This is a genomic window from Clostridium algoriphilum (assembly GCF_020443705.1).
Classification (GTDB): domain Bacteria; phylum Bacillota; class Clostridia; order Clostridiales; family Clostridiaceae; genus Clostridium_AD; species Clostridium_AD algoriphilum.
Genome location: NZ_JAIZZK010000022.1, coordinates 1 through 57,671, shown reverse-complemented (window position 1 = coordinate 57,671; position 57,671 = coordinate 1). Strand labels below are relative to the sequence as shown.

55 protein-coding genes, 1 pseudogene, 6 riboswitches and 1 other annotated feature (1 of these 63 running past the window's edge) are annotated in these 57,671 nt (G+C 32.5%); of the genes and pseudogenes, 1 reads left to right on the top strand and 55 read right to left on the bottom strand.

Annotation, left to right across the window (positions count from 1 at the left end; all coding sequences use genetic code 11):
* From LGK95_RS15255 to LGK95_RS15245, 3 genes and pseudogenes are all read right to left on the bottom strand, one after another.
* Window positions 1-402, bottom strand: the start of a protein-coding gene (locus tag LGK95_RS15255) for an alpha-amylase family glycosyl hydrolase (protein WP_226125641.1). Its footprint begins 1,617 nt before the window's first position; only the first 402 of its 2,019 coding nucleotides appear in the window; it begins with the start codon at window positions 400-402; the stop codon falls past the left edge of the window.
* 156 nt (window positions 403-558) lie between these two features.
* Window positions 559-717, bottom strand: coding sequence for a hypothetical protein (locus LGK95_RS15250; protein ID WP_226125640.1), 159 nt, complete (start codon window positions 715-717; stop codon window positions 559-561).
* Window positions 718-845: 128 nt separating this feature from the next.
* Window positions 846-1,631, bottom strand: a pseudogene (locus LGK95_RS15245) (HesA/MoeB/ThiF family protein).
* 296 nt (window positions 1,632-1,927) lie between these two features.
* Here LGK95_RS15245 and LGK95_RS15240 point away from each other — a divergent pair.
* Window positions 1,928-2,902: an HPP family protein gene (locus tag LGK95_RS15240; protein WP_226125639.1), complete on the top strand. Its 975-nt coding sequence runs from the start codon at window positions 1,928-1,930 to the stop codon at window positions 2,900-2,902.
* Between the two features lie 146 nt (window positions 2,903-3,048).
* Here the strand turns inward: LGK95_RS15240 and LGK95_RS15235 are convergent, their stop codons facing one another.
* The 52 genes from LGK95_RS15235 to LGK95_RS14985 all read right to left on the bottom strand — a co-directional run bounded on the left by LGK95_RS15235 (window position 3,049) and on the right by LGK95_RS14985 (window position 57,428).
* The gene (locus LGK95_RS15235) at window positions 3,049-3,960 is read right to left on the bottom strand and encodes a PLP-dependent cysteine synthase family protein (protein WP_226125638.1); all 912 of its coding nucleotides are present in this window, start codon (window positions 3,958-3,960) and stop codon (window positions 3,049-3,051) included.
* Window positions 3,944-4,396: an S-ribosylhomocysteine lyase gene (locus LGK95_RS15230; protein WP_226125637.1), complete on the bottom strand. Its 453-nt coding sequence runs from the start codon at window positions 4,394-4,396 to the stop codon at window positions 3,944-3,946. The genes LGK95_RS15235 and LGK95_RS15230 overlap by 17 nt, the downstream gene beginning before the upstream one ends.
* On the bottom strand, window positions 4,389-5,540 hold the full coding sequence (locus tag LGK95_RS15225) for a trans-sulfuration enzyme family protein (protein WP_226125636.1): 1,152 nt from the start codon (window positions 5,538-5,540) through the stop codon (window positions 4,389-4,391). Before LGK95_RS15225 ends, LGK95_RS15230 begins: the two co-directional genes overlap by 8 nt.
* Window positions 5,530-6,174: a class I SAM-dependent methyltransferase gene (locus tag LGK95_RS15220; RefSeq protein ID WP_226125635.1), complete on the bottom strand. Its 645-nt coding sequence runs from the start codon at window positions 6,172-6,174 to the stop codon at window positions 5,530-5,532. The genes LGK95_RS15225 and LGK95_RS15220 overlap by 11 nt, the downstream gene beginning before the upstream one ends.
* A gap of 76 nt (window positions 6,175-6,250) precedes the next feature.
* Window positions 6,251-6,484, bottom strand: a binding site (T-box leader).
* 113 nt (window positions 6,485-6,597) lie between these two features.
* Window positions 6,598-7,674: a uroporphyrinogen decarboxylase family protein gene (locus tag LGK95_RS15215; protein ID WP_226125634.1), complete on the bottom strand. Its 1,077-nt coding sequence runs from the start codon at window positions 7,672-7,674 to the stop codon at window positions 6,598-6,600.
* A gap of 21 nt (window positions 7,675-7,695) precedes the next feature.
* Window positions 7,696-9,366, bottom strand: a complete 1,671-nt coding sequence (locus LGK95_RS15210; RefSeq protein WP_226125633.1) for an ASKHA domain-containing protein — start codon at window positions 9,364-9,366, stop codon at window positions 7,696-7,698.
* A 3-nt stretch (window positions 9,367-9,369) separates the two neighbouring features.
* Window positions 9,370-10,392: a uroporphyrinogen decarboxylase family protein gene (locus tag LGK95_RS15205; protein WP_226125632.1), complete on the bottom strand. Its 1,023-nt coding sequence runs from the start codon at window positions 10,390-10,392 to the stop codon at window positions 9,370-9,372.
* 39 nt (window positions 10,393-10,431) lie between these two features.
* Complete coding sequence (locus tag LGK95_RS15200) at window positions 10,432-11,091, bottom strand: DUF1638 domain-containing protein (RefSeq protein WP_226125631.1); 660 nt, start codon at window positions 11,089-11,091, stop codon at window positions 10,432-10,434.
* Between the two features lie 19 nt (window positions 11,092-11,110).
* Window positions 11,111-11,329: a CobW C-terminal domain-containing protein gene (locus LGK95_RS22690; RefSeq protein ID WP_319001932.1), complete on the bottom strand. Its 219-nt coding sequence runs from the start codon at window positions 11,327-11,329 to the stop codon at window positions 11,111-11,113.
* The gene (locus LGK95_RS15195) at window positions 11,304-11,918 is read right to left on the bottom strand and encodes a GTP-binding protein (protein ID WP_319001931.1); all 615 of its coding nucleotides are present in this window, start codon (window positions 11,916-11,918) and stop codon (window positions 11,304-11,306) included. Before LGK95_RS15195 ends, LGK95_RS22690 begins: the two co-directional genes overlap by 26 nt.
* Window positions 11,908-12,975, bottom strand: coding sequence for a uroporphyrinogen decarboxylase family protein (locus tag LGK95_RS15190; RefSeq protein ID WP_226125630.1), 1,068 nt, complete (start codon window positions 12,973-12,975; stop codon window positions 11,908-11,910). The genes LGK95_RS15195 and LGK95_RS15190 overlap by 11 nt, the downstream gene beginning before the upstream one ends.
* 54 nt (window positions 12,976-13,029) lie before the next feature.
* Window positions 13,030-13,680 carry a corrinoid protein gene (locus tag LGK95_RS15185; RefSeq protein ID WP_226125629.1) on the bottom strand — a complete coding sequence of 217 codons (651 nt, stop codon included), beginning with the start codon at window positions 13,678-13,680 and terminating at the stop codon, window positions 13,030-13,032.
* Between the two features lie 515 nt (window positions 13,681-14,195).
* Window positions 14,196-14,366 (bottom strand): hypothetical protein, encoded by a 171-nt coding sequence (locus tag LGK95_RS15180; RefSeq protein ID WP_226125628.1) that lies wholly within the window; start codon window positions 14,364-14,366, stop codon window positions 14,196-14,198.
* A 172-nt stretch (window positions 14,367-14,538) separates the two neighbouring features.
* A riboswitch (SAM riboswitch) is annotated at window positions 14,539-14,647 on the bottom strand.
* A 223-nt stretch (window positions 14,648-14,870) separates the two neighbouring features.
* Complete coding sequence (locus LGK95_RS15175) at window positions 14,871-15,623, bottom strand: amino acid ABC transporter ATP-binding protein (protein WP_226125627.1); 753 nt, start codon at window positions 15,621-15,623, stop codon at window positions 14,871-14,873.
* Between the two features lie 24 nt (window positions 15,624-15,647).
* Complete coding sequence (locus LGK95_RS15170) at window positions 15,648-16,352, bottom strand: amino acid ABC transporter permease (RefSeq protein WP_226125626.1); 705 nt, start codon at window positions 16,350-16,352, stop codon at window positions 15,648-15,650.
* A gap of 12 nt (window positions 16,353-16,364) precedes the next feature.
* Window positions 16,365-17,072 (bottom strand): amino acid ABC transporter permease, encoded by a 708-nt coding sequence (locus LGK95_RS15165; protein ID WP_226125625.1) that lies wholly within the window; start codon window positions 17,070-17,072, stop codon window positions 16,365-16,367.
* Between the two features lie 38 nt (window positions 17,073-17,110).
* Window positions 17,111-17,971, bottom strand: a complete 861-nt coding sequence (locus tag LGK95_RS15160; RefSeq protein WP_226125624.1) for a transporter substrate-binding domain-containing protein — start codon at window positions 17,969-17,971, stop codon at window positions 17,111-17,113.
* Window positions 17,972-18,057: 86 nt separating this feature from the next.
* Window positions 18,058-18,543: an L-2-amino-thiazoline-4-carboxylic acid hydrolase gene (locus tag LGK95_RS15155; RefSeq protein ID WP_226125623.1), complete on the bottom strand. Its 486-nt coding sequence runs from the start codon at window positions 18,541-18,543 to the stop codon at window positions 18,058-18,060.
* 229 nt (window positions 18,544-18,772) lie between these two features.
* A riboswitch (SAM riboswitch) is annotated at window positions 18,773-18,874 on the bottom strand.
* 334 nt (window positions 18,875-19,208) lie between these two features.
* The gene (gene proC, locus LGK95_RS15150) at window positions 19,209-20,015 is read right to left on the bottom strand and encodes a pyrroline-5-carboxylate reductase (RefSeq protein ID WP_226125622.1); all 807 of its coding nucleotides are present in this window, start codon (window positions 20,013-20,015) and stop codon (window positions 19,209-19,211) included.
* A gap of 21 nt (window positions 20,016-20,036) precedes the next feature.
* Window positions 20,037-20,759 carry an L-2-amino-thiazoline-4-carboxylic acid hydrolase gene (locus tag LGK95_RS15145; RefSeq protein ID WP_226125621.1) on the bottom strand — a complete coding sequence of 241 codons (723 nt, stop codon included), beginning with the start codon at window positions 20,757-20,759 and terminating at the stop codon, window positions 20,037-20,039.
* Between the two features lie 147 nt (window positions 20,760-20,906).
* Window positions 20,907-21,329: a YbaK/EbsC family protein gene (locus tag LGK95_RS15140; RefSeq protein ID WP_226125620.1), complete on the bottom strand. Its 423-nt coding sequence runs from the start codon at window positions 21,327-21,329 to the stop codon at window positions 20,907-20,909.
* Window positions 21,330-21,664: 335 nt separating this feature from the next.
* A riboswitch (SAM riboswitch) is annotated at window positions 21,665-21,775 on the bottom strand.
* A gap of 25 nt (window positions 21,776-21,800) precedes the next feature.
* Window positions 21,801-23,090, bottom strand: a complete 1,290-nt coding sequence (locus LGK95_RS15135; protein ID WP_226125651.1) for an O-acetylhomoserine aminocarboxypropyltransferase/cysteine synthase family protein — start codon at window positions 23,088-23,090, stop codon at window positions 21,801-21,803.
* A gap of 150 nt (window positions 23,091-23,240) precedes the next feature.
* The gene (locus LGK95_RS15130; RefSeq protein WP_226125619.1) at window positions 23,241-24,065 is read right to left on the bottom strand and encodes a MetQ/NlpA family ABC transporter substrate-binding protein; all 825 of its coding nucleotides are present in this window, start codon (window positions 24,063-24,065) and stop codon (window positions 23,241-23,243) included.
* Between the two features lie 19 nt (window positions 24,066-24,084).
* The gene (locus tag LGK95_RS15125; protein WP_226125618.1) at window positions 24,085-24,753 is read right to left on the bottom strand and encodes a methionine ABC transporter permease; all 669 of its coding nucleotides are present in this window, start codon (window positions 24,751-24,753) and stop codon (window positions 24,085-24,087) included.
* Entirely contained in the window at window positions 24,750-25,529 is a 780-nt protein-coding gene (locus tag LGK95_RS15120) for a methionine ABC transporter ATP-binding protein (RefSeq protein WP_226125617.1), read from the bottom strand. Before LGK95_RS15120 ends, LGK95_RS15125 begins: the two co-directional genes overlap by 4 nt.
* A gap of 78 nt (window positions 25,530-25,607) precedes the next feature.
* A riboswitch (SAM riboswitch) is annotated at window positions 25,608-25,709 on the bottom strand.
* Window positions 25,710-25,885: 176 nt separating this feature from the next.
* The gene (glgD, locus tag LGK95_RS15115) at window positions 25,886-27,004 is read right to left on the bottom strand and encodes a glucose-1-phosphate adenylyltransferase subunit GlgD (protein ID WP_226125616.1); all 1,119 of its coding nucleotides are present in this window, start codon (window positions 27,002-27,004) and stop codon (window positions 25,886-25,888) included.
* Between the two features lie 163 nt (window positions 27,005-27,167).
* Window positions 27,168-28,343: a pyridoxal phosphate-dependent aminotransferase gene (locus tag LGK95_RS15110; RefSeq protein ID WP_226125650.1), complete on the bottom strand. Its 1,176-nt coding sequence runs from the start codon at window positions 28,341-28,343 to the stop codon at window positions 27,168-27,170.
* A 163-nt stretch (window positions 28,344-28,506) separates the two neighbouring features.
* Window positions 28,507-29,553, bottom strand: a complete 1,047-nt coding sequence (locus tag LGK95_RS15105; protein WP_226125615.1) for an iron-containing alcohol dehydrogenase family protein — start codon at window positions 29,551-29,553, stop codon at window positions 28,507-28,509.
* Window positions 29,554-29,567: 14 nt separating this feature from the next.
* Window positions 29,568-30,779 carry an amidohydrolase gene (locus LGK95_RS15100; protein ID WP_226125614.1) on the bottom strand — a complete coding sequence of 404 codons (1,212 nt, stop codon included), beginning with the start codon at window positions 30,777-30,779 and terminating at the stop codon, window positions 29,568-29,570.
* A gap of 18 nt (window positions 30,780-30,797) precedes the next feature.
* Complete coding sequence (locus LGK95_RS15095) at window positions 30,798-31,685, bottom strand: MetQ/NlpA family ABC transporter substrate-binding protein (RefSeq protein WP_226125613.1); 888 nt, start codon at window positions 31,683-31,685, stop codon at window positions 30,798-30,800.
* A 147-nt stretch (window positions 31,686-31,832) separates the two neighbouring features.
* The gene (locus tag LGK95_RS15090; RefSeq protein WP_226125612.1) at window positions 31,833-32,513 is read right to left on the bottom strand and encodes a methionine ABC transporter permease; all 681 of its coding nucleotides are present in this window, start codon (window positions 32,511-32,513) and stop codon (window positions 31,833-31,835) included.
* Between the two features lies 1 nt (window position 32,514).
* On the bottom strand, window positions 32,515-33,582 hold the full coding sequence (locus LGK95_RS15085; protein ID WP_226125611.1) for a methionine ABC transporter ATP-binding protein: 1,068 nt from the start codon (window positions 33,580-33,582) through the stop codon (window positions 32,515-32,517).
* A gap of 34 nt (window positions 33,583-33,616) precedes the next feature.
* Window positions 33,617-33,874, bottom strand: coding sequence for a nitrogenase component 1 (locus tag LGK95_RS22855; protein ID WP_404814462.1), 258 nt, complete (start codon window positions 33,872-33,874; stop codon window positions 33,617-33,619).
* A 70-nt stretch (window positions 33,875-33,944) separates the two neighbouring features.
* Window positions 33,945-34,379 (bottom strand): NifB/NifX family molybdenum-iron cluster-binding protein, encoded by a 435-nt coding sequence (locus LGK95_RS15075; RefSeq protein ID WP_226125610.1) that lies wholly within the window; start codon window positions 34,377-34,379, stop codon window positions 33,945-33,947.
* A gap of 89 nt (window positions 34,380-34,468) precedes the next feature.
* Window positions 34,469-34,975, bottom strand: a complete 507-nt coding sequence (locus LGK95_RS15070; protein ID WP_226125609.1) for a pyridoxamine 5'-phosphate oxidase family protein — start codon at window positions 34,973-34,975, stop codon at window positions 34,469-34,471.
* Window positions 34,965-35,903 carry a cysteine synthase A gene (cysK, locus tag LGK95_RS15065; protein ID WP_226125608.1) on the bottom strand — a complete coding sequence of 313 codons (939 nt, stop codon included), beginning with the start codon at window positions 35,901-35,903 and terminating at the stop codon, window positions 34,965-34,967. The genes LGK95_RS15070 and cysK overlap by 11 nt, the downstream gene beginning before the upstream one ends.
* 67 nt (window positions 35,904-35,970) lie before the next feature.
* Window positions 35,971-36,849 carry a nitrogenase iron protein gene (gene nifH / locus LGK95_RS15060; protein WP_226125607.1) on the bottom strand — a complete coding sequence of 293 codons (879 nt, stop codon included), beginning with the start codon at window positions 36,847-36,849 and terminating at the stop codon, window positions 35,971-35,973.
* Between the two features lie 372 nt (window positions 36,850-37,221).
* Complete coding sequence (locus tag LGK95_RS15055) at window positions 37,222-38,748, bottom strand: nitrogenase component 1 (protein WP_226125606.1); 1,527 nt, start codon at window positions 38,746-38,748, stop codon at window positions 37,222-37,224.
* Window positions 38,749-38,841: 93 nt separating this feature from the next.
* On the bottom strand, window positions 38,842-40,155 hold the full coding sequence (locus LGK95_RS15050; RefSeq protein WP_226125605.1) for a nitrogenase component 1: 1,314 nt from the start codon (window positions 40,153-40,155) through the stop codon (window positions 38,842-38,844).
* Window positions 40,148-41,629 carry a nitrogenase component 1 gene (locus tag LGK95_RS15045; protein WP_226125604.1) on the bottom strand — a complete coding sequence of 494 codons (1,482 nt, stop codon included), beginning with the start codon at window positions 41,627-41,629 and terminating at the stop codon, window positions 40,148-40,150. Before LGK95_RS15045 ends, LGK95_RS15050 begins: the two co-directional genes overlap by 8 nt.
* A gap of 122 nt (window positions 41,630-41,751) precedes the next feature.
* Window positions 41,752-42,645 (bottom strand): radical SAM protein, encoded by an 894-nt coding sequence (locus tag LGK95_RS15040; RefSeq protein ID WP_226125603.1) that lies wholly within the window; start codon window positions 42,643-42,645, stop codon window positions 41,752-41,754.
* Window positions 42,646-42,740: 95 nt separating this feature from the next.
* Window positions 42,741-43,493: an amino acid ABC transporter ATP-binding protein gene (locus tag LGK95_RS15035; protein ID WP_226125602.1), complete on the bottom strand. Its 753-nt coding sequence runs from the start codon at window positions 43,491-43,493 to the stop codon at window positions 42,741-42,743.
* The gene (locus LGK95_RS15030) at window positions 43,490-44,200 is read right to left on the bottom strand and encodes an amino acid ABC transporter permease (protein WP_226125601.1); all 711 of its coding nucleotides are present in this window, start codon (window positions 44,198-44,200) and stop codon (window positions 43,490-43,492) included. The genes LGK95_RS15035 and LGK95_RS15030 overlap by 4 nt, the downstream gene beginning before the upstream one ends.
* A 27-nt stretch (window positions 44,201-44,227) precedes the next feature.
* Complete coding sequence (locus LGK95_RS15025) at window positions 44,228-44,908, bottom strand: amino acid ABC transporter permease (RefSeq protein ID WP_226125600.1); 681 nt, start codon at window positions 44,906-44,908, stop codon at window positions 44,228-44,230.
* 95 nt (window positions 44,909-45,003) lie between these two features.
* Complete coding sequence (locus LGK95_RS15020) at window positions 45,004-45,825, bottom strand: transporter substrate-binding domain-containing protein (RefSeq protein ID WP_226125599.1); 822 nt, start codon at window positions 45,823-45,825, stop codon at window positions 45,004-45,006.
* A 376-nt stretch (window positions 45,826-46,201) separates the two neighbouring features.
* Window positions 46,202-46,303: riboswitch (SAM riboswitch) on the bottom strand.
* A gap of 125 nt (window positions 46,304-46,428) precedes the next feature.
* On the bottom strand, window positions 46,429-47,745 hold the full coding sequence (locus tag LGK95_RS15015) for a nitrogenase component 1 (RefSeq protein ID WP_226125598.1): 1,317 nt from the start codon (window positions 47,743-47,745) through the stop codon (window positions 46,429-46,431).
* Window positions 47,729-49,210 carry a nitrogenase component 1 gene (locus tag LGK95_RS15010; protein ID WP_226125597.1) on the bottom strand — a complete coding sequence of 494 codons (1,482 nt, stop codon included), beginning with the start codon at window positions 49,208-49,210 and terminating at the stop codon, window positions 47,729-47,731. Before LGK95_RS15010 ends, LGK95_RS15015 begins: the two co-directional genes overlap by 17 nt.
* A gap of 239 nt (window positions 49,211-49,449) precedes the next feature.
* A riboswitch (SAM riboswitch) is annotated at window positions 49,450-49,551 on the bottom strand.
* 405 nt (window positions 49,552-49,956) lie between these two features.
* Window positions 49,957-53,469 carry a pyruvate:ferredoxin (flavodoxin) oxidoreductase gene (gene nifJ / locus LGK95_RS15005; protein WP_226125596.1) on the bottom strand — a complete coding sequence of 1,171 codons (3,513 nt, stop codon included), beginning with the start codon at window positions 53,467-53,469 and terminating at the stop codon, window positions 49,957-49,959.
* Window positions 53,470-53,638: 169 nt separating this feature from the next.
* Window positions 53,639-53,893 (bottom strand): hypothetical protein, encoded by a 255-nt coding sequence (locus LGK95_RS15000; RefSeq protein WP_226125595.1) that lies wholly within the window; start codon window positions 53,891-53,893, stop codon window positions 53,639-53,641.
* 427 nt (window positions 53,894-54,320) lie between these two features.
* Entirely contained in the window at window positions 54,321-55,619 is a 1,299-nt protein-coding gene (locus LGK95_RS14995) for a glutamine synthetase family protein (protein ID WP_226125594.1), read from the bottom strand.
* 3 nt (window positions 55,620-55,622) lie between these two features.
* The gene (locus LGK95_RS14990) at window positions 55,623-57,077 is read right to left on the bottom strand and encodes an APC family permease (protein WP_226125593.1); all 1,455 of its coding nucleotides are present in this window, start codon (window positions 57,075-57,077) and stop codon (window positions 55,623-55,625) included.
* 186 nt (window positions 57,078-57,263) lie between these two features.
* On the bottom strand, window positions 57,264-57,428 hold the full coding sequence (locus tag LGK95_RS14985; RefSeq protein WP_226125592.1) for a YezD family protein: 165 nt from the start codon (window positions 57,426-57,428) through the stop codon (window positions 57,264-57,266).
* Between the last annotated feature and the right edge of the window lie 243 nt (window positions 57,429-57,671).

Here is a 57,671-nt window from a genome sequence, read left to right as displayed (position 1 = left end):
ATAAAGCGGAATTCTATCTCTTGATACACCTTTTGATACTACCCTTACCTTAACATAAGACATATGTTTTAATGCTTGTAACCCTGGCAAAAAGATCTCCCAATTTCCATTTTCTTGTCGCAGCAATGGATGTGTTTCAGGATTCCAAGAATTAAAATCTCCGATTAAATAAAGAGCATCTGCCCCAGGAGCCCATTCTCTATAAATCCAACCATCTCGCATTAAATGAAATCCGTAATATAAGTCTCCATTCGCAAACGACCCAAAACTTTGACGATTACCTAATAATTTCTTTTTACAAGATGTATAACTCTCCATTCTAAGATTAATGTCACTCTCAAAAGGTTTGAGATACGGATCAATTTCCAATATTTTCATTTGTTTATTTTTATTATCTTCCATAAATAAGTTCCTCGCATTCTTAAATTTTGTAAATTTAATTTATTATTACTATATATTAAATTCGACTAAATATTGTAAATTCCTTCTTTTTTTAATAAATAAATAAAAATGCCAGTTTAAATGCTTTTACATTACTTAAACTGACTAATTAATTCTTTAATTTGTAAACTGCAATGCATTATCAATATCTTCTATTATGTCTTCTATCCCAACAGAAAGCCTTAATAGATCATCAAATACTTCCTCTATATCTAATACATCAAGCTTTGGGTTACCTAAAGTTTCTGCAAATATATACTGGCTCTTCTTTTTCAAGTGATAAGATACCATAAATTATATTTGGATCATAGGCAAGTCTTATATCTATGAATTCATTTTTTGTTTGTTCTACAATTTCTTTATCTCCAAACTATTTATATAAATCATCCGTTTAATATTCCTGTTTATAAATCACAAGACGGATTCGCATAATCTATAAGCTCTGTTATAGTAGGTGAATCCCCACAAACTCCACATCTTTTATTATGATTAATCTTTATTTTCTTAAATTCCATCTTTAGCCCATCGTAAGTGAGTAAATATCCTGCGAGTGTTTGTCCAAGTCCCAGTATATATTTAATAGCCTCAGTTCCTTGAAGTGTTCCAACAACTCCGCCCATTACTCCTAAGACGCCGGCTTCTCTACAAGTTGGCACCATACTTTCTGGTGGTGGTGACTGAAAAATACATCTGTAACAAGGTGTATCGTTATCTGGGATATAGGTTGTAAGTTGTCCTTGAAACCTTATTATTCCAGCATGAGAAAATGTTTTTTTAGCAAGTACACATGCATCATTTATTAAAAATTTCGCAGCAAAATTATCAGTTCCATCTATTATAAAATCATAATCTTGATCTTTTATAATATCTAATATATTTTCTGATGTTGCAAGTTTATTGTAAGTAATAACATTTACGTCTGGATTAAGTTCATTTATTGTCTCTTTTCCCGATTCAACCTTAGGCTTACCTACATTTTTAGTTTGGTGTATAATTTGTCTTCATAGATTTGAAAGATCAACAACATCTCCATCTACAAGACCTATTGTACCCACTCCTGCAGCCGCTCAGTACATGGCCGCTGGTGATCCAAGTCCCCCGATCCCAATAATAAGAACCTTAGAACTTAGTAATTTTTCTTGCCCCTCAACTCCAACCTCAGACAATATTTGATGCGATATATTTTTCATTAAGGATATTATAACACTATGAAGTCCTAAAGCAGTTAATATATTATTAAAAAATAAATTTGGTCTGATATATCATATGAATCATAGACTAGCAGACTTTAATGGAAATCTAAAAAAATAATTAATTTAACTGATACAAGCCATCTACCTAATGACTATGCTAAAAAATCTAAACCAAATCATATTATACAATAATAGTAATTTAGTTATAGCCGCATATGCTATAATGTCCATAAAGGTTAAATAGATATTATGGAAAACCTAAAATTATGAATGAAAATATTGGAGAGATTAAGATGAAGAAAAAATTTATACCTTTTGCGATAGTGTTAGTTATTATTATGTGTATAATTTCAGAATATACAGGAGAAAAAGAAATTGTTTTCCCGGAGATTGCGGCTCTTGCCATTGGTGCTTGGGTTATTGAAAAATCAGCTTGGGGAAACAATAACTTTTATTTTTGGTTGTCCCCAACTATTGCGGCTTTGACCGGGTTTCTTATAACTAAATGTTTCCCATACTCACCCTTTTTAATGATTGCGACCGCCTTTATACTTGTTCTTCTACAACTTAAAATTATAGGTTCAGAAGTGTCCCCCTCCTTGTCAGCAGCAATTCTACCAATTCTCATGCATACTCAAAGCTGGTATTATCCTTTGTCTGTGTGCTTACTTACAGGAGTAATTGCCTTTGGAAAAAAAATAATAGATATTTATGAAAAAGATTATACCGTTGATAGGTATTCTAAAATTATCAACCCCCAAAAAGAAATTAACCTCTCAAAGGAGAAATTACTAAACTTTGTTAAGTTGTTAGCAAGTGTACTCATGGTTTCAGCAATTGCTTTATATTTCCACTGGAATTACATAATTGCACCACCTTTGATAGTTGCTTTTGTTGAACTTACTAAACAAAATGGAAAATTATATTCTAAGACTAAGCTAATTTTTATGTTACTAGTCGTTGCAGCTTTTTCAGGAGTTATATGGCTATACCTCATCTACTATTTACTACATTGGCCTATTTGGATATCAGCAGGAATGTCTATATTTTGTCTTTTGCTTATTTTCCACTTTCTACAATTTACATTTCCCCCTGCAGCAGCTATTACTTTATTACCAATAATTATCCCACTTGAGAATTTATGGACATATCCATGGCAGGTGTTCATTGGAAGTGCTATATTTTTATTGATTAATTTATTCTGGTTTAAAAAACTACCACTATTTAAATTTTCACATATTAAACAGTTTAATAGAAAAATGGAGTAGGAACTTAATAATTATTTTAATTTCTTAATAGTATGTTGACTCTAAAAATACTAAATACATGCAGCAAAGTCACTACCTCCGCTGCATGTATTTATATATATCTTCAAACCATCTCGTAGTTCTCCACAAACATAACAGTGCAATTATTAATTGTAGATATTTTTGCTAAAATATCTATCTCCTCTATCAGGTAATATTATAACAATGTTTCCATTTTTAATTGTTTTCGAAAGTTTTAATGCAGCTGCAATAGCAGCCCCTGAAGAACTACCTACAAACAAACCCTCTTTTACAGCAATTAACTTTACCATGTTTTTAGCCTCTTCATCAGTAATTTTAGTAACGCTATTAACTAAATCCATATCCATAGTGGTTGGAACAAAATTATTTCCTATTCCTTCAATATCATAACAATGTTCATTACCACCACCTATGGTTGAACCGTAAGGATCCACTAGAATACCTTTTATATTTTTATTCTTTTCCCTTAAATATTTCATAACACCACTAAAAGTGCCACCGCTTCCCGCTCCCGCAAGAAAATAATCTATTTCACCTTCTAATGCATCGTAAATTTCTGGCCCTGTAGTTTCATAATGTGCCTTTGGATTAGCACCATTTTCAAACTGTTGCAATGAAATAGAATTAGGGATTTCATTCAATAGCTCTTTTGCCTTATTAATTGCACCTAACATACCGTCTTTCTTTGGTGTACCAATAATAGTTGCCCCTAATGCTTTCATCAATGTTTGTTTTTCTACAGAGAACTTTTCTGGCACCACAAATATTACATTGTATCCTTTATTTATGGCTGCAAGGGCAACTCCTATCCCAGTGTTTCCTGCAGTTGCTTCAACAATAGTATACCCTACCTTCAGGATGCCCCTGTCTTCTGCATCCTTTATCATGTAAACCCCAACTCTATCTTTTACACTACCACCTGGGTTCTCCCCCTCGAGTTTCGCAAATATATTTACTCCTTGTTTTACGCCCAAATTATTTAGTTTAATAAGCGGTGTGTTTCCTATAATCTCTAATATACTATTTATATATTTCACTACTAACACCCCTACTTAGAACTAATCTTGCATATTCTTTTGCACCTTCCAATGAATGATCTCTATAATTTCCACATTGAACTTCATTTGCTGCTGGGATTTTCTCTGATTCTATTACCTTTTTCAAACCATAATTTAAGGTCTCTATAACCTTTTCTACACTAACATCGTTCCATACAATCATATAAAAACCTGTTCTACATCCCATAGGTGAAATATCTATAATTCCATCCATTACTTCTCTCATATATCCAGCAAGTAAATGCTCTAATGTATGGATAGCTGATATATTCATAAACTCTTCATTCGGTTGCATGAATCTTAAGTCAAATTTTGTTACCTTATCTCCCTTGCCACCTACCTTAACCTCACATTTTCGGACAAACGGAGCTTTTACCTTTGTGTGATCTAACGAAAAGCTTTCAACATTAACCATTTAATCTTACCTCCATAAATGCATTAATTAAGTCTTCTTTTATATCTTGTGCGTCTTCAATGCCTACAGATAACCTTACTAAATTATCGTTTATTCCTACCTTATCTCTAATTTCTTTAGGTATTGCAGCATGCGTCATAGAAGCCGGATGGCAAATAAGAGATTCAACGCCCCCTAAACTTTCCGCTAAGGTTATAATCTTTAATGACTTCAAAAACTTTTTATAATCATATTCCTCTTTTATAACAAATGACACCATGCCACCAAAACCTGTTGCTTGAGCTTTATGAATTTCATGGGATGGATGATCAATAAGTCCAGGATAATATACCTTTTCCACCTCTTCACGCTTTTGTAGAAATTCAGCTATTATAATGGCATTATCATTGTGCCTATCCATTCTAACGCCTACTGTTTTAATTCCTCTTATTAATAAAAAGGAATCAAAAGGTCCAAGAACTCCTCCAGTTGAGTTTTGTATAAAATGAAGTCTTTCTCCTATGGTCTCATCTTTTACTACAACAAGTCCTGCAACCAAATCACTGTGCCCACCTAAATATTTAGTACCACTGTGAATTACAATATCGGCACCTAGTATAATAGGTCTTTGAAAATAAGGTGTCATAAAAGTATTATCAACAATAGTTAAAATTTCCTTTTCCTTAGCAACATTAGATACTTTTCTAATATCCGTTATATCAGCTAAAGGATTTGTAGGAGTTTCTATAAAAATAGCTTTAACATCATCTTTAATACTATCTCTCACCACATCTATATTTGATGTGTTTATAATAGAGTACTTTATATTAAAGTTGCTAAATATTTTGTCCATTACTCTAAAGGTTCCTCCATAAAGATTATCAGATATTAAAATTCTATCCCCCGATTTAAAAAGTGATATAACAGCGGTTATGCCTGCCATTCCAGAAGCAAATGCAAAGCCTCTAGCACCCCCCTCAAGCTCTGCTATAAGTTTTTCTAAAGCATCACGTGTAGGATTTCCTGTTCTTGAATATTCATAACCCTTAGTTTCTCCTAAGGATTCTTGCTTGTAAGTTGATGTTTGATATATTGGAACATTAACTGCCCCTGTAAGCTTGTCACCATCCACTCCTCCGTGTATTAATAATGAATTAAATTTCATAAGTTAATCCTCCTTTATTTGCTACTGCAATGAAAATACCTGTTTCAGTATATTCACCTTTGCTAGAATATCCTTTGCATTTTAAATCTGTATTCTCAATATCTACTAGATTAAAACCTGCCTCCATTAACCACTCTTTCATTTGATTATTTGAAAATCCAAGCCACTCGTCAAACATTTCTTCCTTTGCCCATTCTCCATTGTGCTCTTGTACATCTGATATTATTAAAGTTCCATCTTTTTTAATTATTCTAAACATCTCGTCTATTGCCTTCTTAGCATCTTTCACATGATGAAGTGCCATATTAATGAAGACCACATCTACAGACTCATCAAACAAAACCAAGTTATCTATGGATGATTTAATTGGATACACATTGTCAAACTTCTTAGTTTCCATTAATTTTCTAGTTTCAACTAGCATATTCACCGATTGATCTATAGAGAATACAATACTTGCATCTAAAGCAAGTGCTAATGATAGAAATCCAGTTCCACACCCTAGGTCAGCCACAACCTTGTCTTTTATATTTACTTTAGATAAAACTTTGTACTTTAATCTTTCATCAAAATACTCACTTCTTATTACATTCCAACTTTCAGCTATCTCATTAAAATAGTCTAATGAACTCATAATATTACCCCCATATTTATATTTAAGTTTACTCTTTACACCATATATTAGGCGTCAAAAAAGCCCCATCTCCTGTTATAGAGACGAAGCTATGTAAACTTCGCGATCCCACTCTAATTAAATATAGAATCTCACTTAATTCTAAGCACTAAATGCTCTGTCGCTTTAACGGGCGAACCCGTAGTCCCCTACTTTAATTTCGGGTCCAAACTCCAAAGGGCACTTCATATATCTTTAGGTAGAAGCTTCTCAGCACCGCTTCTTCTCTGTACCCATACAACATATTACTTTCCTTTTTCATTGTATTTATTAGTATTCATATCGGATTAGTTATATTTTTATTATATGCTATATATAATTTTTGTCAACCTTAATTTTAAAATATATATATTTGCCTTTATTTAAAATATATATATATAATCTCTACCTAAAAAGCTCTGGCTCATATGGATATTTGCCATATTTTATTGCTGCCGCCCGTAGCGCATGAATATTTTCTGGAGGCGTATCTATTGGAAATCCACATCCCAAAGCAAGTACATAACCTTTAGGATTATTATATGCTTTTTTTAGGCACTCTTTAGCATCTCTTTCCACGTCAGCGGGTTTCCCTAAATACATAGTTGCTGTAGGTTTTACATTACCGATTAGCATTACCCTATCTCCTACAGTTTTCTTTGCTTCTTCCAAATCTATAACATCATCAAGACTTAATGATCCTGCACCCGTGTCTGCCATTAATGTCCAAATTTTTTTCGTATTTCCACAAATATGTAAATATGGCGAACCCTTACCCAAATTTTTAATAGTATCTACTATTTCTGTTAAGTATGGTAACGTAAATTTTTCAAACATATCCTTGCTTATTAAAGTACCAGAAGCTGACGGTTCTGCTATCCCTATTTCTACATCAAGTTTAGCGGCTTCTCTAATAAATGAAATTGTTGTGTCAGTTACAAGACGAAGAACTCTATGAATATATTCTGGATTTTTTCTTGTATCACGTAATAATTTTTCTATACTCATAAGATTTCCGGCAGATGTAAATGGTCCAGGCACTTCTATTGAAACCGGTATTTCTTTTCCAAATTTTTCCGAAAGTTTTTCTGCAGTTTCTAGAACGAATGAAAATCTGCCTGCTTTTACTGGATCTGGTACACTTAATTTATTTAAATCTAAAATGTCTTTTATTGCATATTTAGATACATATGGCGCACCATGATCTGGAAAAACAAGTTTACTACCTAATGCTTCAGCAATCCCTGCAAGTCCTGGTGAAACTCCAGTTGATTCAATACTATATAACTCATTTGCTGCTAATTGTCCCTGGATAAACTTTTCAGATGAAAAATTCAGATCAGACACTTTTACACCTATTATACTTGCGGCATGATCACCTATAAAAATATTGCAAGGCACTCTGTCAAATGGTTTACCACTACTCATAGCTTCAATTCTTTCCCTTGGGGTCATCCCTTCTTTTAACAAAATTTCATTCATATTTTATTTTCTCCTTACTTCTTAAAAAGATAAACTTTTAACAAATATCTTATCAAAATTCTCACCATTTGATAGTTCAACCACTTCAATTTCTTTCACAAGCTTCTCCATTTCCACCCTATATTCTTTATTTAATAAAAAAGCATGACCTCCAGATTTAGATGTATTTCCAACAAAATCTATCTTTCCTTCAAATTCTTTCGGTAATAGTCCTATATTTGTAAGACTTTTTGCCCTTAGGTGATAGCCAAACGATCCAGCTATTTGTATTTTATCAACTTCATCCGCCTTCACCTTTTTACTATTCATAAGGAATTCGATACCAGCCCTTATTGCGCCTTTTGCCAGTTGAACCTGTCTTATATCCTTTTGAGTAAGAAATATACCCTCTGCTATTTCAAATGCAATTTTTCCATTTACTTTCACCAATTTTTTTCTCAGAACTTCTGGTAATTCAGATTTCTCTGGAGATGCAAATCTGCCACTTTTACCAATAACTTTATTAAAAACTAACTCCCCAACAATATCAAAAAGACCACTACCACAGATTCCAATTGGAGCTCCATCTTCAATTGTCTTAATTTCTATATATCCATCCGCTTCTATATTAAAGTATTCTATAGCGCCTCTTTCTGCTCTCATACCGTAAGTAATATTCATACCCTCAAAAGCTGGGCCTGCTGCAGTAGATGTTGATGATAATTTGCCATCTCTTGCTATTACCATTTCACCATTTGTCCCTATATCAACAAATAATGTGGTGCCTTTCCTATCTTGAAGTCTCGTAGCTAATATACCAGATGTAATATCTGGACCTACATATGCAGAAATAATAGGTGGTAAATATATTAAGCCCATATCCGAAATATTTAATTTATGCTGCTCCGGACTTAAATAGTTCCCCCCTCTTAATAGTGGAGTATATGGATATTTACCTAAAGAATATGGATTTACATTAGCCGCAAGATGTATCATACATGTATTACCACTAAAAATGGCTTCATAAATATACTTTTTGTCTATTCCAGTTTTTTTTATACTTTTTTCAATCATCCCATTCACTTCTTTGATTATTGAAGAATACATTACCTCCAATCCTTTTTCATCAGATGCAAATTTTATTCTAGATAAAACATCTTGGGCATATATACTTTGTGGATTTAATGCTGCAACTGAATTAAGCTCTTCGCCTGTATTAATATCAACTAATGTTGCTACTAAGGTTGTAGTTCCAATATCCACAACTATGCCATAATTTAACGCTGTAGTATCTCCTCCTTCATCTCCTATTATTTGTTCTCCTGCATATACATAGGTCCTTCCATTATCTTTATATTCTTTTGAGACAAAACTATTTAATTCTATATCAAAACTTTCACCATGATTTAATATCTGTAGAGTCTTATTTGAATTTCTTTGTAATATTTCTACATTTACATCTTCCAATACCCTTGCCGCGCAAGCTAATACAAAACCTTGAGCCTTTTCATTCTCTGACAAATGATGTACTCCAGCTTGTAATATGTTGTCCAAATCATTGAGCGCAACTTTCACCTTACACTTGCCACATACGCCTACTGCATTACAAGGGGATTCTATAATAATTCCTATCTTCCTTGCGGCCTCGAGTATTGTAGTTCCCTTTTCCACAGTAACTGACTTATCATTTGTAACAAAATTTACTTTTACCATGAATTACGACTCCTTTACTATTTTAGTCATTGATTCTATGTTTTTTAATGGAGTTGATGTACTTAGTCCACAAGCGGGGGATATAATGTTAATACCATCTTTTACAAGTCTAACTGTTTGATTTGCAATTTTTTCTTCATCTCCAAACTCTAAAAGAAATGTACTAACATTTCCCATAGTGGTAATCTCCGGAAACTCTTGTTTTAACATTTTTAAATTTATAGATGAATCTGTGCTTATAGCATCAGACTTGATTTTAGGGATATGCTTTTTAACAGCACTCATTTTTCCACATATATGCACAATAACTGGTATATTCATAGCATGCACAGCATTAATAATCTTATTTAAATACTTAACTGCATATTCTTCAAACATCTTTGGCCCTAATATTTCGCCAGTTGCAGTAGGATCCGCAATAGAAATTACAGTTGCTCCATTTTCTATCATTAATTTTGCAAGTTCTATAATATGATTACTTGCATAGTCAATTACGCTATGGGCAATACTAGGATTTTTTCTTAATTCTTTTAAAAATGAAATTGGATCTACTAAAGATGCTGAAGTACTAATAGGACCTGTAAGACTTCCGATTACAGGAATATCCGGATATTTTTTTGACAATGAATAAGTAGCCTCAATTATTGAATTAACTCTTTGATTCTTTTCCATTGCGCCTAATTCTTTAAATACTACATCAGATGCAGTAGCAAAAATCTCCTTCTGTATTTTAGGCTCACATGCAAGAGTCCCATAATTTATTTCACTTCCTAGCACCTCCGCTTCAACAGTCATGCAAAATGGTATTCCAAAATTTTCAAATCCAGTATTCCACTGTACATCATGTGCAAGTTCAGCCATTATCTTGCTATCATGATGCCCCTCTGGAAGTTTATGACCAGTTTTATTCATTACTTCTACTATTGCTGAGTTCATCATTCCACCTGGACAAATTATCGGTGGTCTATCTATTGTCTGCTTTTTAAACGTACGTAATATACGTTCTTTGGGAGTTAAATCGTTCATAAAAAAATTCTCCTTTTTTTAAAATATTGATAATTCTTCTTAATGTATGCCAAAGTCTTCTTCAGTAAGAATTTCCAAAGGGGCCTTATTTATAAAATTTATATCATCCCATGGTCCTCTGATTATCTTTTCAATAAAGGAAGTTTTTCCTTGAATTATTTCATGTTTACAACTAAGTAATGAAGCTATTTCTTTTGATTGAACTACCACTTCATCTTGTGATGGGTATCCTGTACATATAAATAATACCTTTTTATAACCGTCATACATTCTGTTTAATACTCTAAATGCTTTTTTTTGGCCAAATCTTTCAAGAATACGTTTATGATCGGATAATATTGATTTCTCTGTAATCATCCAACCACAACTTAGGTAAAATGTTCCTACCTCTTTTTTAAAATCACATACACAACCTTCATCTGAACTAAGGAATACTGAGATGCAATCATGGACCTTTGGAATCGTAAGCGCACAATCGGTTGCCTTTAAGCCCCTTGCAGCTCCACCACACAAACCAAAAGCTAATATAATTCTGTCATAACTTAATGATCTGTCAATAATCTTTTGGATCTCTGTTCCAAGCTTTTCGGGATAAAGATGAAAATCCATGGATACAAACTCAAATTCCTCATCAGGTAACGGTTGTATTGATAACATCTCTTCTTTCATAACCTCACAAGCTATTACTTTTATCTTCATTTTATATCTCCTCATAAGATCATATAATCAATTGTAAATTTTCCTTGTTTAAGTTAATCCCTATTACACAAATTCTCCCTGTATAATCAGGTGCTGAATCTCTTATTTCAATTTGCTTTGGCAAATAATCAAACTCAACCCACCTATTATCATCAACCTGTATTATTCCTTTTGCTCTCAATACTTTTCCGTAAATTTTTTCATTTCTTAAATTATTTAGTACACGGTCTAAAGCCACGCGAGAAAATATTATCTCCATTCAAATTATCCCAAGGTGTAGTTATAATATTTGCTTTTTTATTAGAATTCTTTATTTTTGAAACAACACTCTCTAATTCTTCAAAATTAACACTCTGTGTCCTACTTAATACAATTGTATTAGCATAAATAATTTGATCTTTATAAAATTCACCGAACAAATCAATATAATCATCATACATTGAAACATCGACGACTGTAATAATAACATTGAGTTGTACATCATTGTTTAATTCAAATTTTCTTATAATTTTAATTATCTCTGAAAGTTTACCCACTCCAGATGGTTCAATGATGATTCTTTCTATGCTTTTAGAATCAATAATTTGTTGAAGTGTATTGTTAAAATCATTAAAATTCGAACAACAAATGCATCCCTCACTTATTTCTCTGAATTGTAAATTAAAATTTTTTAGAAAAATACCATCAATGCCTATTTCTCCAAACTCATTTTCAATAATCATAACCTTTTTATTATTTAAATTTTCATTTATTATTTTTTTTATTAAAGTGGTCTTACCTGCACCGAAAAAACCAGAATAAATATCGATCTTTATTTTATCGCCCATATCTTCTAGCAGCCTCAACCATTGCTGCTGCGCTAAGTAAATTTCCATTAGGTGGAAATTCGCAACCAGTAGAAAGAATGAAACCAGCGTCATTTTTTTTAAATAAGTCGATTTGGTTTTTGCAATCTTCTAATACCTCATCAGTAGACATATTCAAACCAGTAGTGGCTGGATCTGAATATCCAATAGTAATTACTTTCTTTCCCCATGTTTTAGCATGTTCTTCCCATGTTTTAGATCCGTGTGCAGGATGAGCTACAGATATTGCTATAGGATTTGACCATTTTATTACCTCTTCAAAATATACCCCATCTCCACAATTGTGTATTGATACAGCTGCACCGGCCTCACGTATAGCATCAGCAATACGTTTAAGATATGGGCCCTCAAACTTTTCCCATGTTTTCTTGCTAAGTACTGTTGACGAAGAATATAAAGGATCTATGCACACCGAGTGAGCTCCTGCCTCTACCTGAGCTTTAGCATATTCTACAAGTACGTCAGTTATAACATCAACTGCCGCTAGTACCTCTTGAGGATGCCTAATAAGATCCGTAAATAAATTTTTATGTCCTCTCATCTGAGACAATACGCCAAGCGGTCCATATATGAATCCAAGGATTGCTACTTCATTACCCTTTGCCTTTGAAAGACCTTTTATAATATCAATGACTTGTTTCATACGTTTTGTCTCGCGAGGATTTATTTTCTTAACCTTGTTATATTCATCAGTAGTATTAATTAGTTGATTATTAAAGTCAGGATATGCTGTACTATATTTGGGGAAAAGTAACTCTTGTCCAAAATCAGCCGCTTCGACTGAAAGGTCTACAAGTAATAGAAATGCATCCTGTCCTATTAGTTCCTGCGCTGCAAGCAGACTTTTAGTTGCTATCTCTGCATCATTAGACCATTTATCATATCTTGTGCCTATTACTCTATATGAAGCGCCACAAACTAGTGGCACAGCTGCAACTCTGTCTACTTCTTTACGCTCAAGCGTTAGAGTGACCCTTTCAAGTGAAGTTAATTCATCTTTTCTTTGTATAAGTGACATATTATTTTACCCCCTACTATTATAAAATTCAAATAACATTAACTAAAATAACCTTTATGCCTGCACTAATCTTTTTGCAAGTTTTACAGCTTCTGCAGCATTTATCGAATATCCATCAGCTCCAATTTTATCTGCATATACTTGAGATATTGGACCTCCACCTATCATAACCTTAAAATTTTCTCTTATATTTTCTTTATTAAGAATCTCAATAACTTCACTCATACCTTCCATTGTAGTAGTCATAAGTGTAGAAATCACTATTATTTTTGCTTTTTCTTCTTTTGCTTTTTCTACAAAGGTTGCTGGTGGAACATCTCGTCCTAGATCAACAATATCAAAACCTGCAGTTTCAAGCATAATTTTCACAAGATTTTTACCTATGTCATGAGTATCACCTTCAACTACACCTATAATTACTTTTTGTTTATCCTTACTGTCTTTTGCTTTTAGATGTGGCTTAAGCACATCTAAACCTGCGTACATCGCATCAGAACATAACAAAAGTTCCGGAACAAAATACTCCTCTTCATCAAAAAGTTTTCCTGCTTGATCCATACCTACTGACAATCCATTAACTATGGCTTCATATGCATCTAAATTTTCAGAAATAACCTGATTACAAATATTCACCGTTTCCTCTTCATCCATATCCACTACAGTATCAGCTAATTTTTTGTATAATTCCTGTTTGTTAATAGACATTTTTTAACCCCCATTATTATCATTAATATTATTTTAGTAAGTATTCATATCGGATTAGTTATGTTTCTTATTATATTCTATATATTACATTTGTCAACCCACTATAACCCATTAATATATTTATATTTTTGTTGATAACAATGTTCTAATTTTTATTTTTTAGCATATGCCAAATCGTTTACAATCAAGAATTAGAGACAATGATTTCATTATCTTTAATCATAATTCACTTAATTTAAATACACTAAAAAAGACCATTAGAAATGGCCTTTCTATTATTTTACATTGAAATACTCAATCTTGAACTTCATATTTGATACATTCTTAACTATATGGTTAAATTCATATTTATACAGCATTTTTTGAACCATGATTTTGACAATGTTCGATACCTTCTGATGAAAACTCTTGGACCACACTCTTTCGAAATAAGCGTATGATTATCCATTCCCCTTATCTTTTTCTATCAATAGAATAGTTTACAATCCTTTGCTTAAAAATCCTACATGCTATCTTCATTTGCTATGTTTGAATAGATATTCCCTTAAGGTTGAAGAATAATCTGAATTCTTAAAAACATAATAGGCTGTTTGATAAATTGGAGCTGCAATTGCTCCTATACTTGTCTCTGGAACCTGCCCTTCATATAACTGTAATTCCTCAAAACCTATTTCTTCTTCAAACATAATATTATCTCCTTTCTATTTTTTATATGGTATAAATTTGCATACTAGAAATATTTTCTTCTAATAAAATTATAGCTTCACTGTTTTGGTAAGAAAAAGCTGCTCTCACATAAGGAGAGCAGCATAATTAACTTTAGTAGACAATAAAATTGTATAATAAAATTTGCTAACATCCTTATCTTTCAGATTTTACAATCTGATGGAATTGACACCATTACATTCTTTATAATGCTGGTTGTCGGGCATCATCGGGCCAGTCCCTCTACCTCCCTGGATAAGTTATATTTAGTTATAAGATAATTATTTTTTACTGTATTGTCTTATCAAGCGTCTGCTTCTATCTTACCATGAGCCACTTCTTTTAAAGAATTTTCAATTATTCTTTAAAAGAAGTGTAATGAAACAATAGATAGAGCTATTATTGCTGCGTTAGTTCCAATAGTGGTTCCTATTTAAGTTTATAGTATATATAAGACCTTTAAAAAAAACTTTTAATTAGTGATCTTAAATCTGATACGTGAGATCTGGTAATATTCTTTTTAAAAATTGTTTTGTTCTTTCTTGTTTTGGATTTGCAAAAATCTCATTTGGAGTTCCTTCTTCAACGATGACCCCGCCATCCATAAATATAACCCTATTGGCTACATCTTGTGCAAATGACATTTCGTGAGTAACAACTACCATCGTTGTTCCCTCCTTGGCAATTTTTTTCATTATTGTTAAAACTTCACCAATTAATTCTGGATCTAATGCAGAGGTTGGCTCATCAAACAAAATAATATCTGGACTTAAAGCAACTGCTCTTGCAATTCCAACTCTTTGTTGCTGCCCACCAGATAGCTGACTTGGATAAAAATCATATTTATCACTTAACCCTACTTTATCTAATGCTTTTTTACCAATTTTATCTGCTTCTATTTTACTAATTTTTCTACCTATTATAAGCCCTAATGTTACATTTTCTAATGCTGTCTTATTATTAAAAAGATTATAATTTTGAAATACAAATGCTAACTTTTGCCTAATTTCATGAATTTGTTTCTTAGATACAGTTTTTAAGTCTACATCAATATCTCCAAATGTTGCATGACCTTCGTCTGGCTTTTCCAGAAAATTTATACAGTTAAGTAATGTTGTTTTACCGGAACCACTTGGTCCAAGTATCACGACAACATCACCCTTATCTATTTTTAAATCGACGCCCCTTAAAACCTCATTTTTACCAAATGCTTTGTGTATATTTTTTATTTTTAGCATTTTATAGCCACCCCACTTCACTTTCTAGGCATTTTCACCTTTATAAATTCTTAAATGTTTTTCATAAAACTTAAATCCATATTCTACTGTCATACATATAATTAAATATACAAGAAAGATGTCAATATAGGCTTCAATATAATTGTAACCTACATTAGCTGCTACTTTTCCTCTTAAAGTAATCTCTTTTAAGGACATTGCATAACATAATGATGTACCTTTAATAAGATTAGTTGTTGCGGTGCAAATATTGGGCAATGCTACAACTAGTGCTTGTGGAATAATAATTGCTTTATATGCTTCTACATATGTGAGTCCAACCGATTGAGCTGCTTCTAATTGTCCCTTGCTTACTGTGCTTAGTGCAGATCTGAACACTTCTATAAGAATAGCTACAGTATTTAAGGAGAAGACAATGAATGCATACCAAATTGGATTTACATCATAAATATTTATTTTGATGTTTAATCTAGTAAATGTTGTTGCAAGTATTAATGGAACACTATTATAGATTATAAAAATTTGGACAATCAAGGGTGTTCCTCTTACAAAAGAAACATATACTTTGGTGAAACGATTAAAAAGAGGAATTGCATTTACTCTTGTTAATGCAAGTAAAAATCCTAATGGTATTGCTATTAGTAACGATACAATCGTAATAAGAATTGTTGTAGGTGCACCTGATAGTGCTACAAAAAATGTATCTACTAAAAATTTGTAATTTAACATTCTGTCACCTCCTTATACTGCTTTGACAAATTGTTTTCCTTTACTAAATATCTTTTCAAGTTTTAAAAATGATTGCTCAATAGCAATTGAAATCACCCAATAAATAATAGATAATGCAATATATATTTCTAACGCATGGGCATTATAGTTACCTGCTACAATGAGACTTGCTTTTCCCATTACATCAATTAAACCAATTGTATATGCTAATGCTCCCTCCTTAATTAATGCAAGAAGTGAGTTACCAATATTGGGTAATGCCACTACAAACGCTTGTGGCAAAATAATTGTTTTATATGCTTGTATATTACTTAATCCTACACTTACCGCTGCTTCAAACTGCCCTTTTTCTACAGATTGATAAGCTGTTCTTATGACTTCACACATAGCAGCTGCAAATTGAAGTGAAAAAGTAATAACAATAAATAATGCTTTATTAACATTGTCTAAGTCTATTCCAAAGCATTGTGACGCTGCCGGAATACCATAATATGTGAAAAACAAAAGAACAATTGAAGGTGTACATCTCAATGCTGTAGTATAGCCATTTGCAATTTTCTTAGCAATTTTACCTTTTCTTATTTTTGCTACTGCTAAGATGAAACCTAAAAGAGTTCCAAATAATACAGATAATCCTGTAACCATAAATGTTACATTTAAATATGGTAGTAATTTAGGTATTGAATCTAATATATATACTGCATTGAAATATTTCTCCATATCCTAGCTCAACTCCGTTTTTATTAATATTGACATAATTATCTGTTTACTTTAGCTAACACTTCAAATAAATCTTTTCCGTAAAATTTGGTACTAAGCTCATTTGTCTTCTTTTGTGCTTTAAGTTTTTTGATTGCCCCATCATAAGCATCCGCAAATTTTTGCTGTTTTTTATTAAATAATGGCCAAGTCTTAATTACTGCGAATTCATTGTATACAACACTATTTGCTAATTTATGATATTGACCGTCCTCTGCTGTTACATGTTTATCAAACAAACCTTGGATTGTAACTCCACCATCTACACGGCCTTCATTTACCCATTGGACTACGTCAACTGTAAATGAATCTCCTGCTAATAGTTTTACTTTATTACTCGGATTTGCTTTGTTGTATTCATCAATAATAGTATATTGTGCATTATTAGCTGCAATTGGTGCTAATGTATAACCAGCTGTGGCAAAATCCGATAATGTTTTAATTTTTTCATTCTTTTTCTTTAGTACAAGTCCTGTACTACTTAATCCTATAAATTCTTTTGGAAATATAAATTTAGCAGTTCTTTCTTTTGTCCAGAAAGCATTTTTAATACCCACTTGGTATTTTCCTTGTTGAACACCCACTAACAAATCATCACTTGTAGTTCCAACATATTCAAATTCGTATTGTGGAAGTAATGCATCTACTAACTTCATTGTTTCCACATCATATCCAGTTGCATTTCCCTTCTCATCAAGCCAAGAAATTGGTTTTAAAGTTTGATCATATGCAACTTTTATTTTTTCGACCTTTGTATCGCTACTTGTTGTAGTTGTTGCCTTGCTTGATCCACACCCGGTTAAAAAAGTTGCTACTGCAAATCCTATTACTATTAAATTGAAATACTTTTTATTTTTCATGTTTATAATCTCCTCTTTTTTTAATGTTTTATACTATTTTTTATACTTTACACACGTTATAGAGCCTTAACAAATTTATTAATCTTTTATATTTTTTTCTTTTTTATCACTACTTGACAATTATTATCACCACTTGCAATGGTATTACCTAATTCAAAAGTAAACTCATCAAATTTACTTATTAGTCCTCTATCCCCCTCCATGGCTATATCACACAATTTTGAAATCTTAACTCCATCGTCAGTTAATTTTGCCCATGCCGCTACAAGTGGACAGTAATGGAATTCTATATTTAATTCGTCATCGGTAGTCTTAACTTCCATTTCAAATACCCTTTGTACCTGCTCTGTTGCAAAAAAACTTGCAAATTTTCTTATATCATTGGTTTTCGGAAATTTATTTTCGCCATGGAAACATCCGCATTTACGAATAGCATCTCTAGCAAATTGTGCATCCATACCTCTTTTTTCTGCTTCATCAATTAAGAAATAGAACCAAGTTGCTCTGTGTTCGATAGCCTGTCTTAAACCCTCTGTGTGTTTTTCTTTAATTTTATTTGTATTTTCAATCATATTTATCCTCCTTCTTGTCATTGAACCTTCCAGCCTGCTCATAACGGTTGAAATAATTACCACGTGGTTTAATTTACTTATACATACATTTCAACATTTTAAATCATTTTCTGAAAAAACACCTTACTAAAGTTATTAAATTTAATAACTTTCCCCGTCTACCCGCCTTTAAAGCAAATAAAATCCCCCTATAGGCTAGCTATAGAAGGATATTTACCCTTTCATTAGCTTCCCATCTTCAAGGTTTAAACCTACTGGAATTAGCACCTATAAATTAAATTCAGGTTGCCGGGTTTCACAGGGCCAGTCCCTCCACCACTCTTGATAAGAAGTTTTTTATTCGATTTTAAATTTCAGCATTTATTACTTTTTAATTCGAATATAAGTTGTTTTAATATAACTATTAAGTAAAACTTATATTTAATACCTAGTATTCATATATGTTTATTTTGTATTGTTATTATATTAGTACTATTTTAAGATAATGTCAATCATTTATTTTTATAATAAAATTGAACTTTAAAAAGCCCCATCCCACTAGAAAATATAAGCGAAAAGCATCTGTTTCTTTATTAATTCACAAATAGCCTTTCGTTGTTTTTATCATTTTTTCTGTACTATTCTCATCAATTTATATCACCGCTTTAATAATTTAATATAAAATTTTATTCCAACTCATTTGTTCTTTCTAGCGCACTTTTCACACTAGACATAACAGTTCCATGAAAACCAGATTCGCTTAATACATGTAGTCCAGCAATTCCAATTCCAGCTGGTGAAGTCATGATGTCGGTAATTTGGTATGGATGTTTTCCTGTTTTTTGAATAGTTAATGCAGACGCAATCAAATTTTCCAAAGCTATTGCTGTGGCATCCTTACGAGAAAATCCAGATTCTACTCCAGAATCTATCAGTGCAGCAAGAAAATACATGATATAGGCAGGACCTGCACAGCCATATGCAGTGAATGCATTAAATAGGTCTTCATCAAGAAACATTGTCTGTCCTAATCCGCTTAGCAGTGTTTCAATTATTTCTTTATCCGATGATTTTACTTGTTCATTTATGTTAACAGCACTATAACCATGTTGTACATCAATCATTGTATTTGGCATAATACGAACAAATTTATGATTTTCGCCAAATATATTTCCTAGCTTCTCCATTTTAATTCCTGCACAAATAGAAATAATAATAGTAGATTCTGATAAATTCTTTTTAATATTTTGTGCAACTTTTACGATGTCTTGTGGACGCACTGCAATTAGAACAATATCAGCCCCTTTTATAGCGCTTAAATCATCTTTAGCTTCAACAATTCCATATGTACTATTGAGATACTCTTTTCTTTCACTCAAAACATCAAAAACTGTGATATTTTTGGGATCAAAAATACCATTTGAAATAATTCCTCGAATGATCCCCTCTGCCATATTGCCCCCACCGATAAATGTAATTTTATTATTAACCATATGTAATTCCTCCTTGTTTTATTAATACTGTCTATTTAAAACATCTAAATATTTTTTTCCAAATAGTAATACATATTCCTGTAATACCTTATTAATAATTAATTGGGCGTCTTCGAAAAGCCTATCGTTTAATGTTTTACTCATTGAATGTAGGAGATGAGACGTGTGAAAGTTGAAATTCCTAGTGCAACTAGTACCTAATTTCTCTTTTTTTTGAGTAAGTTTTATTATATCATCTTTATTCATAGGATTTCTCCAATGAAATTCACAGTGATCTGATCCAAAACTTAGATTACTTGTAGCTTTCATATCAAACTCTTCGTTAAAACCATTAAAAACAGCAGCATCAATGTTTATACAGTAATATTTCCCAAAATCCAAAAGATTATATTTCTTCCATGACTGACACCATTCACATTTTGTAACATTGCTGACAAACTCCGGTTCTGTTTTAAGAATTCCAAACTCCATTTCATCTTTTTCTGGAACCCATTCACCGTAAGCTTGATAATTTACAAAATCTAAAACATCCCCATTTGCAATTGCCCTTTCTGCCATTCTTTTTCCACGTTCATGTCCATAGTTTTCAACTCCACTGTAAATTACCTCTTTGCCTTTTTCACCAAAGCCTTTTATAGTATATTTTGCAAAAAGCGCAAACAATACTGCATGATGTTTAATTGTACAGTGAGCTATTTCTAAATTCACCATTTTAGTGTCACACCCTTTTAATAATTTAGCCATTATTGTAGTATTCTTAAATCTCCTGCAACTTACATTCATCTGTAATTTATCCCACAACGAATAAGTTTTATTTTATTATATAGTATATGTATTGTTCTGCAATATTCAAACAATCTTGAATCAAATATACTCCCTTCTTAATTGCATTTAATTTTCCCATATATCAATCCACTCGCCACCAGTAACCTCGATCATTTCCCCAGGTGTAACATTAATCACAAAATTTTTCATGCCGGCACAAACGGATATATAATCATTCCTCTTTAATGAAACATCAATATAGACTTTTAAATGGTTTTTTAATCCAAAAGGGCTCAAGCAGCCTATTGGATGTCCTGTAATTTCTCTTGTTTCATTCTTACTCAACATACTCGGGCTTGCTTTAAAATAGTGCAAAAACTTTCCGACACTTATTTCCTTATCTTTATCAGTTACAATTAGTATTATTTTTTCTTTTATTTTGAAAGCTAATGTTTGTGAACCGCATGTTTTTATATCTATAAAAGAGTTTACAATTGAGCATTCCAAACCTTTGTTTAAAAAATCCTGTACCACATTACCTATACTCATATTTATATCCTTTCATTAATTTTTATTTTCTCTACAATTATATATATCATTGTAATAAGCTTATATAATTATCTATAATAACTTTATTTGTAATATTTAAATAGATATTCACTTAAATTCGATGTATGATCAGAATTTTTAAAAACATAGGATGACATTTGATAAATTGAGACTTCACTTATTCCTATAACACTATCTGGAACCTACCCTTCATATAACTGTAATGTTTCATAATTCAACTTCTTTTCATGAAATAGAAAAGCTGCTCTCCCATAAGGAAAGCAGCAAGATTAATTATAGTATACAATAAAAATATATACTATAATTTGCTAACATCCTTATCTTTCAGATTTTATAATCTGATGGAATTGACACCATTATATTCTGTTACAAGTACTGGTTGTCGGGCATCATTAGTCGAGTCCCTCTGACACTCTGTATAAGTTATATTTAGTAATAAATAAATTATTTTTATTGAATTGTCTTATCAAGTGCTTGCTTTAAGTCGTATATAATGTCATCAATACCTTCAACACCAATGGAAAGTCTTATTAAATCTGGTGTAACTCCAGCAGCTTTCTGCTGCTCAGCATTAAGTTCTGCATGAGTTGTACTCGATGGATGAATTACTAGTGATTTTGCATCTGCAACATTTGCAAGTAGCGAGAATAACTCTACACTATTAATAAATTTCTTCCCCGCCTCAAGTCCACCTTTTATTCCAAATGTGAATATTGATCCCGCTCCCTTAGGTAGGTATTTCTTCGCTAATTCCTTATATTTACTTCCTTCAAGTTCAGGATAACTTACCCATGCAACTTGTGGATGTTTACTCAAAAACTCAACAACTTTTTTAGCATTTGAAACATGTCTCTCAACCCTTAATGACAATGATTCAAGTCCTTGAAGAAATAAAAATGCACTCTGAGGACTAAGTGTTGCTCCTGTGTTTCTTAAAAGTTGAACTCTAGCTTTTAAAGCAAATGCTGGAGCACCTAAATCAGCATATATGAGTCCATTATAGCTTTTGTCTGGAGTTGTAAAATCAGGAAATTTGCCACTTGCCCTCCAATCAAATTTACCACCATCTACTATAATTCCCCCAATAGTTGTTCCATGTCCTCCGATAAACTTTGTTGCTGAATGAATAATTACATCTGCACCAAACTCAAATGGTCGTGATAAATAAGGAGTTGCAAAGGTATTGTCAATAATAAGTGGTATATTGTTTGCGTGTGCAATATTGGCTACTGCTTCTATATCTAAAACATTTATTTTTGGATTCCCTAGTGTTTCACCGTAAAGTGCCTTTGTTTTGTCTGTGATGGCTTTTCTGAAATTTTCAGGATCATCTGGGTCAACAAATATTACGTTTATTCCAAGTTTTCTAAGTGTAACATTAAACAATTCATAAGTACCACCATATAGTGTACTTGCTGCTACTATTTCATCACCTGAATTTGCTACATTAAGTATTGCATAGAAAGTTGCAGCTATTCCTGATGATGTAGCAAGCCCAGCCACTCCCCCCTCGAGCTCAGCTACTCTTTTTTCAAAGACATCTGTAGTTGGGTTCATTATTCTAGCATAGACATTTCCTGGTTCTTTTAATTGGAATAAATTTGCTGCATGGTCTGCATTATCAAACACAAAAGATGAAGTTTGATAAATTGGAACTGCTCTTGCTCCTGTAGTAGGATCTGGTACCTGTCCTGCATGTACCTGTAATGTTTCAAAACTTAATTTTCTCTCGCTCATAATAATCTCTCCCTTTTATAAATTATTTTAGAATTTTATATTTTATATGCTAAAAAGTACCTCTTCATTTCAAATTGCTGAAAGAGGTATTAAAATGTAGCAATATACACCTCTCAAGTTTCACTTCATCATAAACTATAATTTATCTGTTTATTAAAATGCTGGTACAACTGCAACTCCATATTTATCCTGTATGAACTTTTTAATATCTGCAGAATGCAATACTTCCACTAACTTTTTAATTTCCGCCCTGTTCTCATCACCCTGTCTTACAACAATTATATTAGCATATGGTGAATTTGCATCTTCTCTAAATATTGCAGATTTCGGATCCATTTTAGCATCTAAAATAATATTTGTATTAATTACTGCACCATCAAGATCAGGAAGCGATCTTGGAAGTTGAGCTGCATCAACCTCTTTAAATTTTATTTTTTTAGGATTTTTAACTAAATCTTTAGGTGTTGCACTATAGTTTGCGATTCCGGATTTAAGCTGTATAATTCCCTTTGATTCAAGAAGCGCAAGTGCTCTATACTCATTAGATGGATTATTGGGAATACCTATTTTAGCACCAACTTTTATTTGATCTATAGATTTAATCTTTTGCGAATAGAACCCTATTGGTTCTACATGAACCTTTCCTACATTTTTAAATTTATAACCTTTTTCTTTTACTACTGAATCAAGATATGGCACATGCTGAAAATAATTAGCATCTATCTGTTTTTCATCTAATGCTGGGTTTAATTGAGCTTCATCATCTAAAGTTTTTACTACAAGATTTATTCCTTTTGCTTTAAGTAAAGGTTTTGCAAAATTTAATATGTCTGCATGTGGAACTAATGCAGCTCCAACCGTTAGCGTTACCTCTTTGTTCTCAGATGATTTTGTTTCAGCCTTTTTAGTACCGCAACCTGAAACCCCTCCTACAATTAATATTGTCCCTAAAATTAATGTTATTAACTTTTTATTCATTTAAAATGCCCCCTAATAATTATTCAAATTTGTATCTTTTTTTATTTATTAATTTTGCGATATAATCTCCTGTAAACTGAAGCAATTGAACTAATACTACTAAAACTATCACTGTAGCTATTAGTATATCTGTTCTAAATCTTTGATATCCAAATCTAACTGCAGTACTACCAAGTCCTCCCGCACCTATTGCCCCGGCGATTGCGGTGAAACCTACAATCGATATAATTCCTATGGTTATGCCTCTTACTAAAGATGGAAGGGCCTCTGGTATAAGAACCTTAACTATAATTTGAAAAGGACTTGCACCAACTGCCTGGGCTGCTTCTATCTTACCGTGAGCCACCTCTTTTAAAGAATTTTCAATTATCCTCGCCAAAAATGGTGCTGAACCAATAGATAGAGATACTATAGCTGCATTAGTACCAAGTGTTGTTCCAACAATGAATCTTGCTAATGGTAATAAAATAATAATTAATATAATTTCTGGTATAGATCGAACCACATTTATTATTGTTCCAAGTACTCTATTAAGTTTTGGAAAAGATATAATATTCCCTTTGTCACTAACTACTAATACAACCCCCAATGGAAATCCAATAAGTAATCCTATTAAAGTCACAAGACCAACCATATAAAGTGTTTCTAATGTAGCTGTTGAAAGTAGATCAACTAAATCATTGCTCATATAATATCACCTCCAGACCATTCTTTTCCCTTTTGTAAGTTGTTTGTTATACTTATAAATTTTTTAGCAGTATCACTCTTAGGATTAAGAAATAAACTTTCAGTCGCACCTCTTTCTACAATTGTTCCATGTTCTAATACCGCCATATTATTTGAACTGTATCTAAGAACATCCAGTTCATGGGTTATAAGTACTATAGTTAAATTTAATTTTTTATTTATTTTATTTAATAGTTCTAAAATAGAGAAAGTAGTCTGTGGGTCAAGTGCTGAAGTTGCCTCATCACTTAAAAGCACGTCAGGATTATTTGCTAATGCCCTTGCAATTCCTACTCTTTGTTTCTGACCGCCACTAAGTTGTAGTGGATATGCATTCGTTTTTTCTTTTAATTCAACAAGGTCTAGTAATTCATTTACCCTTTCTTTAATTTCTCCTTTTTTATATCCTGCTACTTCTAATGAAAATGAAATATTCTCAAACACAGTTCTTGAGTCAAATAAATTAAATTGTTGAAATATCATTCCAATTTTTTTCCTTGCCACCCTTAGTTCCTTTTTACCTAATGATGTAATTTCCTTATCTCCTATAAATATCTTACCAGAATCTGGTTCCTCAAGGCGGTTTATACATCTTACTAAAGTAGATTTTCCAGCTCCACTAAATCCTATGATCCCAAATATATCCCCCTTCTCTATTTCAAGATCTATATCCTTAAGAACTTCAATGTTTCCATAAGGTGTATTGAATGTTTTACTCAAATTGTTAATCCTGATCATTTCTCCGTCTCACCCCCTTCAAACAAAATAAATCCTCCTATAGGCTAGCTATAGAAGGATATTTTCCTGACTATTAGCTTCCCATCTTCAAGGTTTAAACCTACTGGAATTAGCACCTATAAATTAAATTTAGGTTGCCGGGTTTCATAGGGCCAGTCCCTCCACCACTCTTGATAAGAAGTTTTATTAAGTTTTAAATTTTAACATATATTAACCATTAATTAAAAAATTTAATTGTTTTACATTTACTAATAAGTAAATATAAAACTTAATACCTAGTATTCATATATGTTTATCATATGTTGTTATTAGGATAATACTATTTTAGGATAATGTCAAGCAATTTATTTTATATATTATAAATACTTATAGTCGAGATTTTTTTCTATAACAACCGGGAACTCATCATTCCCCACCAATACTGTATTTTCATTTATAATATTATTTTTATCAACTATTACATTAGTAAGTTTACATCCTTTTTTAATTTCACAATTTTGAAATACTATGCAATTCTTAATTACTGCACCTGCATCCACAGTCACCCATCTTGAAATTACACTTTTCTCTATTTCTCCTTTTAAAATACATCCATTAGAAATTAAAGCATTATTAACTTTTGCTCCATTAAAATACTTAGTGGGAGCCTCATCTTTACTTTTTGTATAGATTAATCCATTACTTGAAAATAACTCCTTTATTATTTTAGGATTTAGCATATCCATACTGGTTCTGTAATAATTTTTTATAGAATCTATACATTGTAGATATCCTTTAAATTCATATGCATTTACATCAAGTTTTGAAATATAATTATATATAGCTGCCTTTATTGAATTATGATATCCTATTTGAATGCATTTATTTACAATAGTTATGAGAGTGCTTTTCTTCATTATAAACATTTCCATTGAAATATTTAGCTTGTCGTCTTTTCCTGTGTTTTTTCCAATACTCAAGACTTTATTTTCTTCATTAATATATAAAGTACTACAATTTTGATAATGTTTCTTCCCTTTATTTGTTTTTTTGTACAATAATGTTATATCACTAGCGGATTCTTGATGATATTTAGCAGCCTCATTATAATCCATGTTACATACCATATAATACGAAGATACTATTACATACTCTTGCTTTGCCCTATAAAGAAATTCCATATTATCACTTAATGCATCTATATCCCTTAAATATGATCTATCCGGAGTAAAATTGAATATAAACAGTCCATTTATTTTTCTATGCAAATCCCATGATTTTCCTGAACCCAGGTGATTCACTAAGGAACGAGATTTTGCATTAGTGAATACACCTATAGTGTGAATCCCTGAATTAACCATATTTGAAAGCACAAAATCAATAATTCTATATCTTCCTCCTATAGGTATAGATGCTATAGGCCTAGTTTTTGTTAGACTTTTAATATCATCTTCTTGATCATTTAACATTAATAACCCTATGTAATTTTTAAGCATCCCATCACCTCATTAATTTTATAATTTAGTTTATATATTTGAAGCAACTTTAATTTCTTTTCTATATTCCATAACAATAATATCCTTTTTATTGTAACTATAAGAATTACTTCTTATAGTACTGTTTAGTTATCGTTTAAAACCCTCACAGCAGAATAAGAATTTATTTTCTCCCTTTTATAGGATAATCATTTTTTAATCTACGTAATCTCCTTAAGGCTTCTTCCAAGGTTTGTTTGTTCTTGGCAAAATGTAATCTAATCCAATTGTTAACATCTTCATTAAAAAAACTTGAACCTGGCACTGCTGCAACCCCATATTCCTTTGCTAGGAATTCACAAAAATCAACATCACTTCTATATCCAAATTCGGATATATCAACAAGTACGAAATACGTTCCTTGTGGCTTAGTATGCTTTAATCCTATTTCATCAAGGCCATTTAAGAAAAAATTTCTCTTTTCTTCATATATTTCTATTAACTTATTATAATAGTCCTCTTTAAAACTAAGTCCAGTAATTGCAGCTTCTTGCAATGGTGATGCAGCCGCTACAGTTAAGGAATCATGTACCTTTCTTACATTTTCAATAATATTTTGTGATGCAATCACATATCCTAATCGCCATCCTGTTATAGAATAAGTTTTTGAAAGAGAACTACATGAAATAGTACGTTCATACATTCCCGGCAAAGACGCAAAATAGGTTTGCTTAAATGGTTTGTAAACTATATGCTCATAAACCTCATCTGTTATTACAAAAGCATCATATTTTTCAGCTAATCTTCCTATAGTTAAAAGTTCTTCCCTTGTAAACACCTTTCCTGAAGGATTTGATGGGTTACAGAGTATTAAGGCTTTAGGCTTTTGCTTAAAAGCCTTTTCTAATTCTACTTCATCAAAATTAAATTGTGGAGCTTTTAACTGAACAAATATTGGATCTGCTTCTGCTAATATTGAATCAGCTAAATAATTTGTATAATATGGAGAAAAGATTATTACTTTATCACCTGGGTTAAAAACTGTAAGCATTACACTTATCATTGCTTCTGTAGATCCACATGTTACAAGAACCTCCGTCTTTGGATTAATAGTTATCCCTAGATTTAAAGATTGCTTCTTTGCAATGGCCTCTTTAAAATTATCTGCACCTGCTGATAGAGAGTATTGATGTGGACCATCTTTAGCTGCTTTTTCTAGGGCTGTGATTAACTCTTTTGGAGGATCAAATTCTGGAAAACCTTGTGATAAATTTATAGCATTATACTTATTTGATAAAATGGTCATTTGTCTTATCATTGATGCAGAAAATCTATCTACCTTACTGCTTAAATTAGGAATGATACTCATCTCCTTATAAAAATATTTTTTATTTTTTTATTAAACTAGGTTAATTAAACTTGGTTAATTAACCTTCCTTTGTTTCTACTTATCGTATCCACCTGAAATATTGCTGCAATAACCTGATTTTCATTTAGCTTATAATCTAACCCTTTATAATCTCCTATACATCTATTATTCCTTTAGCAATTTTACTAACTTTAAAGATACTTTCTGAGTCAATTCCTAGCTCCTTTAATGTTGTGGGTAAATTTAATGCTTGCATCCATTCTATATATCCACTTATTTCATCCTCACTCTTCTTTTCTAATTCAAGCTGTACTAATAATCCAAAAATAACTTTTTCTCCATGAAGCAATGAATTAGTTTCATGAACTTTAGTTGAATTGTTATAAAATTGATGGGCTAATCCACCATAGGGTATACTTCCTTTTATGCTACCTGCTAAACCAGCTAGCATAATAATAGAATCTATGGCATTATTAATTAAATATGGATTTTTAAATAATTCTCCTTTTCTAAATGAGTTTATATAATCTTCCCTTAAAAATTCATCAGCAAGTTCGCATACTTTTAATTGAAGTCTAAGACAAAAATCATTTTTATTATCATTTAAATCTGGTACAATCTCATACCACTTTACAATAGTATCCGCAACACCTGAATTAATATATCTTATTGGCGCTTTTGCTAAAATTTCTTTATCTGCTAATATTAGTTCAGGTGAATTTTTCAAATTAATATATGTATCTTGTTCTCCATTTTCTTTATAAATTACAGATAATGCTGACCAAGCAGCACAAGTTGCTGGAATTGTTGGTATTGTTACAACAGGTAGATTGACTTTGTCCCCAATAGCTTTTACTAAATCAAGTACTCGTCCTCCTCCAATACCTATAATAACGTCATTCTTGTTAATAAATATTATATTTGATAGCTCATCAATGCTTTTTTGTGTTGGATAACCACTAAATATTTCCACTTCGTAATCTATATTGTTTTTTCTAAGACTACTATATAAATCTTTTTCCACAATACTAATTGCAGTATTTCCTCCTATAACAAATGCATTTTTCCCTATTTTCTTTATCTGTTCCCCTGCTTCTTTTATGATCCCAATTTTGTTTTCATAATACCTTGGAACATTTATTACACTCATCTTAATACCACCTTTCATTTCAAATGTATCGCTTTTTTTATGACAAATCACAGGTTGTACTTCCACTATATTGTTGTGCCACCTGGTATTGAAGAAGAAAAGTATTGATGAGTAAATTCCACAAATAGCGCTGAACATATGGCCAAGCTATTTTCATCTAGATTAAAATTTTCATGATGAAGAGGATATGCTGGTTTTTCACTCCCTGCTGCCGCCACTCCTACCTTTGCATAAAAAGCTGGTGCCACAGTGCTAAATACAGCAAAATCATCTGTTACCATTTCCACTGGCAAGTGAACTATCGCCTCTTCAGAAAGTATTTCCTTTGTAGCAGAAACCGCAACATGGTAAAGGGAAGTGTCATTAATCACTATTGGGGTTGCATACTCGCACTCAACTTTTGCCTTTATTCTGAAAGCTGCTGCTATATCTTTAACTACTCGTTTTACTGCTTTTGAAACATTTTTTCTTGATTCTTCTGTTACTACCCTTACAGTCCCATTTAAAAATGCTTTATTTGCTATAATATTAGCTCTTGTTCCTGCATTAAAAGTCCCAACCGTAATAACAATTGGTTCCACAGGATCACATTCTCTGGAAACAATCTGCTGAAGGGATTGGATGATAGCACTACCAGCAAAAATAGCATCAATACCTTGATTAGGCTGCGCACCATGTCCACTTTTACCATTAAGTTCTATTTTCAGATTATTGGCGCCTGCCATAATAATGCCACTTACCAAAGAAACTTGTCCTGTTTTAATCCTAGGCGTAACATGAAGCCCAAAAAAGGCCTTTACATCACTAACTAAACCACTTTTAATTATTAAATCCGCACCATATCCGATTTCCTCGGCTGACTGAAATATCAGTTTTACAGTACCTAACAGATGTTCTTTTTCATTTTGAAGTATCCTTGCTGCAGTTATCAACGATGATATATGTCCATCATGACCACAAGCATGCATTAATCCCTCATTCAAAGATTTATAGTTAACTTGATTTTGCTCTTGAATCTCAAGAGCATCAATATCAGCCCTAAGCCCTATAACAAATCCATTTCCTCCACCTTTTATTACACCCACAATTCCAGTTTCTCCAACAGAATTATATTCGATGCCAAGCTTCTTTAACTCTTCTTTTATTTTTTTGCTAGTACTATATTCCTTTAAACTAGACTCTGGATGCTGGTGAAACCATCGCCTAAGTTCAATAGTATCTCCATTTAAACTATAGGCATTTTTTAGCACCTCATTAACGCTACCTTTATCAAACATAGTTTCTTAGCCCACCCTTCATTTTGTAACATTCAATGCATCTGAATATTTTTTATCCCAAGCAGGAATTGCAGCTCCCTTAAATTGTTGCGTGATTGCTTTCGCTACTTCATCGGAATGGTATGCATCAACAATTTTCTTATATACTTCTTTGTCCTTATCTTTAGTTCTAGCAACTATAACATTTATATATGGTTTCTTATTTGGATCTGTTATATCAATTTTGTCCTTGAATAGTACGTCTTTATCTAAGTCAAGTCCTGAATCTATAGCATAACCACAATTGATTATTGCTGCATCAACATCACCTAATGAACGTGGAATTTGTCCACCCACAAGTTCTACAAATTTAATGTTTTTGGGATTTGAAGTTATATCCTTAAGAATTGGGTTTAATCCGGCGCCATCCTTAAGCTTTATAATTCCAGCACTTTGAAGCACATTAAGTGCCCTACCCTCATTTGTTTCATCGTTAGGCAATGCGATTTTTGCACCATTCTTAAAATCAGCTACATTTTTTACTGTCTTAGAAAATAAATCTAATGGGTATACAATAGTATCTCCGATTGCAGTGATATCTAGCTTTAAATCTGCTTTATTCTTATTTAAATACGCATAATGCTGGAAAGCATTAAGATCAATATCTCCATCTGCCAAAGCTTGATTTGGATTTGCTCCGTTTGCGAAATTCACTATTTTAATTTTTATGTTATCACCAGCAAGCTTCTTTTCAACAGCTTTCCATACTGTAGGTACGTCTGAAGTCGTTCCAACTTTAACCTCAGTTACTGGTTTAACACCTGCTGTGTTTGTTTTATTGCTGCACCCAACAGCAATACTTGAAAACAAACCTACAGTGGCTATTAATGTCACAATTTTGCTTAATGATAATTTTCTCTTTTTCATGATATTTCCCCCTATATGATATTTTTATAATCAGTTGATTATTTATTTTCGGTAGAAAAACTTACTACTAAAAGCTATATTTCTGAAGATTATATTCAAGAAGATATGTGAATATCTTTCTATGAAACAAAATAAAAGACCATCTGTTTAGTGTGTAATTCTTTTTGCAACTATGTTGCCTATTCCTTGAACCATATTAACCAATATTAAAAGTATTAGTACCGTAACTAACGTTATATCTATCATATATCTTGCATAGCCATAACGAATAGCAAAATCTCCTAGACCGCCTCCTCCAACAGTTCCAGCCATTGCAGAAAGTCCAATCAAATTTATTATGCATATTATAAGGGCACGGATAATCCCAGGCATTGCTTCTTTAAGCAGTACTGAAGTAATAATTACATGTTTTTTAAGACCCATTGCTAAAGCAGCCTCAATAACACCTTTATCTACTTCTATAATTGCTTGTTCAATCAGTCTTGATATAAATGGTGTTATACCTACAATCATTGGTACAATTGCTCCCTTAATTCCTATTGAGGTTCCTACTATAAATTTAGTGAAAGTAACAAGTAGTGCGAGAAGAATAACAAAAGGTATCGACCTTATAGTATTTATTATCTTTCCAAGTATATTGTTAATAATTTTATTTTCATAAAGCTGTCCTTCATCAGTAACTACAAGGGCTATTCCCAAAATCGAACCTAAAGTTAAAGATATAATACCTGCTATAAAAACCATTATTAATGTTTCACCAGTGGCTTGAACTAAATCATCATAATGTTCAACAACATTAGGCATTATGTTATTTAATAACTCCACCATATTATATTGCCTCTCTTTCAGTATTAGTAATAATAGCCTTTTCATTTATCACAGTTATTTGTACCATTTCAGATTTCAGATAGTTTATAGCAGCTGTGACATCTTCACTAGTGCCATTAAATACCGAAAATAGACTACCAATTGGTGATTTTTGAATTATCTCTATGTTTCCAAAAATAACATTTATAGCAATATTAAATTCTTTTGATACCTCTGAGATATAAGCATTATTTGCAGAAGTTCCGGTAAATAACATGCGAACTATAATCCCATTATCTTTTATTATTGTGGAAATTTTTTCATCCCGTAGAAGCCCATTAATTTTTTCTGTTTGAAATACATTAGCAATAAAATTTTGAGTTGTTGGATGCTGGGGGTTTGAAAAAATATCAACAGAATCCCCTTGCTCTACAATTTTTCCCGATTCGATTACAGCAACTTTATTACAGATTTCCTTAATTACTCCCATTTCATGAGTAATTAATACTATAGTTAGACCTAGTTTCTTATTTAAATCATTCAAAAGAGCTAGGATGGAATGGGTAGTTTGCGGATCTAATGCTGAGGTGGCTTCATCGCTAAGGAGTACTTGAGGGTCTCTAGCCAAAGCTCTTGCAATACCAATTCTTTGCTTTTGCCCGCCGGAAAGCTGAGAAGGATAGGAATCTGACTTTTCTGTTAGTCCAACTAACTCTAAAAGTCCATCTACCTTTACCTTAATATCCTTTTTATTTAAACCTGAATGTTGAAGAGGAAAGGCTACATTTTGAAATACGGTTTTAGATCTTAAAAGATTGAACTGCTGAAATATCATACCGATTTTTTGACGAGCTATTCTAAGTTCATTTTCAGAAAGAGCAGTTAATTCCTCACCATTTACAAACACCTTCCCGCTATCCGGTCTCTCAAGAAGATTTATGCATCGTATTAATGTGCTCTTTCCAGCTCCACTAAAACCGATAACTCCATAAATATCAGATTTTTCTACATTTAATGAAATTCCCTTTAAAGCCTCAAATCTACCTTTTTCAGTTTTGTAAGTTTTTTTAATATTCTGCAATTCTATCAAAATATTGCACCCCCATTAAATTATTGTGCTTAGTTTATTTAATAACCTTGTAATATAAAAAATCCAAAATTACCAAATACCTATAGGTATTCTCACCGCGTTTTTCAATTCCTAGTTCTTTAGCAATAGTACGAATAAATGCTGAGGTATCACTTGCACCAATTGGTAATCCTGGCCATCTTAAATACGGTACATCAAATTTCTGTTGATATTGTTTTGCAGCACTTTTTAAAAGCCAGGGTGAAATGATAATATTAAGAGATGCTGCTGAAGAATTCCGAATATCATCAATACCTAATGACGAGTAAAAATGTGTTAACCTCTAATCCCAGTTCTTCAGGAATGCTTCCAATAATTTTTAATTATATTAATTGCTTTGTACGTTTATAATAAATATATAATTTTGAAAACGCTTTTTCAATAGAGCCCTTAGCTTCAAAAGTACCTATCCCATTTTTAAGCAATAATTTTTCAGCACCTTTACCAACTTGATTTATTAAAACGACATGGCAATCTGAAATCAAATTTATTTTTGTAAATAAACCAGGTTCATCATGTCCACCAGAATTACAAACTGAACCACAACCTGAATTTGAACTACTATTACATCCTGTATTTTCATTATCACTACATGCTATCAGTACGGAATCTTCAACTCCAATCCGAACTTCTCTTGTTTCTATAAATTTATAATTACCCTCATCCGAAAGCTCAAATATATAAAATATTCTACCACTACCAAAATGTTGATCTATAGATATACCATCGCTACTTCCTACTGCTATTTTAATTGACATAAATTATTCCTCCTATTTAGTATATTAAAAAGCAACCCATCTTTAAATAAAAAAGGTTGCTTTTTAATAATCACTTAATAAAATTAATTTTATAAATTTACTACTTCTGCTTCATTACTCTTTTCACGATCTAAAAACTTAACAGATTTTGCATCAATCTTATAAATTAATGTCCCCGAAATATCGAGTTGATTATCATCTGCAGTTTTCTTTAATTTAGGGTGACGTACACTTATAGCATCAACTGCTTTATTAATCTCATCTTTATCCTTAACAACTTTCGCAATACCAGTTACAGAAAGATTCGTAAATGACCCAAAATCTTGACCCTCATTTTGAAAAAAAAGTGTAACATTAGGATTTTCATTAATATTTTCAACCTTCTCTGTATCCTTATTGGTGACGAAATAAAGATTAATCCCGTCGTTCGCAAATCCCCTTATCACTCTTAATTTGGGAATATTATTTTTCCCTGTAGTAGCTAAAATACCTAGTTGTGAACTTTCAATATACCATTTAGCATCATCTATAACATTACTCATTTTAATTTCTCCTCTCATAATTTTTTTATTAAATTGATTACCATCATTCTTCATCTTGAAAAACTGCAGTTGATAAATATCTTTCTCCAGTATCCGGCAATAGTACCACAATAATTTTATCTTTATTTTCTATTCTTTTTGCAATTTGAGTAGCCGCAAAAGTTGCTGCTCCTGAAGATATACCAACTAACAATCCTTCAATTCTAGCTAAATCTCTAGTTATCCTAAATGCTTCTTCATTCTTAACTTTGTAAATTTCATCAATTATTTCTTTATTATATACTTTTGGAACAAATCCAGCACCAATACCTTGAATCTTATGTGGTCCCGACGCTCCACCGGATAATACTGGCGAATCAAAAGGTTCAACTGCTATAATTTTTATTGCTGGATTCTTTTTCTTTAAGCCTTCACCAACCCCCGTAATTGTACCCCCTGTACCAACCCCAGCTACAAAAATATCTACTTTCCCATCGGTATCATTCCATATTTCTTCAGCTGTGGTCTTTCTATGTGTCTCTGGATTCGATAGATTTTCAAATTGTTGCGGTATAAAAGAGTTTTTAGTTAAAGCTGAAAGCTCTTCTGCTTTTATAATAGCTCCCTTCATACCATCTTTTCCTGGAGTTAAAACTAATTCTGCACCAAGAGCTTTAAGCACATTTCTTCTTTCTATGCTCATTGTGTCAGGCATAGTAAGTATTAATTTATATTTCTTTGAAGCCGATACAAATGCTAAAGCTATTCCTGTATTACCACTAGTAGGTTCAATAATTACAGTATCCTTGTTTATTAATCCTTTCTCTTCTGCGTCCACAATCATTGAATAACCTATTCTATCTTTTACACTTCCACCAGGATTAAAATATTCGAGTTTTGCAATTACTTTTCCTTGAACCCCTTTTTCCACATTATAATCTGTAAGTTCTAGAAGCGGTGTATTACCTATTAAATCGGTTAATTTTTTAGCTACTTTTGACATTACAACTCCCCCTTCTTATATATTTTAAATATTCACTTTCTATATACTTATATCTCCGAGGTATTTCTTATAAGTTTCCAGCAGCTTCAGTCCTTACTACACCACTTTCTAAATCAAGCAATGTATCTGCCCATTTGGCTGCCCAATCTCTTAATTCCTGAACACCAAGTGGTGATGGAGTTTTTGACTCTGTATGTTCATTAATTTTAGTTGCAAGCCTGTTATATATCTTAGCTTGTTCTGAGTTTGGTGCATTCTCAATGGTTGTTTTGCCATGAAGTTCACTTTGAGTTACTGTAATAGATCTTGGCACATATTCCATTATTTTTGTATTCGTTACTCTTGCAAAATCATCAACTATATCTTTTGAATAAGGAGAATTAATTGAATTTGCTATAATACCTCCAAGCAATGCTCCACCTGACTTTGAGTATTTTTGGATTCCTTTGAATAGATTGTTTGATGCATATACTGACATGAAATCTGATGATGAAACTGTAAATACATGCTCGGCTATTCCTTCTCTTATTGGAACCGCAAACCCACCGCAAACAACATCTCCCAAAACATCATATATTACATAGTCTAAATCAAGTTCTTCAAATACTCTTTGCTGTTTAAATAATTGAACTGCAGTTATAATTCCTCTTCCTGCACAACCAACTCCTGGGGATGGTCCACCTGCTTCGACACAATATATTCCATTAAAGCCTCTAAATAATACATCCTGTGTCTTTACTGAATTTTTTTCTCTTAGGGTATCTAGTACAGTAGGAATATAATCCCCACCTCTTAAGGTATTTGTAGAATCACTTTTAGGGTCACAACCAAATTGTAAAACCTTATAACCTTGTTTTGATAATGCTGCACTAATATTTGAAGTTGTAGTGGACTTACCAATACCGCCCTTACCGTATATTGCTATTTGTTTTATTTTCTTTGCCATTTTTATCACTCCTATTTCAATAAATTTGGTATTTCTAGTTTATAATCCATTCTTTTTCTATTTATTTATAAAATCACATATAAATTTATAAATAAAAGAGACTATACCCCACCTGTAGTGGAATATAGCCTCTAGTTTTTCTAGTCAGCATATCATAATGAAATATTCAATCATAATTTGAGCACATAATTAAAACCTAGTATTCATATCGGATATATGTTATTTTTTAATTATAGTCTCATTTTTTTTTATTGTCAACTCTTTCTTTAATAAATTTATATCTTTTTCACCATCATAATTTACCTAAATACCTGCTCCAAATCTTCTATTAAGTCCTTGGCGTCTTCTATACCTACAGATAATTTAAATAACTTACTGATTTTTTTCTTTTGAAAGAATAAATGGATCTTTTTGATCTAACCACCATTGTTTATAGGGTAATTTTGTATGAGCCGCAATATTTAAATGAAACTTCCTATGTGCCAAAATATTTAAAATGGTTTCACCTAAGTTAAGAATTCCTTGATATCCTAAAGCATGATGTTCATCGCCAAGTGGAGCAGCGGGTATTCCCATATGTGATGCCAGTGGTGCAAGCCCATTATGTCTAATAAGTATAAAGTCAGGATGTACTCTATTAAGCAATCCATAAAACTGATATTGCTGACGATTACTTACACTAAAATTAGCTACATCTCCAGATTCATTCACCATAAATTCAAGAGAATTTTTACGAGAATCTGGGGCATCTAAAAGTGGATCTTGGCTATCATAAATCGGGTCGTGGTGGAATACAAGCGATCCATTTACTTCAACTCCCAATTCTCGAAGTACAGAAATTAATCCATGTGCATAAGAGGATCCTGTTGCAACATAACCCTTTTTACCTTTAAGAAGTTTTCTCAGTTCTTTTAGGCGAGGAGCTATTCTTGCGTGTTCCTTTTCAATATAGATTTCTGCTTTTTCTTCAGTATGAGTTACACGTGACAGTTCACGAAGCCAAGCATCAGTTCCAACAAATCCATAGGGTTGAGGGGACTTAATTTCAGGAACTCCGAATTCCTGTTCAAGTCCCGCTGCCAAGTATGAAGACAGTGTATGACAGAAACTTACAGTAGCTGCTGCTTCTGACATTTGTGCTAACTGATCTACAGTAGCCAAGTCAATAACATAGTTAACCCTAAGTCCTAACTCCGAGAGCATTGGAGTGAATACGTCACTACCCCATAAATTAATTACATTTACCAAATCTTTTTGTTTCTTAGGATTCTTACGAACAATTTGTCTCAAAATGCCATGTTGTACGGCATCAAACCCTGTACTCCAATGATTAGATTTAAAGCCTTCACAATGTATAGGAATAACGGGAATCTTAAGTTCTCTCTCTAGTTTAGATGCGGTGCTATCTACATCATCACCTATAATACCAGTAGCACAAGATGTTCCTATAAAAATAGTCTTAGGCTTATGCCGGTTCCACGCGTCCCTTATAGATTGTTCTAGTTTTGCAATTCCACCAAATACCATGTCTGATTCTTGAAGATTAGTACAAATAACTTTAATATTTTGAACAGGCAAATTACGCATTGCAAGGGCATTACGAAATTTAGAGTTGTAAACTACTTGACTAGCACCACAGCCAATAGGTGAGTGTTGTATCAGTACTGCTTCGCGAACATTTCCTGCCTGATTTTCAACCATCATCTCACTGCATGAGACTCCTTGAGTAAAAGGTCCCTTAGATTCGCATAATCTTTCTCCGTTATTTGCTCCACATCCATTGCAGATAGAAGATGATTCCTTTAAAAGCTCTGATGCACTACCATTATCCCAAGCAATTATGGTTCCCAATCGCTGTTCACGATTTTCAACAACTGGGGTATTAAGATTAATTTTCATAATTACATTCCCCCTACGCAAATAAAATCAAACCAAATTTAATTTGTTTTTTCTTAATGTTTAAAATGCATAATTACTTCTACTTAATTTATACTATATCGCATACTCTAAAACTACTGAATATATATCTTCTAATAATCTTAATCCACCTTGATAACCCACGTAAGAACGATCTAATACCAATCTTTCAGTTACTGGCATTGATATTCCGACATAGTGGCCATTTAATTCTTTAGCAATTGTTTTATCCCAATTACTTCCTAAAACTATTGGTCTACCAGGAAAATGAGTATTCCTTAGTTCTTCATGAATTTTACCACCATCAGTTGTAAATTCAACCTCTGCACTAATTCCATATTTATAATCTTTAAATTGTTCTCTCACTAAATCTTGATATTCCTCTGGAGTATCTTCAACAATATACTGCTTGGATGGAAATAGACCCATGTCATTAACAAGGAATCTTGAAGCTGCTAATGCGTAATTACTATCAGCAATTATTACAAACCTTCTTCCAACTTCACGAGTCTCGAGTAATATGTCTGCTATACGTTCAATAAAATAATAAAATTCGTCTTCATGCTTTTTAATAACCGATTCAATTAAATTAAGATCAACTCCAGCAAATTTTCCAACAGTTCTTAAGAATTTACCTGTTTCATATGGTCCAATTGGAAGTACCGGATAATGCAAATACGGCGTTCCAAACTTTTCTTCTAAGGACTTAATATTTTTAAGTCCAACCCAAGGTGATACAAGTAAATTAAAAGAAGCTCTCGGTATTTTGTCTAAAGCCTTTACACCATTTCCTGGTCCGAAAATAACATTTGGTATTAATCCTATCTCAGATAGTAATATTCCCAATTGTTTTAAATTACCATACCAAAATGGATCATATACCGGAACTGTAGCCCATATATTTACTAATTTATCTATAACAGGTGCTGGCTTTAGGTATTGGTCAATAATTGCTTGAACTACAAGTTCGTGTCCTAAAATATTATTCCCTTTAAAACCTGCAGTTTCAGCATAGATTACAGGTTTTTCACTTCCTTTAAATCCACTCACTACTTCTCGTACATCATCGCCTACAATTTCTGTAACACACCCACTTAAAACCACAAAAAAATCTGCATCTAATACTTTAAGTGAATTTTCTATTGTTTCTCTTAGTTTATCTTCCCCTCCGAATATAACTTCTTTTTCACTTATATTAGTGGATGGATATATTTGAGGCGATATATATCCTGAAGATTGTCCGCCATTTGAAGTGGCAAGAGCTGCAGCAAGCTTTGTCCCACAACCCGGCCCTGCATGAAGAATTGGCACTGCACGTTCTATCACTTGCACCGTTTGTGATGCACCTAGAGCGCACACATATCTTGGTTGATCTATTATATCAGGCATTTGTTTTTTCCCCCTCACTTTTAAGAAATAATGAATGTTGCTGTTTTAACCACCAATCTGTATATGGTAATTTAGAGTGATCTCTTAAACTATTTGCAAGACTTCTATTTGTAACTGCGTCTAAGATTTGATATGCAAAATTTATAAGACCATCATACCCAAATGCAGTAAACTCATCCCCTACGAATATTGAAGCTGTTCCTTGTTTCATAGCCCAAACAGTTGTACCAGGATGACGAGATAAATATATATCAGGTTTTAAGTTGTGAAGAATGTTCATTACCTCATAATTTTGCTGATCACTAACACTAAATGGTACATCTTCTGCCAAGTTTTCATTTAAATACTTGTATTCAGCTGCTTCTTTACCATGATCATATTCAGGATCTAAATGCCAAGCTGATGCCCATAACACTTTAATACCAAGCTCATCAAGCACGCGAATATAATTCAAGGTAAATCCTGGTCCCATACCAATAACAGCTTTTATCCCTTTTAATTTTTTCTTTACCTTCTCTAGCTCTGGAGCAATTTTTATGCGCTCCTTTGCGATATATTTCTCCACTTCCTTCTCTTTTCCTATTGCTTTCCCTAGCCCTCTTATCCAATCTTCATATCCTGCTATTCCATGTGGATGAAGTGTTCGTACATAAGGAACTCCATATTGTTCTTCAAGCCCATTTCCGAGATAAGTTCCAAGAGTACCACATATCGAAACCGTTGCTAATGATTCTGATATTTTTGAAAGCCTTTCAACTGTTACACCACGAGGAATAAACAAAGGCTCCACACCAAAGTTTGCAAATATTTCAGTTATTTTTTTTCTCTCACTTCCAAAGAAGTTTATAAAATTAATTACATTTGTTTTTTTCTCAGGTGGTTTAACAATTCCAGTAAGTATTGCATGGAATGCGGCATCAAATCCAGATGCCCATATTTTAGTTTTAAATCCTTCACAAAATACCGGAATTACAGGAATAGGTAATTCCTCTGTAAGCTCATCAACTGCACTTGTAATATCTTCTCCAATAACTCCTGAAACACACGAAGTTGAAACAAATATTGCTTTTGGCTTATACCTCTCATATGTTTTAATTACAGTATCCTTAAGTTTTTGAGTTGCTCCAAATATAGTATCTTTCTCATTCATATTAGTGCTTACAAAGACTATATTACGTTCATCTATTCCTTGTTCTCTAATCATTGCTTTATAAACACTATTACCACCTATTGCTCCTGCTGTACAACCAATAGGTGCATGATTCACTTGAACCGCATCTATAATTCCGGACACTGTACCTTGAGCACAACCCGCATTGCAAAGTGTACCTTGATTGAAACACCTTTCTCCGTTACATAAATTGCCACATCCAAGTCTCTTACTTACATCCTTTAAACTTCCACAATAACCGGTAATTGAACCTAACCGGTTTTCCCTTGTTTGAGCCTCCGCTACATCAAGATTTATTGCCATATTCATACCTCCAATAAAATTATAATTAAAAAAGATCATAATCCACTCTTAGTGAAATATGACCTCTAGTTTCTCTAGTCAGCATATATAAATTCATTAAACATTAATTTTATAATGGGCTTTTAGCCGTGTGAAAAAGTCTCAAGATGTTTATTTGTTCCATAGAGCTTGCTTGAAAGATCTTCCTTACCTGGTATCCCGCATGCATCTGCACGACAGTGTTTGCAATGCCTAAACACACCAATGTGTTTTTCAGCTAAAATTCTTGCCTTATCTAATTGTTCACAGGTAGGCGCAGGTATATGACTTAAATCATGTTGCGGTATAAGAGGTATTATATTGTATATAGTTGCCCCTGCAGCTTTAACTGTTTGGGCTATTTCTTCTATATGATCATCATTAATGCCAGGTAACAATACAGAGTTTATCTTAACTATCACTCCGAGTTTAGTTATAGCTTCTATACCTTTTAATTGATTAGTAATTAGTATCTTGGCAGCCTCTTCACCATAATATTTTTTGCCTTCATATACAATATACGATATAATTTGGCTTTGAATGTATGGATCGACAGCATTCACTGTTACCGTAACAGTTCTTACTCCTGCATCATAAAGATCCTGTGCATACCTATATAACAATAATCCATTAGTACTAAGGCATTTTATTAATTCGGGATAAGCAGCATCAACAAGTTTAAATGTTTCAATTGCCTGCGTTGTTGCCAATGTATCACCCGGGCCTGCAATTCCTACTACAGTTATTTGTGGGCAAAGTTCCAATGCTTTCTTTATGGTTGCAACTGCATCCTGTGGAGCTAAAATACCATTTGCAACCCCTGGTCTATCTTCATCACTATTACAATCTCTTTTACAAAATTTACACTGTATATTGCAAGCTGGACTAACTGGAAGGTGAACCCTTCCAAAATTTGCATTAGCTTCTCCTCCTAGGCATGGATGCAATTTTGCAAGATGAGCAAAATTATTATTTTTATTTACATCGACATTTTCCATTAACTTTTCCCCCTTATTCCTAATTAGATATTTTCTATAATTTGTTTAGGTTGTTTTTTATAATTATCAAATTTTTATATTATATTAAATACAAATTAAATTGTATAATTCCAATCAGGAACTATTCTCTTCAAAAATTGCTTTGTTCTTTCTTCCTTAGGAGTTTGAAATATCTCCTTAGGCGTCCCTTCTTCAACTACAACCCCACCTTCCATAAATATCACTCTACTCGCAATATCATAGGCAAAGGACATTTCATGAGTAACCACAACCATTGTAATTCCCTCTTTTGCCACCTTTTTCATTACCGTAAGAACTTCACCTACCAGCTCAGGATCTAGCGCTGATGTCGGCTCATCAAAAAGAATTACTTCTGGATTAAGAGCAAGTGCACGAGCTATACCAACGCGTTGCTGCTGACCTCCTGAAATTTGCGATGGATATGCATCATATTTATCTGTAAGACCTACCTTATCAAGCATTTTTCTGCTTATTTCTTCAGCTTCTTTTTTAGGAACTTTCCTGGCAGTTATTAAACCCTCTTTTACATTTTCAAGAACTGTTTTGTTATTAAAAAGGTTATATGTCTGAAAAACCATAGCTGTCTTTCTACGTATACATAATATTTCTTTCTTTGTTGCATGTTTAAATTTAACTTTAGTTTCACCTATGGTTATTTCACCAGAATCTGCTTTTTCTAGAAAATTAATACATCTTAGAAGTGTGGTCTTTCCCGAACCACTGGGTCCTAATATAACTACAACTTCACCTTTTTTAACTTGAACATCAACACCTTTTAGAACTTCATTCTTACCGAAGGCTTTGTGGATCCCTTTTACTTCTATCAAAGCACTACCCCCTTACTATATTTTTTAAAATGATTTTCTAATACACATGAACCTCTTTCTATTATTATACATACTACCCAATAGACTATTGCAGCTGCAACATAGGCTTCTAAAAACAAATAGTTTCCTGTTGCTGTAATTAATGCACCATTCATTACATCTGTTACAGATATCAAGAAGGCTACTGATGAACCTTTAAAAAGGCCTATAAAACTACTACATAACATTGGTACTGCTACAGGAAATACTTGTGGGATCACTATTCTCCATAATGTCTGAGTTTTTGTCATTCCTACTGAATATGAAGCTTCATACTGTCCTTTATCCACTGACATAAGTCCCCCTCGTATTATTTCAGATATAGTTGCAATTGCATGTATTGACAATCCTATAATTGCTATATAAATAAGATTTATATCCCTAGACCGTATTCGTAAATGGAATAACCCAGCCAGTCCATCAAATCCCTGTATTAATCCAAAATACATAATTAGAAGTAATAATACTACTGGTATACCTTTAATAATTACAACATATATCTGACACAATTTGCAAAGCAATTTAACTTTAAATACTCTTGCTATTGCAATAAAAGTTCCTATAATAATTCCTACTACAAGTGGTATAAAAGCAAGTATGAGTGAGACCGGTAAAAATTTAATTGCAGCTTTTAAAGCAACCAACATAAAATTAAAATCAAATTCCATAATATCACCTACCATCAATTATAATTTTTATGCAACAATTTTATATTTAACCTTTTTTTCAATTATGGTAAATACTTTTTCAAGCAGGGTACCTAATATAAGAAAAATAATTGCTGCACCTATATACGCTTCTATGGAATGATACGTTGTAGCGCCTATAGCTTGTGCTTTACCCATAACATCAATTATCCCAATTGTAAAAGCCAGTGATGTATCTTGAAGCAGGCCTAAAAAACTAGTTCCTAAGTTTGGCAAAGCAATTAACAAAGCTTGAGGTGCTACTATACGAGAAAAAGTCTGTAATCTTGTCATACCAACGGAGTATGAAGCTTCCATCTGCCCAATATCTACACTTGTAATCGAGGCCCTAATAATTTCACTCATAAAAGCTGCCGCATTTAACCCATAAGTTATTATTACAAAATATAATTTGTCCCATCTATTAATATTAATTCCAATACCCAAAAGAACACTTGGCAATCCAAAATATACTATAAACAGTTGTACAATCATTGGTGTTCCTCTATTAAAAGATATATATATAGTAGCTAACTGATTAAATACTGGTATTTTATAGATCCGAAACAAAGCCAAAGCTATACCCAAAAACAATCCTATTATAGTTGCAAATACTACTATCACTAATGTAATATGTAGGCAAGATAGCAATAAAGGTAAATCTACAAAGATTAATTTTAAATCAACCATTTTTCCCATCTATATACACGACCTTTGTAATTAATTATAAATATTCACAAACCTTGTTAGAAAATCAAATGCACCATAAGGTGCATTTGAAGTAATTACTCGTTAGTAGTGTAATCTCCACCTAATATTTTTATTGAAATCTTAGCTAATTCCCCATTTGCTTTCAGCATTTTTAATGCTCCATCTACATCTGCTTTTAACTTAGTATCTTCTTTACGGTAAACATAATAAGTACTCGAAGTTGCAATAGGTTCACCCACTGTTTGAATAACATCTCCATAAGTTTTATTCAAAGAATCTACTATTCTTTTTATTGAAATAAATGCATCTATTCTTCCGTCTTCAACTGACTTAACTGTTGTAGCTTGATCTGCACTTGAATAAACAATTTTAATTGCATTATTGTTTTTCTTGTTATATTCCTCTAAAGTATATGCAGCATTACTTCCTGGAGATGTTTGCACAGTTTTACCTTTTAAATCCGCAATACCTTTTATATCCGTCCTTCCTTTCTTATCTGTTATTCTTAGAATAAAAGTAGTATAACTTTCCCCACCAAATAGATATTTAGCCTCTCGTTCAGGATTTTTTTCATATTGATGTGCTGCTAAATCCACTTTTTTAGCAGACAGGCTAACTAAAATTGTTTTAAACTCAGCTGGTTGATATTCGAATTTATATTGTGGGAGAAGTTTATTTACTTCCTGTAAAACTTCATGCTCATAACCAGCAATCTTTCCTTTGTCATCCAAATAGCAATATGGCTTAAATGCATTGCCTATTCCTATGACAATTGTTTTTGGTTCTGTTTTTGAAGCACTAGCCTCACTTGTTTTAGATGAACATCCAGAAAGTGTTAGTGTAAGTGAAAATAAAAGTACACCAGTAATTAGTTTAGTTAGATTTAATATTTTCATGAAAATTCCCCCTCTTAATTGTTTTCATATATAAATGTTAGAACGATAATAAAAAAATAAAGGCTTTAGGTAAAATAATTGTTATTGTTATAAACAAAACAATTATTTAACTTAAAGCCTCTGGTTTTCCAGTCAACTTATAGCCGAGTAAACATAGTGGATTACTTTTATTTATATTATCATTTAGTATTATAAAAGTCAACATCGAATTTTACATTATTATGTAACTTGTATTTATCTTCTGTTTTTCAGTGCTTGTTCCATTTTATTACCTCCTAGTTTTAGTAATTAATTACTATATTAATATTTACTTTTCATTTAAACCAAATAAAATCCACCTATAGGCTAGCTATAGGCGGATAATTTTCCTATTAGTTTCCCATCTTCAAGGTTTAAACCTACTGGAATTAGCACCTATGAATTAAATTCCGGTTGCCGGGCTTCACAGGGCCAGTCCCTCCACCACTCTTGATAAGAAGTTTTTATTTAGTTTTAAGAGGACATTCAATAATAATTAAAATATTGATACAACTGCAACTCAATATTTTATAATTACAAACTGTCTAACATCATTAATAAGTAATACTTCATAAGGTATATCTATTACCTGTAAGTATTTAATACGCTGTCATAGATATCTTCAATAGCTCTTAATCCACCGTTGTAACCTGCATATCCACAGTTTAGAGTAAGCCTATATGCTACAGGAACACTAACAATGAGAAGGTCTGCACCTAATTCAGTTGCAAGGTCCCGATCCCATCCACTACCCAATATTAGTGCCCTATTTTTATTAGTATCTTTTCTTATTTCTTCTTGTACAGCACCACCATCAACTAAGAATTCAACTTTTGCTGATCTAAATTCTGATATTTTGTTAAATTGTTGTATTATAGCCTCTCTGTACTCTTCTGGAGTATCGTCAATAATAAATTGCTTTGCAGGTATTATGCCTAGCTCATTAAGAAGAAACTTCGAAAATCCGATTGCATAAGATGCATCAAGAATAGTATAAAATCTTCTTGGAAGTCCATACCTAAATTCAAGCATAAAATCTGCTGTCCTCTCAATATATGAATAAAATTTTTCTTCCTCCTTATTTATAAATGCTTCCACTATTGTTTTATCAAGTTTTCCGAATTCACTTACCTGATGTAAGAATTTAGAAGTTTCATTCCCCCCTATAGGAAGATAAGGGAAGTGTACATACGGAGTTCCGTATTTTTCCTCAAGATGCTTTGCAATACTTAGTCCCACCCAGGTACTTACAACAATATTAAATTGAGCATTAGGTATTGTTTTCCATTCTTCTATTCCGCCAGATTCATGGCCGAAAAGAATGTTTACCTTAAGTCCTATTCCTTCAAGAACTCTTTTTATTTCTTCAAGGTTACCGTTCCAATAAGGATCTTGATAAGGAATTGTAGCAAACACATTTACAAGCCCTTTTTCGACATTAAGATCAGTTTTATATTTATCAACATATTGATCAATTATTGCATTAACAACAATATCGTGGCTGACATAATTGTTGCTTTTAAATCCACCTGTTTCAGCGTACACAATTATTTTTCCCTGCTTTTGATATTCAGTAGTTACACTTTCTACGTCATCTCCAACAATATCAGAAGTACAGCCTGTAAGAACAACATAAAGTTCTGCATCTATTACCTTAAATGCACCCTCAATTACACTCCTAAGCTTATCTTCACCGCCAAAAATGACTTCGGTCTCACCAGAATTAGTACATGGTATTGTATTTCCACCTGCGTATCCTTCCCCTTGACCTATAAGGCTACTTATTTTTCCACTGCAACCTGGACCTGAATGTAAAATTGGCACAGCTTTTTTTATAGCAACTACTGTCTGCTGTGCTCCAAGTGCACAAGAGTATCTTGGTTGTTCAATAAATTTCGACATTAGTATCACCTCCGAGAAAAGTAAATGGATCTTGCTCAAGCCACCATTTTGTATACGGCATTGTGCTATGCTTTGCTAAATTAGTTACAAATTCTTTGTTATCAAGAGTCTCAACTATCCTTTCCGCATAGTTTAGTACACCCTGATACCCAAAGCCGAACTGCTCATCACCAATAAGTAAAGTTGGAACTCCAAGCTTTGCTCCCCAAAGGGTCATACCTCCATGTCTTGCAATCATAATATCAGGTTTTAATCTATTTAATATATTAACAAGCTCATATGCTTGTTTATTACAAACATTATAATTTTTAACATCACCATAATTTTTAACATCTTGAGCCAAAGCATCAGATGTTTTTTCTCCATTATCATATACAGGGTCATGATGGAAAATAGCAGCCCCCTTAACCTCAAACCCCAATTCGCGAAGTAATGCAATTATTGCATGCCCATGAGCCGCTCCAGCTGTAAGATATGCTGTTTTCCCCTTAAATAAGGAACGGTACTCTTCAACTTTAGGAATAATTCTTTTATGCTCTGTCTTTATTATTTCCTCTATTTCTTCTTTTCCATTAAGTACTTTACCAAGTTCTCTCATCCATGTATCAGTCCCAGCTATTCCATAACCAGGTGGTGATTTTATTTCCGTTACTCCATAGACTTGCTCAAGAGCTGCTCCTAAATATGTTCCAAGAGTTGGACAAATCTCAATAGTAGCTGAAGCTTCTGAAATATACTCCAGCTGGGAAATTGTTGTAAAAGGAACAATATATTCTGCTTGATATCCTAGCTTTTCTAGCATTTCGTCAAAAATATGTTCTCCCCAAAAATTTATTACATTCACCTTATTTGATTTCTTTCTTGGCGGTTTTACTATTTTTCTGACTATTGAATGGTATGCTGCATCAAACCCTGTTGTCCAAATTTTCGATTTAAATCCTTCACAAAAACATGTAACAACTGGGATCCCTAGTTCCTGCGTCAACTCATTTGCTGCACCTTCAACATCATCTCCTATTATTCCAGAAGCACAAGAGGTTGTAATAAATATTGCCTTTGGATGTACTCTATCATCTACCTCATGTACTGTACTTTTAAGCTTTTCTACTGCTCCAAATACAGTATCTCGTTCTTCAATGTTTGTGTTAAAATATCTTCCAATTGTAGAAGGAAGCCCTCTTTGCATCTGTCCTACCCTATATACAAAATTATATCCAAAGAAATCTCCTGCACAACCTATAGGTGCATGATTCACAATTACAGCATCCTTTATCATAGAAAGCTGACAAAATGCCTTACCAGAAGCACAGTCCAAGCATTGGCTGAAGCTTCTTGAACAATCTTTCAACTTACCTGCATGAGCACATTTCACTAGTTCCCTTGCGGTGCCATTAAATCCAGTTATAGAGCCAAGCCGTGCTTCTCGTATGCTTACTGCAGGATCTTTAATATTAATTTTATCCATTATACAACCCCCTACTTAACATTTGATTTAACCGGAAAACCTTATGATAAATTTATACTCTTAAATTATTTATAAAAAATAAAAAAAGATATGCTTCTCCTAAAAGAAACATATCCTCTGGTTTACCAGTCAGATATAACTTAACTTCTTATTTTACTTTATTAACAATATACTCTTTCCTTTTAATCAAATAAAATCCGCCTATAGGATAGCTATAGGCGGATATTTGTCCTATTAGCTTCCCATCTTCAAGGTTCAAACCTACTGGACTTAGCACCTATGAATTAAATTCAGGTTGCCGGGTTTCATAGGGCCAGTCCCTCCACCACTCTTGATAAGAAGTTTTTATTTAATTTTATATTTAGATTAAGTCTACTCTACAATATAATATAAATTAGTATACATATACGTTATATATGTATTGTTATTATAATAATACTATTTAAAATTAATGTCAAGCGTAATTTATAATTTATAGTGAACTTTCTATTTTTATATTTATAATTATTCTATAAACTATTGTCTTAGGATGTGCTGAAACACAAGCTAGTTCATTTTCTGTGCTAAAACTCTTGGCAAAGGTCACCTTTTTTATACTTATCTTATGTTGTATATTTAGTTCACCAAGGCATAAAAATACTCCCCTTTCTAGTAACAGATTTTTTAATATTTAATCTGTCTACTTTAAGGGGAGCATACCAGCATCTAGTTTATAAGTACTAGTTTATATTGTGATTTCCTTTTAATTATTCTTGGTTTGCAAGTTTTTTGTACCCAGCTAATCTTTCCTTAGCATCATTTTCTGTTTTAACAAATAATTCTTCTGCTATTTCTGGGAATGTTTTTGCAAGAGACGAATATCTTACCTCACCCATTAAGTAATCTCTAAATGAAGCAGTTGGTTCTTTAGAGTCTAATATAAATGGATTCTTACCTGCTTCTTTTAACTCCGGATTAAATCTATAAAGTCCCCAATATCCAGATTCAACCGCTCTCTTAGTTTCGAGTTGTGTACAACCCATTCCAACTTTAAGACCATGATTTATACATGGAGCATAAGCAATTATTAATGATGGTCCTTTGTATGCTTCTGCTTCTTTTATAGCCTTTAGTGTTTGAGCTTTATCAGCACCCATTGCTATCTGAGCAACATATACATATCCGTAAGTCATTGCCATCATGCCTAAATCTTTTTTCTTTGTTCTCTTACCAGTTGCTGCAAATTTCGCAACAGCAGCAGTCGGAGTAGATTTTGATGATTGACCTCCTGTATTTGAATATACTTCTGTATCAAATACAAAGATATTTACATCTTCACCAGATGCTAATACATGATCAACTCCACCGAATCCTATATCATAAGCCCAGCCATCTCCACCAAATATCCATTGAGATTTTTTAACTAAATGATCTTTTTTACTAAATATTTCTTTTAATTCTTCATTATTCTCTTTTTCAGTGTTTAATAATGGTAACATTTTAGATGCTGCAATTCTTGAACCATCTGCATCTTGTTTATTTTCAATCCATTCATTAATAGCCGCTTTTAATTCGTCACTTGTGTTTAAAGTTAAAGCCTTCCTTGCTGCCATTTCAACTTTATCTCTTAATTGGCTAGTTCCAAGGAACATTCCAAATCCAAATTCAGCATTATCTTCAAATAGAGAGTTAGCCCAAGCTGGTCCTTTACCACATTTGTTAACTGTATATGGCGATGCAGGTGAGCTTCCTCCCCAAATTGAAGTACATCCTGTAGCGTTCGCAACTAGCATTCTATCTCCAAATAATTGAGTTATAAGTCTAGAATACGGTGTTTCTCCACATCCAGCACAAGCGCCACTGAATTCCATTAATGGTTGCTCAAATTGACTTCCCTTAACAGTTGCTGTTCCGAGCGAATTTTCTTTTTTAGGTAAGTTTATATTAAATTTCCAATTTTGTATTTTATCTTCTTGTGATGCATATGGTTTCATGATTAAAGCTTTTTCTTTAGCTGGGCATACTTCTGCGCAGTTACCACAACCAGTACAATCTTCATTACTTATACCTATTGCAAAGTGTTGACCAACGAGACCCTTACCTATAGCTTTTTTACTTTCGTAAGTTTTTGGAGCATTTTTAAGATCTTCATCATTTGTTAAGAAAGGTCTTATTACAGCATGTGGGCATACATATGCACATTGATTACATTGTATACATTTGTCTTCTTGCCATTCAGGAACATTAACAGCAATTCCTCTCTTCTCATAAGCTGCTGTTCCTGGCATTAATGTTCCATCTTCTATCCCAACAAATGCACTAACAGGTAATGAATCTCCTTCTTGTCTATTCATTACATCAGCTATATTTTTAACGAAATCCGGTCTAGCTTCTTTTGTCTCAATTGCATCTTCAACCGTTTTCCAATTTTCTGGGACATTGATTTTAACAACTGATTGAACGCCCTTATCTATTGCAGCATTATTCATGTTAATAACTTTGTCACCTTTTTTGCCGTATGAAGTAATAACAGCTGCTTTAAGATATTTAACTGCATCTTCAACAGGAATAATATCTGCGAGTTTAAAGAAAGCGGCTTGCATAATCATATTAACTCTTCCACCAAGACCTATTTCAGAAGCTATCCCAACTGCATTAATAGTATTAAAGTCAATATTGTGACTCGCAATATATCTCTTCATTGAAGCTGGTAAATGTTTCTCTAAATCTTCCATATTCCATATGCAATTTAATAAAAATGTTCCACCGTCTTTAATTCCTTTTAGAACATCATATTTAGTTACATAAGCTTGATTCCCACAGGCAACATAGTTTGCAGAACTAATTAAATATGTTGATTTTATAGCTTTCTTTCCAAATCTTAAGTGTGAAATTGTTACTCCACCTGATTTTTTAGAATCATATGCAAAATATGCTTGAGCAAACATATCTGTATGGTTTCCTATGATTTTTATTGCACTCTTGTTAGCTCCTACAGTACCATCTGAACCAAGTCCCCAGAATTTACACTCTTTAGTTCCCTCAGGTGTAGTTGTTATTGCTTGTCCAATTTTAAGTGATTTATTAGTAACATCATCATCTATTCCTATAGTAAATCCATTTGCTGGAGCCTCTACTTTTAAAGCATCATACACAGCAACGATTTGAGCAGGAGTAGTATCTTTTGAACCAAGTCCATATCTTCCACCAACTATTACTGGCCTGTTTTCTTTCTCAAAATAAGCACTTCTAACATCTAAATATAATGGTTCTCCGATTGATCCTGGTTCTTTTGTTCTATCGAGTACCGATATTTTTTTAACTGTAGAAGGTATGTATTTAAAGAAATGGTCTAATGAGAATGGTCTGTAAAGATGTACTTTAAGCACTCCAACCTTTTCTCCTTTTGCATTTAAATAATCTATAGTTTCTTCAATTGTTTCACAGACTGATCCCATTGCTACTATTACTCTATCTGCATCAGGTGCACCATAATAATTAAATAAATGATAGTCAGTTCCAATTAATGAGTTTATTTTTCCCATGCATGTTTCAACTTTTTCTGGAAGAGCATCATAGAATATATTTGCAGCCTCTCTTCCTTGAAAATAGATGTCTGGGTTTTGAGCTGTTCCACGAGTTACAGGATGCTCTGGATTCAAAGCTTTATTTCTAAATGCTTGAAGTGTTTCTTTATTTACTAGAGTTGCTAAAGTTTTATAATCCCATGCCTCAATTTTTTGTATTTCATGAGAAGTTCTAAATCCATCAAAGAAGTTTACAAAAGGAATACTACCTTCAATTGCTGTTAAATGAGCAACTGGTGATAAATCCATTACTTCTTGTACACTATTAGATGCAAGAAGTGCAAATCCAGTTTGCCTTGTAGCCATTACATCTTGATGATCTCCAAAAATATTAAGTGCATGAGTAGTTAATGCCCTAGCAGCTACATGGAATACTCCAGGTAGTAGTTCTCCTGCTATTTTGTACATATTAGGAATCATTAATAATAATCCTTGAGAACATGTAAACGTTGAAGTTAAAGCTCCTGTTTGAAGTGATCCATGAACCGCTCCTGCAGCACCTGCCTCTGATTGCATTTCCATGATTTTAACTTTTTGTCCAAATACATTTTTTGTTCCTTTAGCTGCTAATTCATCACAATATTCTGCCATTGTTGAAGATGGTGTTATTGGGTAAATTGCTGCCACATCAGTATATGCATAGGCAACGTGTGCTGCAGCTGTGTTTCCATCCATAGTTTTCATTTTTCTCATTTGATAAGCCTTCTTTCATTAATTTATTTAATACATAATTTTGAATATAATATTAATAATAACTATTTAATTTATGGATTATGTAATTATAATAAAGTGTGATATTAAAATTGACAGATATGAATAAGTTACTTTACCTAAAGCAGCTTATTTTTATAAGTTTCAAGTTTTAAATATTATTAATGAATGGTTTAATCATAATTTCTCGAGCTTTTTCTTCTTGATCGGCAATATCTATATAATTAATATCGCCATCTATACAATTATCAATAGCTTCCTGCATAGTTTTTCCTTCTGACATAAATACAGTACCTTGTAAACTGTCCCATATCGTACCAAAACAACATCTCCAATTAGTTGTAAATTTCATTAATGTAAAATGTCCATCATATCTTGCATTTGCTATCGATATTAAATTTTCCATTGTTTCACCTCCTATTTTAGCGAAAAAAATTATTGCCTTTTAACAATTCTAAATTTACACCTCCATTTTATTTCGTTAATATTTTAACACTTAATTTAAAAAAATATATAAAACGTTTACATGTGTTGTTGTTAAAATTATAACATACCGTATTATAAATTAATAATACAATTTAACTATTATATAATAGTATAAACCTATAGTATAGTTTCATTTTATTAAGTCAATTTAGTTGCAATAGTTTTACACCTATATTTTGTTAATATTTTAACATATATTGTTGTCTAAAACAAATAAAATTCTCCAATATGCTATCTATAGGAGAATTATATTCAAAAATTAATGTTAAGTATATTTTATAATTTATAGTTGATTTTTATACTATTCCTGAATTCTGCTATTACGCTTATACTTTATTAACTAATAGTTAACTATATTCAAAATATCTATTAAATTCCCAATCTGTTACTGCCTCTTCATAAAGATTTACTTCATTTCTTCCAATTGCTAAAAAAAGTTTTACAAAACCTTCACCAAAATATTTTTTGGCAGTTTCACTTTTTTCCAAACGATTTAAAGCCTGTTCCAGACTTCGTGGTAAAGGTTTCTCAACAGTTGAATATGCATCTTTAGATGCATCGTATAAGTTAAGTTCATTTTCTAGTCCATATAGTCCCCCAGCAAGGCTTGATGCAATTACCAAATATGGGTTTGCATCTCCAGATCCAACTCTTTGCTCTAATCTACTTCCTTTCCCGGTATTGAGTAATGATCTAACAGCCGCTGTTCGATTATCATGTCCCCAAGATTCATTAATAGGTGCAAATGAATATTTACTAAACCTTTTATATGAGTTAATAGACGGAGATGTAAATGGCATAAATTCACTTAAAGTATTTGTTAATCCAGCAAGATATTTAGTCGCAATTTCTATATCCTGTTGAAATATATTATTTTTTAATTCTAAATCCCATAGGCTTTGATGAACATGAAATCCACTTCCTGATTTTTCTGCCCAAGGTTTTGCCATAAATGTTGCGTAAAGACCATGTTTTCTTGCTATTTCCTTCACAATACTTTTAAGCAATACAGTCTTATCTGCAACTTCTAGGGCATCACCATATTCAACTATTATTTCAATTTGGGCAGGCCCGTATTCAATATGAGTAGCTTCAATATCTATACCGATTTTTTCTAAGTTATTACGTATTTCTGAAAGAACATACTCCAGTTCTATTCCTTTACTAAGTGAATATGAATGAATTCCTTGATGTAATTGCTGTTTTTCATTATCAAGTAAATAAAATTCTAATTCCACGCCTACTAAGGGTCTATATTTAAGCTGTTCATATCTAGTAACAAGCTGTTTAAGTATTTCTCTAGGTGCCAATTTAAAAATTTCACCATTTTCCTCATGAATTTCTCCAAACACAAAAGCACTGCCTTTTCTCCATGGAATTTCTTTAAATGTTGATAATATAGGTTTTACTATTACATCTGGGCATCCTGTTTTAAAATCTGTGATTTCTACTCCTTCAAAAATATTGCCTTGTATATCCCACCCTAGAGATGCTCTACAAACTGCAAACCCACTATCATAATTTTTCAAAAAATTTTTAGTTGGAATCATCTTCCCTCCTAACATACCAAGTGTATCAGCATGTATTACTTCCACAGTATGTATTCCTTTCTCTTCAATCATTTTTCTTATTTGATCTATCTCCATAATTTAACTCCTTAAATAATTATTTTTTTTATCAGATTTAAACTGTTCATTAATACGTTGCACATCAATTTTAATATTAGAAACTAAGCTTGGATTCTTAACCTTTTGTATAACAAACCAAATAGAACCGACAACTAACCATGCCAAAAATATGAATGGCAGTATATTATATGGATAAGCTGGGAGAGGATATATACTTCCCACAATAGGAATTAAAAGTATAATAAATGTTATTGCAGAAATTGCTATATCCTTAACCTTCAATTCTTTTTCCTTGTACAAATATACTGGTGCAGCTATTGTAACAAGTGCATAGTTAATAAGGAAACCATACGTAGCAATTGTTCCTAGCCAACCATAAATATCAAATATCTTATTATTAAGACATATTAGAATTATTGGAACTAATGTAGCAATTAATGAAATAACGGATATTGCTATGTAAGGAGTGTTATTATCATCATGAACATTTCCCATATAGGAATTTACAATGCCGTGTCTTCCTATAGAAAATAACAATCTAGCACCTGCATTAGCACAAGCTAAGAAACTAGCCCAAAAACTAAGCATAGTCCCTAAAGAAATAATTGGTCCCAAAAAACCGACAGAGTTTAACTTTGCGAGAGTGTCCAGTGGCGCAGTCGCAGCATTTAACTTAACACTACTTCCTATGAACCCTAAGACTTCTATATATGAAAATATAACAAAGAAAATCCCCACAATAATTACACTTGATAATACTGCCTTTGGGATTGTAAGTAATGGCTTTTTCGCTTCTCCTCCAAGAGATGCTGCACTTTCAAAACCAGCAAAGCTAAAAAATGCAATTACAAGTCCTATTCTGATGCTCGTAGGTGAAACACCTTTAAGAGTTAATTGTGCTAAATCTATTTTAAAACCATTATGAATTAATACGATTATGCCTAACATAGATATTGATATTAGTGAAATACCTTCTAAGACAAGGGTGAGGTTAGCCGATAATTTTATATCCTTGTATGCCACATACCATGCGGATATTGCACCAATTAGACCTAAAACAACAAGTGGAATACTTATCCCTATCGACATTAGCAGCACATTTGCGTAATTAATAAACCCACATATAACTGCACTAGTTGTAATCAGATATGCAAGCAAAAGTGCCCATCCTGATATAAATCCTGCTGTAGGCCCAAGTCCATTTACAATATATGTGAATAGTGACCCTGGGGATGCTGATCTTGATGCAAAATGATTTAAATTTACTGCCACCAACGCTACGGCCACAAATGCAAATGTATATGCGAGCCATGTACCATTGCCTGCTGTACCGTAAACTAATGGGATAACAAAAGCTAGAGATGCAGTAGGCGCAATACTACCTATTGATTGTGCTAAGACTTCAAAAAATGATAGATATTCTGATTTTAATTTTGTTTCATTTTGTTTTGAATAATTTACTCCGCTCTTACTCATTTCAAATCCCCCTTAGTATAATATATTTATTAAGAATTAAAAAAAGGCCAAAATTATCTTCTATAATTCAGAAAATAAGTTTAGTCTCCAGTTTACTGGTTAACTTCATAACTCTCATAAATATTTATATCTATATCTATATCTATGATACCCTTTTAGTCATTAATTTTGTATAATTCCTTTTGTTCATCTTAATCTCAATTTCTCATTTCGCTCCATTTGTATAGCTATTCCATCTTGTACCACTAATGTTACAGACCCATATTGAGTTGTTTTAAGTAATTCTAAAAGTTTTCTTAAGTTTTCTTCCGATATACTCGTGTTATCAAGTAATAAATTCTTTTCCCACATAACTATTCCCCCCAAATTAAAGAGTAACCAATCAGTCGCCCTATTTACATTTATAACAATACATTCAATATAAAATATTATAGTTTAACTCCATCCTCTCCTTTAAACCAAATAAAATCCCCCTATAGGATATGAACTGAACCACTAAAAACGGACATTGCAAAAACACCCCCATTTGTAGGATAATAAAACTATGATTGGGGGTATTGTTATGTCAGCAGTAAAAGGCAAAAAACAGTTTGG

Bases quoted from the DNA above. Each gene is read 5' to 3' on its own strand.
- LGK95_RS15190 (WP_226125630.1), bottom strand. From the start codon at position 12,975: ATGTCACTTATACAAAGAAAAGATGAATTAACTTCACTTGAAAGGGTC.
- nifJ (WP_226125596.1), bottom strand. From the start codon at position 53,469: ATGAGAAAAATGAAAACTATGGATGGAAACACAGCTGCAGCACACGTT.
- LGK95_RS15070 (WP_226125609.1), bottom strand. From the start codon at position 34,975: ATGAAGAATGATGGTAATCAATTTAATAAAAAAATTATGAGAGGAGAA.
- LGK95_RS15020 (WP_226125599.1), bottom strand. From the start codon at position 45,825: ATGAAAATATTAAATCTAACTAAACTAATTACTGGTGTACTTTTATTT.
- LGK95_RS15090 (WP_226125612.1), bottom strand. From the start codon at position 32,513: ATGGTGGAGTTATTAAATAACATAATGCCTAATGTTGTTGAACATTAT.
- LGK95_RS15120 (WP_226125617.1), bottom strand. From the start codon at position 25,529: ATGATCAGGATTAACAATTTGAGTAAAACATTCAATACACCTTATGGA.
- LGK95_RS15165 (WP_226125625.1), bottom strand. From the start codon at position 17,072: ATGGAGAAATATTTCAATGCAGTATATATATTAGATTCAATACCTAAA.
- LGK95_RS15045 (WP_226125604.1), bottom strand. From the start codon at position 41,629: ATGGCAATAAATCTTGATGTAGCGGAGGCTCAAACAAGGGAAAACCGG.
- nifH (WP_226125607.1), bottom strand. From the start codon at position 36,849: ATGGCAAAGAAAATAAAACAAATAGCAATATACGGTAAGGGCGGTATT.
- LGK95_RS15225 (WP_226125636.1), bottom strand. From the start codon at position 5,540: ATGAAATTTAATTCATTATTAATACACGGAGGAGTGGATGGTGACAAG.
- LGK95_RS15195 (WP_319001931.1), bottom strand. From the start codon at position 11,918: ATGGGCGATAAAATAAAGATCGATATTTATTCTGGTTTTTTCGGTGCA.
- LGK95_RS15095 (WP_226125613.1), bottom strand. From the start codon at position 31,685: ATGAAAAAGAGAAAATTATCATTAAGCAAAATTGTGACATTAATAGCC.
- LGK95_RS15075 (WP_226125610.1), bottom strand. From the start codon at position 34,379: ATGTCAATTAAAATAGCAGTAGGAAGTAGCGATGGTATATCTATAGAT.
- LGK95_RS15015 (WP_226125598.1), bottom strand. From the start codon at position 47,745: ATGTCGAAATTTATTGAACAACCAAGATACTCTTGTGCACTTGGAGCA.
- LGK95_RS15230 (WP_226125637.1), bottom strand. From the start codon at position 4,396: ATGGTTAATGTTGAAAGCTTTTCGTTAGATCACACAAAGGTAAAAGCT.
- LGK95_RS15220 (WP_226125635.1), bottom strand. From the start codon at position 6,174: ATGAGTTCATTAGACTATTTTAATGAGATAGCTGAAAGTTGGAATGTA.
- LGK95_RS15025 (WP_226125600.1), bottom strand. From the start codon at position 44,908: ATGGTTGATTTAAAATTAATCTTTGTAGATTTACCTTTATTGCTATCT.
- LGK95_RS15185 (WP_226125629.1), bottom strand. From the start codon at position 13,680: ATGTCTATTAACAAACAGGAATTATACAAAAAATTAGCTGATACTGTA.
- LGK95_RS15050 (WP_226125605.1), bottom strand. From the start codon at position 40,155: ATGCCTGATATAATAGATCAACCAAGATATGTGTGCGCTCTAGGTGCA.
- LGK95_RS15205 (WP_226125632.1), bottom strand. From the start codon at position 10,392: ATGAACGATTTAACTCCCAAAGAACGTATATTACGTACGTTTAAAAAG.
- LGK95_RS15175 (WP_226125627.1), bottom strand. From the start codon at position 15,623: ATGCTAAAAATAAAAAATATACACAAAGCATTTGGTAAAAATGAGGTT.
- LGK95_RS15210 (WP_226125633.1), bottom strand. From the start codon at position 9,366: ATGGTAAAAGTAAATTTTGTTACAAATGATAAGTCAGTTACTGTGGAA.
- LGK95_RS15215 (WP_226125634.1), bottom strand. From the start codon at position 7,674: ATGAATGAAATTTTGTTAAAAGAAGGGATGACCCCAAGGGAAAGAATT.
- glgD (WP_226125616.1), bottom strand. From the start codon at position 27,004: ATGCTTAAAAATTACATAGGGTTATTAATGTTAAATGATCAAGAAGAT.
- LGK95_RS14995 (WP_226125594.1), bottom strand. From the start codon at position 55,619: ATGGAGATAGATCAAATAAGAAAAATGATTGAAGAGAAAGGAATACAT.
- LGK95_RS15055 (WP_226125606.1), bottom strand. From the start codon at position 38,748: ATGAAAATTAATCTTAATACCCCAGTTGTTGAAAATCGTGAACAGCGA.
- LGK95_RS15200 (WP_226125631.1), bottom strand. From the start codon at position 11,091: ATGAAGATAAAAGTAATAGCTTGTGAGGTTATGAAAGAAGAGATGTTA.
- LGK95_RS15180 (WP_226125628.1), bottom strand. From the start codon at position 14,366: ATGTTTGAAGAAGAAATAGGTTTTGAGGAATTACAGTTATATGAAGGG.
- cysK (WP_226125608.1), bottom strand. From the start codon at position 35,903: ATGTCAAAAGTAGCTAAAAAATTAACCGATTTAATAGGTAATACACCG.
- LGK95_RS15130 (WP_226125619.1), bottom strand. From the start codon at position 24,065: ATGAATAAAAAGTTAATAACATTAATTTTAGGGACAATATTAATTGTA.
- LGK95_RS14990 (WP_226125593.1), bottom strand. From the start codon at position 57,077: ATGAGTAAGAGCGGAGTAAATTATTCAAAACAAAATGAAACAAAATTA.
- LGK95_RS14985 (WP_226125592.1), bottom strand. From the start codon at position 57,428: ATGTGGGAAAAGAATTTATTACTTGATAACACGAGTATATCGGAAGAA.
- LGK95_RS15140 (WP_226125620.1), bottom strand. From the start codon at position 21,329: ATGAGTATAGGTAATGTGGTACAGGATTTTTTAAACAAAGGTTTGGAA.
- LGK95_RS15010 (WP_226125597.1), bottom strand. From the start codon at position 49,210: ATGGATAAAATTAATATTAAAGATCCTGCAGTAAGCATACGAGAAGCA.
- proC (WP_226125622.1), bottom strand. From the start codon at position 20,015: ATGGTTAATAATAAAATTACATTTATCGGTGGGGGCAATATGGCAGAG.
- LGK95_RS15160 (WP_226125624.1), bottom strand. From the start codon at position 17,971: ATGAAAAATAAAAAGTATTTCAATTTAATAGTAATAGGATTTGCAGTA.
- LGK95_RS15170 (WP_226125626.1), bottom strand. From the start codon at position 16,352: ATGTTAAATTACAAATTTTTAGTAGATACATTTTTTGTAGCACTATCA.
- LGK95_RS15240 (WP_226125639.1), top strand. From the start codon at position 1,928: ATGAAGAAAAAATTTATACCTTTTGCGATAGTGTTAGTTATTATTATG.
- LGK95_RS15040 (WP_226125603.1), bottom strand. From the start codon at position 42,645: ATGGAAAATGTCGATGTAAATAAAAATAATAATTTTGCTCATCTTGCA.
- LGK95_RS15125 (WP_226125618.1), bottom strand. From the start codon at position 24,753: ATGAGCAATGATTTAGTTGATCTACTTTCAACAGCTACATTAGAAACA.
- LGK95_RS15100 (WP_226125614.1), bottom strand. From the start codon at position 30,779: ATGTTTGATAAAGGTAGCGTTAATGAGGTGCTAAAAAATGCCTATAGT.
- LGK95_RS15030 (WP_226125601.1), bottom strand. From the start codon at position 44,200: ATGGAATTTGATTTTAATTTTATGTTGGTTGCTTTAAAAGCTGCAATT.
- LGK95_RS15155 (WP_226125623.1), bottom strand. From the start codon at position 18,543: ATGATTGAAAATACAAATAAAATTAAAGAAAAACACACAGAGGGTTTA.
- LGK95_RS15000 (WP_226125595.1), bottom strand. From the start codon at position 53,893: ATGGAAAATTTAATATCGATAGCAAATGCAAGATATGATGGACATTTT.
- LGK95_RS15145 (WP_226125621.1), bottom strand. From the start codon at position 20,759: ATGGCTAAATTATTAAAAGGGTGTGACACTAAAATGGTGAATTTAGAA.